Source organism: Micrococcus luteus, from assembly GCF_022664405.1.
Classification (GTDB): domain Bacteria; phylum Actinomycetota; class Actinomycetes; order Actinomycetales; family Micrococcaceae; genus Micrococcus; species Micrococcus luteus.
The window spans coordinates 1-56023 of sequence record NZ_JAKRLB010000016.1 but is presented as its reverse complement, the minus strand read 5'-3'; the positions used below and the strand labels follow the sequence as shown (position 1 = coordinate 56023).

The window sequence follows — 56023 nt, the reverse complement described above, 5'->3', positions numbered from 1 at the left end:
GGGCAGCTTCGCGCTGACGGGCAGCCGGAAGGCGGGGATCCGGTCCGCCAGCGCGGTGGCGCCGAACAGCGCGGAGAAGACCAGCACGGACAAGCGGGCGCGGCGCTTCGCCGCCGCCGACAGCGAGGCGTGGTCGAGCGCGTCGAAGAGCACGCCCGTGAACACCCGGTGACCGGGCGCGGCGGGGGCGACGGCCAGGCGCGTGTTCGCCTCGACCTCGCCGGCGAGCGACGCTCCGACGCCGAGGGTCGTCAGGGCATCCGGGGCGGCCGAGACCGCGGCGAGCCGCGTGAGCAGGTCCGCGCGGGCGCCCGTCACCGCGGCGTCGTCGGCCAGGGCGAGGGAGTCGAGGTCGAGCGGGGCCCCGGAGCGGGGTGCGGTCTTGCCCTCGGAGGGCGGCAGCAGGATCAGCACCGGGCCAGCCTAGCCAGGCGCCCCCGGACCGACGCGCGGACGGGCCGGGCCGACGTCGTCGTCCGGACCTGGCACAGTGGTGGGGTCCGCACAGCCGCCCCGCATCCCAGGAGTCGCCCGATGACCGCCATGAACGTGTTCGGCGTGGTGTACCCGTTCGTCCTGCTCGTGATCGCGGCCGCCGTGTGGCTCGGGGTCCGCTCCAGCGGGCGGGAGCGCACGCACGCCTCCGCTCTGGAGCACCGCCTGCGGGAGCGCACCTTCACGGGGCAGGACCGCGTGACGCTCGAATGGCCGCGGGACCGGCGACGCCCGAGCCTGGCGAAGGTCGTCTCGATCGGCGAGTCGTACGGGTACCGCCTGCTGGACAAGCGGGAGCGCGAGCACGTGGTGGAGCTCGAGTTCGAGCGGATCCTCGACGACGAGGGGTTCTGACCCTCGCCGGGGGCCGTGAGGCGGGACGGACCGGCTGTAAGCCGGGTTCTGTGCCTCGCGCGCGTTGCCCCGCGCGAGGTGACGGCCATCCATCTGGGCCCGCCATCGCTGACGGGCTCGAGCGGCCAACCCGGACGCTGGGGCGAGCAGCCCTCGTGACGCGTCCTGTTCGGCCTTGCACCGGATGGGGTTTACCGAGCCGGCCCCGTCACCGGGGCCGCTGGTGGTCTCTTACACCACCCTTTCACCCTTACCGCCGCGCACACGGCGCGGAGGCGGTCTTCTCTCTGTGGCACTGGCCCGCGGGTCGCCCCGGGTGGATGTTGTCCACCATCCTGCTCTGCGGTGCCCGGACTTTCCTCGCACCCCCGCAGGGGCACGCGGCCGTCCGCCGATCCGTCCCGACCGACCAGTGTACGCCCCGTCGCGACCGCAGGGCCGCTCCGGACGTGTCCTCGCCTAGAATGGCGGAGTCCGCCGACAACGAGGTCGGGGGATGGGGCCTGCCCAGGACGGCCCCGCCAGGTTTCAAGGAAGGACTCCCGTGGCAGACACCGCCTCGACCCAGACCCCCGAGTGGAACACGCAGCAGAAGCTCGCGGAGAAGATGGTCCCCCTGCTGGGCACCCTGTACCGCGAGCACAACGTGGTCACCTCGATCTACGGGCGCTCCCTCGTGAACCGCGGCGTGATCGACATCATCAAGGCCCACCGTTACGCCCGCCGCGTGCAGGAGGCCCCGCTGAGCGTCGAGTCCACCTACCCCCTGGTCGAGGCCATGGCTGCGATGGACCTGGGCGCCGCCACCATCGACCTGGCCGAGCTGGCCGCCAAGCACAAGGCCTCGGGCCAGGACGTCCAGGCCTTCCTGGACGCCGAGCTCGCCGAGGTCAAGGGCAAGGCCGGTGAGGGCCTGGGCGAGACCCAGGACGTCGTGCTCTACGGCTTCGGTCGCATCGGCCGCCTGCTGGCCCGCATCCTCCTCGACCACGCCGGCGGTGGCTCCAAGCTGCGCCTGCGTGCCGTCGTCGTGCGCAAGAACTCGGAGGACGACCTGATCAAGCGCGCCTCCCTGCTGCGCCGCGACTCGATCCACGGCCCGTTCGACGGGACGATCGTGGTGGACGAGGACCGCGACGTGATCACCGCCAACGGCACCGAGATCCAGGTCATCTACTCGAACGACCCGACCACGGTGGACTACACCTCCTACGGCATCAAGGACGCGCTGGTCGTCGACAACACCGGACGCTGGCGCGACGACGAGGGTCTGTCCCAGCACCTGCAGGCCAAGGGCGCCGCGAAGGTCCTGCTGACCGCCCCGGGCAAGGGCGAGATGAAGAACATCGTGTACGGCGTGAACTCGGACGACATCACGCCCCAGGACACCATCATCTCGGCGGCCTCCTGCACCACCAACGGGATCACCCCGGTGCTCAAGGTCATCCAGGACGACTACGGCATCGACCACGGCCACGTGGAGACCGTGCACGCCTACACTAACGACCAGAACCTCGTGGACAACTTCCACAAGGGCGCCCGTCGTGGCCGTGCCGCCGGCATGAACATGGTGCTCACCGAGACCGGCGCCGCCAAGGCCGTGGCCAAGGCCCTGCCCGAGCTCAAGGGCAAGCTCTCCGGCAACGCCATCCGCGTCCCCACCCCGGACGTGTCCATGGCCATCCTGAATCTCGAGCTGACCAAGCCCACCTCGGTGGAGGAGCTGAACGCCCGCCTGAAGCAGGAGTCCCTCACCGGCCCCCTGCGCGGCCAGGTCGGCTACGTGGACTCCCCGGAGGTCGTGTCCACCGACTTCGTCGGCTCGGACCGCGCCGGCGTCGTGGACGGCCTGGCGACCCTCGTGAACAACGACGGCAAGAACGCGATCCTCTACGTCTGGTACGACAACGAGTACGGCTACTCGCACCAGGTGATCCGCGTGGTGGAGAAGATGGCGGGCCAGCAGGTCCCCGCCTTCCCGCAGGCCTGACCCGCCGATGACCGACGGCCCGTCCCCGCAAAGGGGACGGGCCGTCGTCGTGTGCCGACCGGGCCGGACGACGAGCGAGGCTCAGGCCTCGTCGTCCCCGTGCTCGCCGTCAGGGCCGTGTTCGTGGTCGTCGGCGTCGTGGCCGAAGGGGTCCTCGTCCGTGCCGGGCAGCCACGTCACACCGGGCACGTTCAGACGCTCGGCCCGCTGCGCGCGCTTCCAGCGCCGCTGCCACTTGCCCTCGAGCCGGTTGACGTAGAGGGTGCCGTTGAGGTGGTCGTACTCGTGCTGCATGATGCGCGCGAACCAGCCCTCGGCCTCGAACTCGAACATCTCGCCGTCCACGCGCTGGCCGGACAGGCGCACGCGGGTCGGGCGCTGCAGGGGGAAGCCGAGCCCGGGCACCGAGAGGCAGCCCTCGGTGTGCTCGTCCGGGTGCGGCTCCTCCCGCGGCGCCTTGTCCAGGTGGGTCAGCACGGGGTTGATCACGTGGCCCACGTTCGGCGCGTCGCCGGAGTCCGGGAACGTCCACGTGAAGATCCGCAGCCCGACCCCGACCTGCGGGGCGGCCAGGCCCACGCCGTGCGCGGCGTCCTGCGTGACGTACATGTCCTCGATCAGCTCGCGGATCTCGTCGTCGATCACCTCCACCTCGGCCGCGCGCCTGTGCAGCACGGGCTCGCCGTAGACGGTGATGGGACGGATGGAGGCCATGGCACTGCGCTTCCCGGCCCGGGCTGCGGGCCTGCGTGGGTAGGAGGACGGGGGAGCCCCCAGCCTACCGCCGGGGACACCACGACGACGGCCGTCATTCCGCGGCGAGGGCCTCCAGCGCATCCGGGTCCAGCAGCGCCACCCGCGGGCCCGCCATGGCGATCAGGCCGTCGTCGGCGAGGCGGCGCAGCCCGCGGCTGAACGCCTCGGGGGTGGTGCCCAGCAGCGAGGCGACGTCCTTCTTCGGCGCGGCCAGCACCACGACGAGGTCGGCCTCGTCCCGGAGGGCCGGCAGGCCGAGCAGATGTCCGGCGATCCGTGCGGTGACAGGCTGATGCTCCCGGGCCAGCCGTTGTTCCGCCTCGGCCAGGCGGACGGCCAGCGTCCGCATCACGCGTCCCCCGATGCCCGGATGCTGGGCCAGGAGTCGGGCGACCTCGGCGTGGGAGAAGGTGCACAGGCGGGTCGCGGCCACGGCGCGCGCCCCGTGCCGGGCCGGCTCGCCCGTGAGGAACTCGTGCTCGCCCACGGAGTCCCCGGGCTCGACCATCCGCACCACGCGTTCCCGGCCGGTCGCTGAGCCGAGCGTCAGCGCCAGGCGGCCGCTGTGCACGACGCACAGGCGGTCCGTGCGGTCACCGGCCAGGTGCAGGGCATCGCCGGCCTCGAGCACGAGCGGCCGCGCCAGGGCGGAGACCCGGCGCAGCTGCTCCAGATCCAGCCCGGTGAACAGCGGGACCCGGGCCGCGCACGGCTCTGGTTCGTCCATGGGGGCGAGGGGCAGGTCCATACGCACGCCATCAGCCTCCCACACGGCGGCTTGACCGCGGTCAAGGCGGGCCCGCCGTCCCCTTCGTAGCGTCAGTGACATCCCCGGAGGCCGGGGATCGGACCGGGCACCCGCCCGTCCGCTCAGCCTCATCGGCGGCCGCGCCGGTGACGACCCACAGGAGTGACCATGACCGCCACCACGCACACCCTGCTCCGCGCCGAGGGCTTCAGCTGCCCCTCGTGCGTCCGGAAGATCGAGAAGGCCCTCGACGCCCTGCCCGGCGTGACCGGCGCGCAGGTCCACTTCGAGACCCAGCGCATCGAGGTCGACCACGACCCGCAGACCACCACTGCCCAGGACCTCGTCGAGGCCGTCGCCAAGGTCGGCTACACCGCCCGGCCGTCGGCCTTCTGACACCGCCCCGCCCCCGACGAACGGAGTCCGCCATGTCCACCCCCGCCGTCACACGTCCGGGCCGCCCTCGTGCCCGGTTCGCGTTGTCCCGCCGCTGGCGGCGCCCCGTGGTGGCCGGCCTGCTGATCGCCGTCTCGCTCGTGCTGGCGCCCGAGCAGCTGGCCCACGGGACCGGACACCTCGTGGCGGCGGGCCTGATGCTCGCCGCCGCCGTCGTGGCCGGCCTGCCGATCGCGCGCGACGCGATCGCCGCCCTGCGGGTGAAGACCGTCGGCATCGACCTGCTCGTCGCCACCGCCGCGATCGGCGCGTCCCTGCTCGGCAATTTCTGGGAGGCCGCCGCCGTGACCTTCCTCTTCGCCCTCGGCCACGCCCTCGAGGACGCGACCCTGTCTCAGACTCGCTCGGCGCTCGCGGACCTCGTGTCCACGGCGCCCGAGACCGCCGTCGTCGTGGACGCAGACGGGACCCAGCGCACCGTGCCTGCCCACGAGGTGGCCCCCGGCGCGACCGTCCTCGTCAAGGCCGGCGCTCGGGTGCCGGTGGACGGCGTGGTGCTCACCGGGGTCGGCGCCGTGGACGAGGCATCCATCACGGGCGAGTCCATCCCGGCGGAGAAGACCGACGGTGACGCCGTGTACGCGGGCACCGTGGCCACGGCCGGCCTGCTGCAGGTGCAGGCCCGGGGCGTGGGCGCCGACACCACGCTGGCGCGCATCATCCACCGCGTCGAGGCGGCGCAGGAGGCCCGTGCGCGGACCCAGCGGTTCATGGACCGCTTCTCCCGCTGGTACACCCCGGCGATCATGGTGCTGGCCTTCGCGACCGGTCTGATCACGCGGGACGTCCCCCTGGCCCTGACCCTGCTGGTCATCGGCTGCCCGGGCGCCCTCGTGATCTCCATCCCGGTCGCGATCGTGGCGGGGATCGGCCGCGGCGCCAAGGACGGCGTGCTCATCAAGGGAGGGGAGTTCCTCGAGCGCTCCGCGAAGGTCGACGCCGTCGCCGTCGACAAGACCGGCACACTCACCTCGGGCACCCCCGAGCTGACAGACGTCGTCGCGTTTGAGCCCGGGGCCGAGGACGAGGTGCTGCGCTGGGCCGCACGGCTCGAGGCGGCCTCGGACCACCCGTTGGCCGCGCCGGTCGTCGCGGCGGGCCGGGACCGCGGCCTGCTGGACGGCCCGCTGGCCACCGATGTGGACGTCGTCCTCGGCCGTGGGCTCACCGGAGAGGTGGACGGCCGTGTCGTCGCCGTGGGCAACGTGGCGATGCTGCGCGAGCGCGGCGTGGATCCGGCCGCGACCGACCGGGTCGAGACCGTCGCGGCCGAGCTCGCGGAGGCGGGCCGGACCCCGGCGGCGGTCGTCGTCGACGGCATCCCGCTCGGCGTCCTCGCCATCGCAGACACCCTCCGGCCCGAGGCCGCGGGCATGATCCGGGCGCTGCACGGGATCGGCGTCCGCGAGGTCGTGATGCTGACCGGCGACCAGCCCGGCGTCGCGCAGGCCGTGGCCCGGCAGGTGGGCGTCGACGACGTGCGGGCGGGCCTGCTGCCCCAGGACAAGCTCGAGGCGATCGAGGCCCTGCAGGCCGAGGGCCGCGTCGTCGCGATGGTCGGTGACGGCATCAACGACGCCCCGGCCTTGGCGACGGCGGACATCGGCGTGGCCATGGGCGCGGCCGGCTCCGGCGTGGCCATCGAGACCGCGGACATCGCCCTGATGGGCGACCGGCTCGAGCGGCTGCCGCAGGCGCTCGATCTGGCCCGGCGCACGGTGCGGGTGATGCGGCAGAACATCGCGATCTCCCTCGTCACCGTCGCGGCCCTGCTGGCCGGCGTCTTCGCCGGCGGCGTCACGATGGCCGTCGGCATGCTCGTGCACGAGGCGTCTGTGCTGCTGGTCATCGTGAACGCGATGCGCCTGCTGCGGCGCCCGGGTCAGCCCAGGTCCACGACCTCGAACTCGAGCAGGTCGGCGCCCGTGGCGACCGGCGCCGGGCGGCCGCCCTGCTCGGCGGCGTGAGCGGCGGGCATGCGCCCGTCCCGCCAGCGCTGGAAGTCCTCCTCCGACGCCCACGTCGTGACCACGAAGTAGCGGTCCTCGCCCGCGGTGGGCCGGAGCAGCTGGAAGCCCTCGAAGCCCGGCTCCTGGTCCACCGCGTGCTTGCGGGCGGCGAACCGCTTCTCGAGCTCCGGGCCGGCGCCCTCGGGGACGCTGATGGCGTTGATCTTCACGACGGACATGGGCAGGCCTCCTCGCCGGTGCGGGTGCGGCGTCGGGTCGACGCCCTCACCGGCCGACTCTACGCCCGGCAGCGGATGAGGAGTCCGTCGAACGGTTGATGCCCGGCGGCGTCGCCCCTGCGACGCTGAGCCGTGGAACCGGCCGCCGTGGGACCTCGGGCGGTCCCGCTCGCCATCATCGGCGACCTGCACTTGGACCTCACTGACGCGCAGTGAGTGAACAGCCTCTATGCCGTGCTGCTGGCCGCCCTGTTGCTCTCCACCGGCAACCTCGCGGACCGATGGGGTCGCAAGCGGCTCTTCCTCACCGGGTCCGCGCTGATCGCCCCGTATCCGCGCCGCCCTGCGGCACAACACCCCCTTTGTTGCTACCGTTTCGGTGTCCACTTCCACGCAACAGCGGGTGTCCGAGGTCGGTTGCTCCCCTTGGCATCGCACCGCAGATTGGTCGCCATGAACGACATGCACTCGCTGGGCCGACTGATCGCCCCAGCCCAGGAGCGGAACGGCTGGTCCCTCAGCGACCTCGCCGCCCGCGCCGACCGCGCGGGGTACGACATGAGCCACGCCAGCTTCGCGCGGCTCAAGTCCACCCCGGTCACCTCGATCAAGGGCGAGAACATCACGATGCTCGCGCTCGTGCTGAGGGTGCCCGTGGCCCACGTGGTCACCGCAGCGCTGGAGTCCATAGGAGTGGAGCTCGACTCGGCTCTTCACCCGTCGGTCCTCGACGTCGTTCAGGAATCCCCTGACCTATCGACGTATGACCAGGAGCTGCTCGCTGCAGTCCTGCGGGTCATGCTCGACCGACGTAGGACGGACCACCATGACGAGCGCGACCACGCAGACCAGGATCAGGACCGCGAGCGCGGCACGGCCGAGCGCGGGGGAGCGCGCGGCGGTGACGCTGGCGCTGAACAAAAGACCGCGGCGGCCGACGCGCCGGCCGACTTCGATCTGGCAGCACACCCCGACTTCGAGCTGACCCGCGACCGGCAGGCCCGGGAGTGGGGCGACGTCGGCGAGGAGAACCAGGACCCCGGCGACGAGGCCGGCGCATGAGCGCCAACACGAACTTCTTCACGTCGCAGCAGCCCGCCGCGGTCTTCAAGCTCAAGGTGCTGGAGGACTACCTCACACCGTGGGCCATGAAGGTTGCTAGCAAGGCCCCTCGGGAGGTGGCCTATGTCGATGGCTACGCCGGCGCGGGGCAGTACGACGACGCGCACAAGGGGTCGCCGCTCTACGCGGTGGACATCGCACGCAAGCTTGCAGCGCAGAACCGCATCATGCACATCCACCTCGTGGAGCGAGATAGGGCTCATGCGGAGACCCTCCGGCACGCGGTCGCCGCGCAGGGGCAGGGGGCCGGTCCCGTCTATCTGCACCACGGCGCCGTGGAGGAGCAGATCGACGCGATCCTCAACGACATCGGCACCCGCCCAGCTCTGTTCTTTCTCGACCCGTTCGGCACGGCCCTGCCGTACGACGTCGTCGCCTCGAAGCTGCTCCTGCGGCCAGCGCGGTCGACCGAGGTCCTCTTGAACTTCAGTCTCTCCACCGTGTGGCGCATCGGAGGGATCGTCCGGAAGGGAGCCTCCGCCTCAAGTGGCGAGACCGTCACCCTCCTCCGCGGTGACCGTTTTCTTGGTGGGCCGTGGTGGCGGGAGGTCTTCGCTGAGGCTCGGCGGCAGGCTGACGTGAGTGGCGACAGCTCCTCCGCCGCTACAGCCGCCTCCTACGTGGCGCGCGAGTACATGCAGCGCATGACCGGAGAGACCGCCCACAACGTCATCTCCGTCCCAATCCGCCGGACCCCGTCTGAGGGGCCGATCTTCACGCTGATGCTCTTCTACCAGCACTTCGCTGCGCCCATGCTCTTCGCTGACGCCGCGGCTCGGGCTCACAGGAAGTGGCGGCAGGTCAACTCCGAGAACTACTACCAGGGACTGCTCGACGACACCCAGGGGTCGCTCTTCGACCTGCAGGAGACGTTCGACCAGCAGGTGGTCGCAGAGCAGACCGACGTCAGAAACCGGGCCATCGCCGCTATCCAGACGAGGCTCTCGTCTCACCTCGGTCAAGGCCAGGCGGTGCGGATCTGCGACGACGTGCCCCACTGGCTAGGCGAACACCTCGGCACGGCAGGCGCCTCAGAGGTACGGCAGGCCATCAAGAATCTCCAGAAGGCCGGGATCACCCAGGGCTACACCAAAGACATGGTGGATGGGCGCGCGGTCATCCTGCCAGCGCGGCGCGGGAGGTAGGCATCTCGTCCCAGGTGCGCCCCTCCAAGAGCCGCCCGTTGGCCTTAGGCGTCCGCCCACCCCACTGCTTGAAGAAGAACGCCACGTCGGCAGACACGCATTGGTCGCGGATGTCCTCCACCCAGGCCTGGTCCATGGGGCGATGGTTCGCACCAGACTCGCCGCCCGCGATGACCCAGTCGATGCCGGCCAAATCCAGATCCCGCAGGGGTCCGATGAGGGGCTCGCAGGAGAGGAACCGGACCGCTGCCGGCACCTCGCGGAGATGGTCGATGCGGCCCGTCACAGTCTCGTCCTCCACGGAGACGCCCATCCACAAGTTGGCCGGCCAGTCGAGGCGATCGGCTAGACGGGCCATCCGCAGTGAGCGCTTCGTCAGCGCCTGATATGTGTGCTGCGGCGTCTCGCGCATGACGTCGAAGATGTCCCGGATGAACCCCAACGGAACTTTGGCGTGGAAGAGATCGCTCATGGAGTTCACGAACACCACGCGCGGGGCCTTCCACGAGCGGGGCTGGCCCAGGGCCTTCGGATGGAGGGTGACGCCAAACCCGGGGCCGGACGTCACCGGGTTCCCATCGTTCTGGTACTTCTCAGCACCCATCGCCTTGAGCCGCTTGGCTAAGGTCAGCGCGTAGCAGTTGTCGCAGCCGGCCGCCACGCGGTCGCAACCGGTCACGGGGTTCCACGTCACCTCGGTCCACTCAATCGCTGAGGTGTTCGCCATCGCGATCGCTCCTTCCCTGGAAGACCTGCTCCAGTCGAACAGATGTTCGACCCTTTGTCACGCAGGCGCGCTCAGTCCACCACAGTCCAGCTCGTGCTCACCCATACCGTGTCCGTCCCCACAACGACGATGGTCGCATGTTCCACCCCTGGCGGGCGCTGCGCACGCTGACGTACGTCGTCGTGGTCTGGGCCCGCCCACACCCGACGGCGCCAGCCGCGACCGATGGCGCGACGGTGATCTGGCTCGACCCCCGCATGACGCAGGCCGAGCGGCGGTGCGCGCTCACCCACGAGCTCGTGCACCTCGAGCACGGCCACCGCGGCTGCCAGCCGCCGGCCGTCGAGCACGCCGTACGCGCGGCCGCGGCCCGGCAGCTGATTACGCTCGAGCAGCTCGCCGACGCCCTGCCTTGGTCCATGAGCCTGGACGAGCTCGCCGACGAACTGTGGGTGACCCCGCTCGTGCTTACCGACCGACTGGCCGGCCTCACCCGGACCGAGCGGGAGCATCTCGCCGCGTTGGCCACCGAGCACTCTGCCTGAGCGCCTGCTAGGCGGGGGCCATCGGCTAGGTCAGAATCAAGGCAACGCGCCGCGCAGGGCGCACCACCAAGGAGGGCGACATGGCGAAGACGACCAAGTACACGGCGGAAGTGTCAGAGGGGCGAGACGAGCTGCTCGACGGCAAGACGATCGCACGCCTACGCACCATCGCAGTGAAGAACCAGCGCGGCGAGACCGTACGGGAGCTCAAGGCCGCGGACAACGACGAGGACGTGCGCGCGAAGCTGCGCGCCGCGGGCTACACCCTCAAGGACTGGGCCGGCGGCACTACGCCCGCCACCCTGGAGCGTGGGCGCAACCCGCTCGTCGCGGGCTGCCTCTGGCCCCTCGTGGCCGTGATGGCACTGCTCGCGTGGGCAATCTTCTCTGCCTTCAGCAACGCCAGCCCTGACGAGCCGGAGGAGTGGGACGCGAAGATTGCCTGCCAGACCCTCGTCAAGGAGAAGCTGCGCGCCCCCAGCACCGCCAAGTTCTCCCGCGAGACGGCATCCGGGGGGCCGAAGGCATGGACAGTGACCGGAGCGGTCGAAGCGGAGAACGCGTTGGGCGGCACGGTTGGGCACCGGTACTCCTGCTCGGTGACCTTTACCGGCGACGACGAGTACCGCGGAACGGCCACCATCACGGACCGCTGATCCCACGTACTACGTCCACCCCCGGGCGTACCGTCCCGACATGACCACCACCACCCAGGCGCCCGCGTGCGCCGGCCACCTGTCCGTTCGTGACCACATGGCGCTGCAGCTGTGGGGGCGGCGGTGGCGGCACGGGGCCGCGCGTGACCGGGCCGCTGAGCATCTGGTCGGGTTGCAGGGCACGGCGCTGGCGATGCGCGTGGCCACGCTCGCCGAGGACCCGGTGGCGATCGCCGCCTACCCGGTGATCACGCGGCGGGCCCGGGAGGCTCGGCAGACCCGCGAGCGCGCGGTACGGGTGCCAGCTGCTTAACGTGTCCGCCCCCTCGGGGAGCGTGGAGGCCGCGAAGGGAAGCGCAAGAGAGGCCCCGTCCAGCAGCCAGCTGGACGGGGCCTCTCGCTGCGCCAGGGGTCAGGCGCCGGGGGGAGGCTCCCAGCCGATCGCGTCGACCGCGGCACGCTGGGCGTCCAGCAGCAGGTGCGCGTACACGCGGGAGGTGGTCTGCAGCGACTCGTGACCGAGGCGGTGCTGGACGACCTGTGCGGGGACCCCATCCATGAGGGCCCACGAGGCGAACGTGTGCCGCAGGCTGTGCGGGGTCAGGTGCTTGGCGATCCCGGCGGCCGCGAGCGCCGGCTTCCAGTGGCGCTCGACGAAGTTCGTGCGGTGGATGACGCCGCCGCCGGGGGCGGTCAGGAGGAACTCGTCGGCGGCACGGCCGGCGGCCAATGGCTCGAGTGTTTCGACGGCCCAGTCGGGGAGCATGATCGTGCGGCGGCCGCGGGCGGTCTTGGGGACGCCGAGGACGGCGCCCTCCTTGCCCTTCTTCCAGGCGCGGCGCACGTGGATGACGCTGGCTGCGACGTCGAGGTCGCGGACCTGCAGGGCGGTGGCCTCGCCCCAGCGGGCGCCGGTGACGAGCAGGACGATCAGCAGCGGCTGGTACGACTCGGATATGGCTGCGTAGAAGCGCGCCCACTCGGCTCGGCTGAAGATGCCGCGCTCCTCCTCGACGTCGTCGTCGGGCAGGTCGGCGCCGCGCGCGGGGTTGGCTGGCAGGATGCCCTCCTGGACGGCGAGGCCGAGGACCGCGGAGAGCAGGGCGTGCGCGTTGCGGACCGTCTTCGGAGACACCGTGGCCAGCGGCGGCTCGGGCCGCGGGGGAGTGGCGGCCGCGGCGCGGGCGGCGGCCGCGCGCCAGCGGGCCGTGGGCTGCTGCAGCTGCCACCGGATCCACTCGGCCACCGTGCGGCGGTCGATCATGTCCACGGGCAGCTCGCCGAGGCGGGGCAGGAACGTGCGCGCGGCCTCTGCCTCGTACCCGGCCAGGGTGCCCGGGGTGCAGCGGAGCCCGCGGTGCTCGATGTACCGCGGGAAGAACTCGGCGAGCGTGGGCATGCCCGGGGCACTGTCCACCTGGGCCTCGAGGATCCGGCGGGCCACCGTGGGCCCCTGCCGCGGGTCCTCCACGATCGCCTTGACGCGCTGGGCGCCGGCCTCGCGGGCGAGGGCCGGCAGCCACTGGAACCGGCCGGCCTCGTAGAAGCCGACCCGGTACGTGGTCCGGCCGGCCTTGTTCGTGCGCGTCTGGATGGTAGCCAACGCATCTCTCCTGGTGCTCTCCGATGATGTGCGTACCCCGTGGGGACCGAGCACTACCCAACAGCACTACCAAGACGAGATAAGGCCCGGAATCATCCGCATGATTCCGGGCCTTACGGTGGGGTGAGCGACGGGGATTGAACCCGCGACCTTCTGGACCACAACCAGACGCTCTGCCGACTGAGCTACGCCCACCATGCCTGCTCCACACGGACGGATCCGCGCGGCGCAGCGGGGTCCACAGTACACGAGATCCCGCGCAGCGCCGAATCGGGGCGGCGAGGCCGGGGTGCCGGCTCAGGCCTGCGCCCCGGACACCACCTCCGCAATGGCGCGGGCCTCCTCCGTGGTGGGGCCGGGGGCGGGGGCCATGACGGCGGCCCGGTAGTAGCGCAGCTCGGTGATGGAGTCCTTGATGTCCCCGAGAGCGCGGTGGCCCCCGGTCTTGGCGGGGGCCTGGTAGTAGGCGCGCGGGTACCAGCGCCGGGCCAGCTCCTTCACGGTGGACACGTCCACGATCCGGTAGTGCAGATGGTCGACGACGGCGGGCATGTAGCGGGCGAGGAACAGCTTGTCCTGGCCCACCGTGTTGCCGGCCAGCAGGCCCTTGCCGGCCGGCACGCGGGCCGCGATGTACTCGAGGACGCGCGCTGCGGCGTCGTCGAGCTCGAGGCCCTCCGCCAGCTCCGGCAGCAGGCCGGAGGTGGTGTGCATGTCCCGGACGAACGGGTCCATCTGCTCGAGGGCCGCCGCGGAGGGACGGATCACCAGGTCGATGCCCTCGTCCAGGATGTTCAGCTCGGCGTCCGTGATGAGCACCGCCACCTCGACGAGCTCGTCGACCTGGGGGTGCAGGCCGGTCATCTCGCAGTCGATCCAGACCAGGGGGGCGCTCTCCGGCGCGGGGGTGCTCGTCTCGCTCATGCCCCCAGGCTACTCGCGTGTCACGATGGTAGATTCGAGCGAGCCGCGCCCTCGCGCGCCCTCGCAGGACCGCACGGAAGGACCCGTCGCATGAGCGTGTCGACCCCGCGTCCGTCCGGGTCCACGGCCCACCGGCCGGAGTACGTCGGCGTCGGCGGCCTCCGCGCGGACCCCCAGGTCGCCGGCGCGGACTGGTGGCCCATCCTGGTGGGGACCCTCGGCTCCCTCCTCCTGGTGGTGGGCTCGTACTCCGTCGGCTGGCTGGCCTCGGCCTCCCCGATCAACCGCTGGCAGTGGCTGATCCCGTGGCGCACCCAGGAGACCGGCGTGCTCGCCGGCACAGCGCTCCTCACCCTCGGCTGCTGGGTGATGTTCTGGGCCTGGCTGCGCCTGGGCCAGACGATCCGCCCCTTCGGTCGCGGCGCCCTGCGCACGGTCAACCTCGCCACCGTCCTGTGGTGCCTGCCCCAGGTCGTGGCCCTGCCGATCTTCAGCCGGGACATCTTCGCCTACGTGGGACAGGGCCGTCTCATGGAGGCGGGGCAGGACCCCTACGTGGACACGATCTCCTCGCTGTCCAACTGGTTCCAGCTCGGAGCGGACGCCACCTGGGCGGACTCCGAGACCCCGTACGGTCCGATCTTCCTCTGGATCGAGCAGGCCGTCGTCGCGATCTCGGGGGACATGAACCCGGACCTGGCGATCTTCCTGTTCCGCCTGGTGGCGGTGGCCGGCGTCGCGCTGATCATGGTCTTCGTGCCGTTGCTGGCCCGCCGGCTGGGCGTCAACGGTGCGTGGGCGCAGTGGATCAGCGTCGCCAACCCGCTCTTCACCATCAGCTTCGTCGCGTCCGGGCACAACGACGCCCTCATGGTCGGCCTCGCCCTGGCCGGCACGTGGTGCGCGCTGCGCGCCGGGCATCCGCTCCGCCCCCAGCGGCCCGGGCAGTCCGTCGCGTGGGGGGTGGCCGGCGTCGTGCTGGTCACCCTGTCCCTGGGCATCAAGCCCATCACGCTCGTGCTGCTCCCGTTCATCGGCCTGCTGTGGGCCGGCCCGACGGCCCGATGGCCGCGCCGGTTCGCCTTCTGGGCCCTCACCGCCGGGATCTCCTTCGGCCTCATGGCCCTGGTGGGGGTGCTCAACGGCTTCGGCTTCGGCTGGGTGGCCGTCATGGTCGGCACGGGCACGGGCACCGTGCCGTGGGGGCCGATCGGCATGCTGTCCCTCATCACGGTGGGGGCGAGCGAGCTCTTCGGACAGGGGGCGGACGTGCAGGCCGTCGAGGGCGTGTACAAGACCGCCGGACGCGCGCTCTCGGTGCTCATCGTGCTGGCCCTGATGTTCCTCGGCCGCCAGGACCGCGTGATGACGCGCATGACCTGGGCGTTCACCGCGCTGGTGATCCTCTCGCCCATCATCCAGCCCTGGTACCTGCTGTGGCTGCTGCCGTTCTTCGCCGTGCTCGGCATCCGGGACAACTGGCAGATCAAGTGGGTCGTGTTCACGGTCGGCTACTTCCTGGCGTTCGGCGCCGCGGACCAGCTCTTCACCTGGCAGTTCCTGGACATCGCGGACCAGGTCAAGGCCGTGTCCCTGATCGTCTCCGCCGTGTGTCTGCTGTGGATCCTCGTCGTGGACCGCCGCACCAGCCGGTTCGTGAAGGACCACTGGCACGTGCGCCCCGCCGTACGCGCCGGCCTGGCCCGGCTCCGTGGCGCCCCTCGACCCGCGGAGCCGGCGGAGTGAGGCCCGCCGCCTCCGCGACGACCGGCGCCCGAGGGCCCCGTCCGAGCCGCGTGACGGCGCAGCCCGAGCCGGAGGCGGCCGTCCGCCGGGGCACGTGGGCGTCCGTGCTCATCACGGTGGGCTCCTGGGGCGTGGGGTGGCTGCCGATGACGCCCGACTCGGTGTTCTCCGGCACCACCCTGCTCAACCCGCTGCGGGTCTACCTTCCCGGCGTGCTGCTCAGCACCGTGCTGCTGGCCGCCGGCTCGCTGCTCCTCGTCCGATCCTGGCTCGAGCTGGGGCGCGCGCTGCGGGGCCGCTGGGAGGAGCACGGCCGCCTGGTGGCCCGGGCCGCCTGGTGGTGGTCCGCCCCGCTGATGCTCGCGCTGCCGATCTTCTCCCGCGATGTGTTCTCCTACCTCCAGCAGGGCCGGCTCCTCGCGTCGGGTCTCGACCCGTATTCCCAGGGCGTGTCCGCCCTGCCCGGCTGGTTCATGCAGGGAGCGGACTCCATCTGGGCCGAGTCCCCGTCCCCCTACGGGCCGCTGTTCCTGCTGTTCGCCGAGACGACGTGGCGGGCCACGGGCGGCAACATCGAGCTCTCCGTCACGGCGTTCCGGCTCCTGGCGCTCGCGGGCCTGGCGCTGTGCCTGTGGGCGGTGCCGCGGCTGGCCGCCGTCGCGGGCCGATGCGGGGTGTGGGCCACGTGGGTGGCCGTGGCGAACCCACTGTTCCTGCTCTACATGATCGCCGGCGCCCACAACGACGCGCTGATGTCGGGGCTGATGCTCGCGGGCATCCTGCTCATGGTCCGCCCGCCCCGCCGCCGCGTGCATGCGCTGTGGGGGATCGTGCTGATCGCCCTGTCCGTTGCGATCAAGCCCCTGACAGCTTTGGTGCTGCCCTTCGTGGCCCTGCTCCTGCCCACCGGCTGGGCCCGGTTCCGCGCGGCCGATCCGCGCCTGCGCCGGCGGGACCGGCTCGGCCCGTGGTTCACGACGGCGGTGATCTCCCTGGCCGTCCTCACGATCCTCGGCGCCGGCTCCGGCCTCTGGTTCGGCTGGGTCCCGGCCATGCTCACGAGCGGGGACGCGGCGTTCCCGTATGCCCCCGTGGGCCTGCTCGGCCTGCTGCTCGGCGCGGTCGTCGAAGCCGTGACGCCCCTGGGGGCGCGCGACGTGGCCGCGGCCTTCTACACCGCGATGACGGTGTCGGCCCTCGGCTTCACGGCCTGGCTGGCCCTGCGCCGCCGGCCCCTGGACCCGGTGTTCAGCGCGGCGGCCGTGCTCGTGGTGGCCGTCGCCACCGCCCCGATCGTCCAGCCGTGGTACCTGCTCTGGGTCCTGCCGCTGCTGGCGTGCGCCCTCCGCCCGCTGCCGTGGGGCGCCGACCATCCCCGCTGGCTCGGGTGGGTCACCGCGCTCGCGGTCCTGTTGCTCACCGGCGTCGGCGTGGTGGACCAGCTCTCCGTGGCGCAGTGGCTGCCGGTCCTGGCCGTCCGCGTGTTCACCCTGGTCCTGATGCTCGCGGGGATCGGATGGATCATCCACCGCGATCCCGTCACCGCGCCCCTGTTCCCCGGGCGGCGGCGTCCTCCCCTGGAGGTGGTCGAGCCGCGGGCCGCGGCGGCGTCGCCGACGCCTCCGGAGGCGGGCGTGCCGCCGGACGCGCCGCCCGACGGGCCGCCGTCGACCGCCGCGCACCCCGCCTCCTCGTCCACCCGCATCCCCCAGGAGAGACCGTGACCTCCCACCCCCGCAGTCCCGCCCCGTCCCGTCCGAGCGGCCGCTGGGTCGGCCTGCTCGTCGGCCTGACCGTGGTGGCCGCCGCCGTCGGCGTGCTGACCAAGCAGTGGTGCCGCGTGAACGGCTGGGCGGCCCCCGGCGTGCACGCGCACATGTGCTATTCGGACTTCGCCCAGCTGTTCCCCACGCGGGGCCTCTCGGACGGCCACTTCCCCTTCTACACGCCGCTGCCGCCCGAGCAGTGGATGGAGTACCCGGCGTTGCTGGCCGTGGTCGCGGGTGTGACCATGTGGCTCGTGCCCGCCTCCGGCGACCTGCACGAGCGCACCGTGACCTACTTCGACGTGAACGCGATCGGCGTGGTGCTGTGCTGGATCGTGCTGGTCGTCGCGACCGCGTACACCGCGCGCGGTCGCTCCCGGGACGCCCTGCTCGTGGCCCTGGCCCCGGGGATCATCCTGACCTCGATGCTCAACTGGGACCTGTGGGCCGTGATGCTGGCCGCCCTGGCCCTGTGGGCGTGGACGGCGGGCCGTCCGACCCTCGCCGGCCTGCTCATCGGGCTCGGCACCGCCACGAAGCTCTACCCGCTGTTCTTCTTCGGCGCGATCTTCGTGCTGGCGCTGCGCACGGGCCGCTGGGCCGGGTTCGTGAAGGCGGCCCTGGCCGGGGCCGCGGCCTGGCTCGCGGTGAACCTCCCGTTCATGCTGACGGCGTTCGACCAGTGGTCGCGCTTCTACACGTTCTCGGGGGACCGCGCGGTCTCCTTCTCCTCGACCTGGCTGGCGCTGGCCTGGACAGGATGGTCCGGGGAGACGTTCACGACGCTTCAGAACGGCCTGTTCCTGGTGTGCTGCGTGGGGATCGCCTACCTCGCCCTCGCGGCGCGGCACCGTCCGCGCATGGCCCAGCTGTGCTTCCTGATCGTGGCGTCCTTCATCCTGTGGGGGAAGGTGTACTCGCCGCAGTTCGTGATGTGGCTGATCCCGCTCGTGGTCCTCGCGACGCCGCGGTGGCGCGCGTTCTGGATCTGGCAGGCCGTGGAGGTCTACCACTGGGGCGGGGTGTGGATGGAGTCGGCGCGCATCACCTCCGACGGGGCGTTCGCCGGCGGCGCCTGGTGGATCACCGCCTGGTATGCCTCGGGGATCGTGGCGCACATCGTCGCCCTCGTGTGGCTCATGACCACGGTGGTCAAGGACATCCTGGACCCCGTCCGCGACCCGGTGCGCCGCACCGCACTCGACCAGGGGGCCCCCGAGATCGCCCCGGGGGTGGCCGAGGACCCGCACGCCGGCGTCTTCACCGGTGCCCGTGACCGACTGCTCCTGCCCCCGGCCGGACTCGGCCTGCAGCCACTCGGCGAGTCCGCGGGCCGCTGACGGCGGAGCGGGTCCGCCGGCGCCGTGGGGTTCCGCTCAGCGGTGCTCGAGGTACGTCGTGCAGGTGGGCGAGACCGCGCGGTCCGGGTGGTGCAGGACGACGACGTCGCCCGCGGACCAGACCCGCTCGAAGCCGAGCCGCTCGGCGCGGGCCAGCGCCTGCCCCGGGGTGAGGGGGTCCCAGCCGCCGAGCTCGGGCACCGAGGTGTCCACGATCATCCACGTGGCCAGCTCGTCGCCGATGTCCCCGTGCAGCCCGACGTGGGTGCGGGCCGTCAGGTGCGGCACGGCGTTGTCGGCGGCCTCGACGCACACCCCGTCCGGGATCAGCCCGACCGCGTGGTCGAGGTCGCGGGCGTGCTGCGTCATCGTCATGTCGCCGGCGATCGTGCGGTGCAGCGGGTACACCTGCGGGAAGAACGCGGTGCCGATCAGACCGGCGGCCAGTGCCGCGGAGACGAGGACGGCGGGCAGCCGGCGCAGCGTGTCCCGGCGTCCGGCCAGCCGGTGGGCCGCCTCGAGCGCGGCCATGAGCAGCAGCGGGGCGAGGATCGCGTCGTACTGGTACACGGGGGCCCACACGTTGAGGCGGTCGTTGAACAGCCGCGAGAGCAGGATCGGCAGGGCCATCAGCGTGAGCGGGCTCAGGACCGGCAGGAACAGCAGCGGGACGAAGTGCAGGAGCCAGAGGGCCACCTTCAGCGGGTGGTCGAACAGCACCGCGACGGCGTTCCACGGCTGGGTCAGCAGGAACAGGACCGAACTGCGCATGTCCGGGCCCAGGGCGGTGAACTGCCAGTAGCCGAACGCGCCGGTGGGGGAGTAGTGGGGGATCACCACGGACGTGGCGAACCAGTAGCCGAGCACGCCCAGCACGGCGGTGACCGCGGCCTGCGGCCAGAAGCGACGGATCGCCATCACCAGGGCCACGGCCAGCAGGGTCACGCCCATGTCCTCTCGGACCGTGAGCAGCAGCGCCGCCAGGCCGGTGGCGAGCCACGCCCGCTGCCCGTCCAGGGCCCACACGAGCCAGGCGAGGATCGGCACGCCGAGGGTGACCTCGTGGAAGTCCCAGTTCACCATCGCCTGGAAGGGCCAGGAGAGCAGCAGGGCGGCGACGGCGGCCAGGGCCACCCCGTGTCCCGCGCGACGACGGGCGAACAGGTACACCGGCACGGCGGACGCGGCGAGGGCCAGCGCCATGACCACGCCGAGCATGCGGGGGTCCGGCCATACCCAGTAGAAGGGCGCCAGCAGCGCGAGGATCGGGTGGAAGTGGTCGCCGAGGATGTGGAAGTCCACGCCCTTGACGGAGCTGAGGGGGGCGTTGAACAGCGCGTACTGCCGCACCACCTGGTCGAAGATGCCCAGGTCGTAGCCCTTGGCCTCGTAGGTGGCGTACCGGAGGAAGGAGTGCGTCACGTACAGGGCCGCGGCCGCGACGAGCAGGGCGGCCAGCTGGACGCCCTCGCGACGGGTCACACGGACCTCGGGGACGGCGGGTCGCGGGGCGCGGAGCCAGGAGCGCAGACGGTCCAGGACGGTCTCCTTCGGGCGGTCGTCGGGCGTGCTCGGACGGCTCCGCCCCTGGTCTGGGTGCCCCAGGAGGGATTCGAACCCCCGACCGGCGGATTAGAAGGCCGCTGCTCTGTCCAGCTGAGCTACTGGGGCTGGGCCGTGTCAGTCTAACGGCCGCCGGCCGCGGCGCCGTCGGCTCCTGCACAGTCGCCCGGGGACCTCCGCGCGTCCCCAGACCGGCCCCGATCCTGCCGGGGTGCCCCGCGGTGGGGTTGTCTGGCCATGGCGGATCAGCCGATGCGCCGACGACCCGCCCCGGCGCCCACCGGGGCCCAGCCCAGGAGGCACACCATGCAGGACCTCATCACCGTGCGCGGCTTCGTGGCCACGGACCCCGCCACCCGCCACACCGCATCGGGGGCCGCCGTGACCGGCTTCCGCCTGGCCACCACCGAGCGGCGCTTCGACCGCGAGACCGCTGAGTGGGTGGACGCCCACACCAACTGGTACAGCATCTCGGCGTTCGGCCAGCTCGGCTCGAACACCGCCCAGTCCGTGAAGAAGGGCAACCCCGTGATCGTCACCGGTCGACTCCGGGTCCGCGACTGGTCCTCGGGCGAGCGCTCCGGCACGTCCGTGGACGTGGTGGCGGACGCCGTCGGGCTGGACCTGGGCTTCGGCTCGGCGGCGTTCCAGCGCAGCCAGCGCGCGGCCGTGCCGCGCCCCGAGTCGGCCCCGCGCGACGACGACGCGTCGGGCGGGCGGGCCGGCGCGGTCGGCGACGGGTTCAGCGCGGGCCTGCCGGACGGGTTCCAGGGTGGCGACGCCCCGGCCTCGCCCGGCCCGGACGAGTCGGACGCGGGCGCCCCCGGGCGCGAGCCGGCGGCGGCCGGCGTCGCCTGACCACGGGGCGGCACGGAGCACGGAGGGGGAGCGGGCTCGGTGGTCGCGGGATCGGCACGATGAGTGGAATCCCGCGGCCACCGACTAGCCTGGGCCGCATGGCGGAATTCATCTACACGATGGTCAAGGCCCGCAAGAAGGTGGGCGACAAACTGATCCTGGACGACGTCACCATGTCGTTCTACCCCGGGGCGAAGATCGGCATGGTCGGCCCCAACGGCGCCGGCAAGTCGACGATCCTGAAGATCATGGCCGGGCTGGACGAGCCCTCGAACGGCGAGGCGCGGCTCTCTCCCGGCTACTCGGTGGGCATCCTGATGCAGGAGCCCAAGCTGGACGAGTCCAAGACGGTGCTCGAGAACGTCCAGGAGGGCGTCGGCGAGATCTACGGCAAGATCCAGCGCTACAACCAGATCTCCGAGGAGATGGCGAACCCGGACGCGGACTTCGACGCCCTCATGGAGGAGATGGGCGAGCTGCAGTCCGCCATCGACGCCGCGGACGCGTGGGACATCGACTCCCAGCTCGAGCAGGCGATGGACGCCCTGCGCACGCCCCCGGGGGACGAGCCGGTCACGAACCTCTCCGGCGGCGAGAAGCGGCGCGTCGCACTGTGCAAGCTGCTGCTGGAGAAGCCCGACCTGCTCCTGCTCGACGAGCCCACCAACCACCTGGACGCCGAGTCCGTGCTGTGGCTCGAGCAGCACCTGGCCTCCTACCCGGGCGCCGTCATCGCCGTCACCCACGACCGGTACTTCCTCGACCACGTCGCGGAGTGGATCGCGGAGGTCGACCGCGGCCGCCTCTACCCGTACGAGGGCAACTACTCCACCTACCTGGAGACCAAGCGTGCCCGCCTCGAGGTGCAGGGCAAGAAGGACGCCAAGCTCGCCAAGCGCCTGGCCGAGGAGCTCGACTGGGTCCGCTCCAACACGAAGGGCCGTCAGGCGAAGTCCAAGGCCCGCCTGGCCCGCTACGAGGAGATGGCGGCCGAGGCCGAGAAGACCCGCAAGCTGGACTTCGAGGAGATCCAGATCCCGCCGGGCCCGCGGCTGGGCACCGTCGTGATCGAGGCCAAGGACCTGAAGAAGGGCTTCGGGGACCGCGTCCTCATCGACGGCCTGTCCTTCTCCCTGCCCCGCAACGGCATCGTCGGCGTGATCGGCCCGAACGGCGTCGGCAAGACCACCCTGTTCAAGACCATCGTCGGCCTCGAGCCCCTGGACGGCGGTGAGCTGAAGATCGGCGAGACCGTGAAGATCTCGTACGTGGACCAGTCCCGCTCCAACATCGACCCCGAGAAGTCGCTGTGGGAGGTCGTCTCGGACGGCCTGGACTACATCAAGGTCGGCAACGTCGAGATGCCCTCGCGCGCCTACGTGTCCGCGTTCGGCTTCAAGGGCCCGGACCAGCAGAAGAAGGCCGGCGTGCTCTCCGGCGGTGAGCGCAACCGCCTGAACCTGGCCCTGACCCTCAAGGAGGGCGGCAACCTGCTGCTCCTCGACGAGCCCACCAACGACCTCGACGTGGAGACCCTGACCTCCCTCGAGAACGCGCTGCTCGAGTTCCCGGGCTGCGCCGTCGTCGTCTCGCACGACCGCTGGTTCCTGGACCGCGTGGCCACCCACATGCTGGCCTACGAGGGCACCGCGGAGGACCCGGCCAACTGGTACTGGTACGAGGGCAACTTCGAGTCCTACGAGGCCAACAAGGTCGATCGGCTCGGCCCCGAGGCCGCCCGCCCGCACCGGATGACGCACCGCAAGCTCACGCGCGACTGAGCCGACGCGCCCCCGGGCGCCGCGCCGACGACGGCCCGCCGCGATCACGTGATCGCGACGGGCCGTCGTCGTGTCGGGGCGGGGTCCACGTCGACCACGACGAACGGTGCGCGCGGCGCGGACGGCGAGCCGCCTCACCCATGGCAGGGCCCGATCGGCAGTCTCACCCCCTGCGAACCCGCCGGGTCAGCGCCGCCAGCTGCGGCGCAGCACCGTCCGCAGGGCCATGCGCTGGGCCGCGCCCCGGGCCCGTGCCCGCCGGGCGGCGGCCCCCTCGGGCAGGCGGATCATGCCCTCCTGGGCGACCGTGGCCACGAGCGTCCCGTCCTCGGTGAACACGGCGCCCGTGCCGAGGCCGCGCGCGCCCTGGGCGCTGGGGGAGTCCTGGACGTAGAGCAGCCACTGGTCGACGCGGGCGGGCCGGTGGAACCACATCGCGTGGTCGAGGGAGGCCACGGACATGCCGGGCTGGATCCAGGCGACGCCGTGCTGCCGCAGGATCGGCTCGAGGAGCGTGTAGTCCGAGGCGTAGGTGAGCGCCGCCAGGTGCAGCGCGGGGTCGTCCGCCAGGGGCGTGAAGGTCTTCATCCACACCATGTTGCAGTTCTCGGTCTCCGCGGCCGGCTCCACATAGATGGCCGGGGTGACATGGCGGATGTCGAACGGCCGGGACCAGGCCCACTCCTGGGCCACGGGGTGGTTGATGGCGCCCAGCACGTCCGCCGTCGTGGGCAGGTCCTCGGGCCGGGGCACTCCCTCCGGCATGGCCACCTGGTGGTCCAGCGCGCTGCCGGCGGGCTCCTGGAAGGAGCAGGTCAGGGCGAGGATGGCCTTCTCGTTCTGGGAGGCCAGCACCCGGCGGACGGAGAAGGAGCGGCCGTCCCGCAGCGTCTCGACGGTGAACGTGATGGGCTGCAGCGCGTCCCCGGGGCGGATGAAGTAGCCGTGGAGCGAGTGGGCGGAACGGGCGGCCGGCACCGTGCGGGAGGCGGCCGCCAGCGCCTGGGCGAGCACCTGGCCGCCGAACACCCGGCCGTGCGTCTGCCGGGGGGTCGTGCCCGTGAAGCGGACCTGACCCGTCACCGGGTCCGGCGCGGCCGGCGTCAGCTCCAGGATCCCCCGCAGCGTTTCGGTGGGGTCCTTCGGGGCCGAGGCCGGGCGGACCGGTGCGTGACCGGGGCGGGGACGGGGATGGCGCTGCGGCACGAACGGCTCTCCTTCGACATGGATGGACCCGCGACGGCGGGGCGGCCCGGGACGCGACGGACCTGGGACAATGCTTGCATGACCGAGCACCCCGCCGCCGCCCCCGTCCTCCGCTTCGTCGACGACCGCGCTGTGCGGGACCTCGAGCAGCTGGCCAGCCGCGCCCGGCGCGTCGCCGACACGGGCATGCGTTTGCACGTCGTGCCTGAGGCGGGGCGCTCCCGCACCCCGATGCTCGCCCAGTGGGTCTCCGTGCTGCAGCCGGCCGGGCTCGGAGACGGGGTGCCCGTCGTCCTGGGGCTGCGCACCGTGCCCCTGGCGACCGCCCACGGCGTGGCGGACCTGGACGCCGTCGTCGCCCTGGGCTCCGTCACCGAGCGCACCGCGCGGATGCGCGGCCAGGACCCCGTCGACCTGGCATTCGCCGTGCCGCCGGGCCGCGAGCACGTCACCTGGACCGCGCTGACCCCGCCCCGCGGCGGCTGGACGCCCGTGGCCGAGGTCGCCGATGAGGAGCTGGCCGAGGTGGCCACGCGCGGCGCCGACGCCGTGCGGGACGCCCTGCCCGAGAACCCGGGGGAGGCGCTGGTCCGCAGGGTCCGGGCGCAGATGTGGGGACCCCTGCTCGGGGGCGAGGCGCTGCAGTTCCCGGCCGGCATGGCCTTCGGCGCGCACGCGCTGGGCTTCCTGCGGCCCGGCGGCCGCGCCCGGCTCAGCACGGCGGGGCCGTGGACGCGCCTGGACACCCCCGGCGGCTTCGTGCTGGGCCGCCCCGCCATGGCGGTGTGAGCCCGCGCCCGGCGCGTCGAAATCGCAGCCGGGCGGCCGGTCAGGCCGAGTTCTGCAGGGAGTGGGCGGCCCGCTCCAGATAGTCCCAGAGTTCGGCCTCGTGCAGCGGGGACAGGCCCAGCGTGTCGACGGCGGCGCGCATGTGCCGCAGCCATGCGTCGCGCGCGGCCGGGTCGATCCGGTACGGGGCGTGGCGCATGCGCAGGCGGGGGTGGCCGCGCTCCTCGGAGTACGTCCGCGGTCCGCCCCAGTACTGCTCCAGGAACATGAGCAGCCGACGCTGGGCGCCCTCGAAGTCGTCCTGCGGATACATCGGGGCGAGGATCTCGTCCTCACGCACGCGGGCGTAGAACTCGGCGGTCAACCGGTCGAACGTCGGGCGGCCGCCGACGGCGTCGTAGAAGCTGGTGGCCTGACCGGGCGCGGCCGGGGCTGCCGGGGTCGCGCCGGCGGGGCCCGCCGTGGCGTCGCGGGCGCGCACCTGGTCCACCGGGGCGGGGGTGCCCTCGTGCATCACCGGCTCGACCTCGGTGGGCCGCTCCGCCAGGCCCGTCACACGGGACGGGCCCTTGGCGACGCGCGGCCGCAGCACCGCCAGGGGGGCGCCCAGGCGCGCGGAGTGGTCCGGCAGCGTCGGCGTGCCGGTGGGCGGGGCCTCGGGGCGGGCCGGCTCGACGGCGACCGGGGCCGAGAGCGAGTTCGCGATGAAGCACAGCCGGTGCGCCTCGGCGTGGAGGGCCTCGGCCCGCTCCCGGTCGGCCTCGTCCTGCAGCGTGACCTCGGGCCGCAGCGTGATCGCGGTGAACCGACCGGCGCCGTCGCCGTCCACCTCGAGCTCGCCCTCGACCCCGCACGTCATCCCCGTGACCACGACCCCGGAGGTCGCCGCGACATGGAGGTACGAGAGCACGTGACACTCGGCGAGCGCGCCGAGCAGGAGGGTCTCCGGGTTCCACTTCGAGTCATCGCCGCGGAAGGGGCGGGCGGCCGAGGCCTGGATCTCGCCGACAGCGGCGTCCTGGATCACCACGGAGCGGTCGTAGTCGCGGACGCCGGAGGTGCCCGAGCCGCGGTCGCCCGTCCACTCGGTGCGCAGGGAGAAGGTGTGCTTCATGGGTTCCAGCCTAGCTGTAAGAGGTCATGACGTTGTTGACTCGGGCCGGGGCCAACGAGGCCGGTGGAGCATCTCCGCAGGAGGTATGCGGCCGATGGTAGTTGTAGTGGTTCACCCACACTGCCAACGCCTCACGCCGGGCCGTCTCTGAGGTATACGGGCGGGCGTAGAGGACCTCATCGACCATCAGCCGGTTGTAGCGTTCGACCTTCCCGTTATGGCGGGGCGTGTAGGGCCGGATCCGGTGGTGCCGGCCCCCGAGCGAGACCACCTTCGCGGTGAAGTCCACGGCCCGGTAGTTGTTGCCGTTGTCCGTGATCACCCTGTCGATCCGGATGCCGTGGGCGGCGAAGAACGCCCGCGCCCGGCAGAAGAAGCTCACGGTCGTAGCTGCCCGCTCATCGGGCAAGGCTTCGGTGTAGGCCAGGCGGGTGAACCCGTCGATCGCCGAGTGCAGGTAGGTGTAGCCGACCCGTCGGCCAGGCCCGCGCTTGGCTGCTCGCGCGTTCTCGGAGTCCCGTCCGTGCGCACGCCAGCCGCCCCCGTCAGGGATGCGCCCGATCTTCTTCACGTCCAGGTGCACCATGTGCCCTGGCCCTCTCGCGGTGATCCTCCGGGCCGGCTGCCGGCGGAGGTCTTCTCCGGCTGGGGTCAGGTCCCGTAGGCGGGAGATCCCGGCCCGGTGCAGCCACCGTCCCACGGTGCGCAGGCACAGCTGGTGGCCCTCGGAGACGAGGTGGTGATGGATGCGCCGTGCGGACCACTTGCGCTCCCGCCGCAGGGCGTGGATCTGGGCGACCAGGACCGGATCGAGCTGGGCAGGTGAACGGTGCGGCCGGCTGGGCAGGTCCTGAAGGCCGGCTTCTCCCTGGGCGCGGTAGCGGGCGACCCAGGTGGCCACCGTGGGCCGGCTGACGCGGAACTCGGCGGCCACGTGTGCCTGCGGGATCCCGTCGTGCAGGTGGCGGTGGACCATCCTGAGTCGGCCAGTCGGGGTCAGGGGTGCGTTAGCGTGAGTCATGAGTGGGTCTTTTCGGGCAGGTGGGTTGTTGAGGAACTTCCATCCTGCGGGGCGGGGCCCACTCGTCTCATCTCAGCCGGCGCCTCGTGGCAAGAACCTCATGACCCACAACACCTAGCCAGCCCGCGCCCCGACAGCGGCCGGGGAGGTGCTGGAGGGCATCTTCCGTGGAATACCCACCAGCAGCACCGCCCCGCAAGCGCCGGCAGAGGCGTCAGCCGCCGTCCGGCTCAGGCCCCGGCGTGGACCTGATGCACGTGCGCCGTCGCGTGCTCGCGCGCGGCCAGGGCGCGGACGGTCTCGTCCCGGCCCTCGGCGAGGACGCGGGACAGCCCCGCGCGGGTGCCGGCCAGCCGCTCGGACAGGGCGGTGGCGCGGTCGGCGATCTCCCGGGTGACCTGGGCGGTCGGGTAGCCCAGCGTCGCGGCGGTCTCGGCCATCTCGTGAGAACGGGAGTCCCACATCGCCTCGACGCCTTCGAAATAGGAGTCCGCGAAGGGCGCGATCAGCGCGGCGTCGTGGACCCGCGCGAACCCGATCAGGGCCTGGCGCTGCTCCGTGTTGGACGGCTCGCCGGCCATCACTCGGTCCCAGGCCGCGCGCTTGGCCTCGGCCGTCGGCACGGCGGCCCGGGCCTGGATCGCGGCGAGCGCGCCCGTGGCGGTCGCGTCGGCGCGCTCGGCCTCGGCGATCTCGGCCTCCCCGGCACGGCCGGCCGCCACCAGCGCAGTGAGCAGCTCCCAGCGCAGGTCCGTGGTGAGGTCCAGCCCGGGCACGGTGCGGGTGCCGTCCACGAGGGCCGCCAGGCGGTCCAGCTGCGCCGTGGTGCGCGCGTGCAGGGCGAACGCCTTGACGAACTGCAGCTGGTTGTCCGAGCCGTCCTCGGCCTCCGCGACGAGGCCCCACAGACGGTCGGCCGCCGCGACCCGCACGGCCTCGGCCTGGTCCTCGGGCAGGTACAGGCCGATCGCCGTCGCGAGCTGGCGCAGCAGCGTCTGCACCACGGACGAGTCCCGCTCGTGGCCGACGTTGGCCAGGACGAGGTCGACGAACCAGGCGGCGGAGGCCTCGCCGTCGCGCACGGTGTCCCAGGCCGCCCCCCACAGCAGCGTGCGCGCCAGCGAGCCGTCCACGTCCTTCAGGCGGGTGGACGCGGCCTCCCACGAGGCGTCGTCGAGGCGCAGCTTGGCGTAGGCCAGGTCGTCGTCGTTGGGCAGGATCACGGCGGGACGACGGCGGCCGACGGCCTCGGCGACCTCGGTCACCTCACCGGCCACGTCGAGTTCGAAGCGCTCGGTGCGGGTCAGGCGGCCGGTGGCCTCGTCCACGTCGTAGAAGCCCACAGCCAGGCGGTGGGGGCGGAGCACGTCGTCGCCAGGCGCCGACGGCGAGCCGTCCGGGGCGCTCTGGCGCAGGCGCAGCGCGGTGATGGTGCCGGCCTCATCCGTCTCCACCTCCGTGCGCAGCGTGTTCACGCCCGAGGTCTCGAGCCACACGCGGGTCCACTCGGACAGATCGCGGCCGGAAGCCGCCTCGAGCTCGGACATGAGGTCCGGCAGCTCGGTGTTGCCCCACGCGTGCTGGGCGATGTACGCGCGGACGCCGGCCATGAAGTTCTCCTGGCCCACCCAGGCCACGAGCTGGCGCAGCACGGAGGCGCCCTTGGCGTAGGTGATGCCGTCGAAGTTGACGAGCACATCGTCGAGGTCGCGGATCCGGGCCTTGATGGGGTGCGTGGACGAGAGCTGATCCTGGCGGTAGGCCCAGTTCTTCTCCATGGAGGAGAAGGTGGTCCAGGCGCTGGTGTACTGCGTGTTCTCGGCGGCGGCGAGCGTGGACATGAACTCGGCGAAGGACTCGTTGAGCCACAGGTCGTTCCACCAGCGCATGGTCACGAGGTCGCCGAACCACATGTGGGCCAGCTCGTGGAGGATGGTGATGGCGCGGCGCTCGATCAGCGCCTCCGGCACGGTCCCGCGGAAGACGTACGACTCGAGGAAGGTCACACAGCCGGCGTTCTCCATCGCGCCGGCGTTGAACTCGGGCACGAACAGCTGGTCGTACTTCTCGAACGGGTAGGCGTGGCCGTACTGGGCCTCGAAGAACTCGAAGCCCTGGCGGGTGAGCTCGAAGACGTTCTCCGCGTCCAGGTGCTCCACCAGTGACGCGCGGCAGTAGACGCCGAGGGGGATCGTGCGGCCGTCCGCGCTGGTCAGCTCCGAATGCACGGAGGCGTACGGGCCGGCGACGAGCGCGGTGATGTAGGAGGAGATGCGCGGGGTGGGGGTGAACTCCCAGACCGCGGCGTCCACGCCCTGCAGGTTCTCCTCGTTCGCCACGACGCCGAGGGTGCGGCGGGAGTCCTCCGGCTGGTTGGACACCACAGCCCAGTGTGCCGGCGCGGTCACGGTGAAGCGGAACGCGGCCTTGAGGTCGGGCTGCTCGAACACCGCGAACATGCGGCGGGAATCGGGCACCTCGAACTGGGTGTAGAGATAGACCTCCTGGTCCACGGGGTCCACGAACCGGTGCAGGCCCTCGCCGGTGTTGCTGTAGTCCCCGAGCCCGTCGACCACGAGGGTGTTCTGCGCCGCCAGCGGGCCGATCCGCAGTCGGGCGCCGTCGAAGTCCGCCACGTCCAGCGCCTCGCCGTTGAGGGTCACCGTGGGAGCCTGCCCGGCCACGAAGTCGATCCACGTGTGGGTGCCCACCGCGTCCTGCGTGGCCGCGAACGTCACGGTGGTGGCCGTGTGGAAGTGCTCTGCGCCGCGGGTGAGGTCCAGGCTCACCTCGTACGCGTCCACGGTGAGGGCGGCCGCGCGCGCGGCGGCCTCTTCGCGGGTGATGTTCATGGCGGCGGCGGTGGTCACGGTCGGACTCCTCCTGGGGTCGGGCGGATGCGGCACGGCCGGGCGCCTGTGATGGGGGCCATGGCACGGTGCTCCCCAGTGTGCCACCTGGCCCGAGCGTCGTGAGCGGCGCGTCTCGGGGCGGGCCGGTCGACCTGCTCAGCCCCCGATCTCGGCCAGTCGGGTCGCCGCCGCACGCAGCACCTCAGCCACCTCGGGCACGCGTCCGGGTGGCATCCGCTGCTCGGCCGCCGAGGCCGTGAGGGACACCTGGGGGATGCCTCCCGTCCGCGCCGGAACGCCACAGGCGACTCCGGCCACCCCGGGCACGACCGGCACACCGCCGCACCACCCCTGCTCGTCCATCTGACGCAGCAGGGTGTCCAGCAGGTCGTGCAGGGCCCCGTCATCCGTCAGGTTCCAGCGGCGGGGAGGCCGGGCGACGACCGCGTCCACTTCCGCTCGCCGGCGCTCGGGCGGCAGGGAGGCCAGGAGCGCGATGCCGGCGTACCCGGCGGCAAGCCGTTTGACCTCGCCGACCTCCACGGTGAAGACGCGCACAGGGGAGTCGCCGTCGCATCGCAGGAGGTAGGCCACTCCGCCCGCAACCCGTGCCGCCAGGTAGACCGTGTCCCCCAGCTCGTCCGCGGCGGCCTGGACCACGGCCCGGCTGCCCTCGCGTTCGATCAGGCACCGCGGCGTCACCGGTTCGAATCCGACCGGGCCCCACCGATCACCGAGTGCATAGGCGGCTCCGCGCCGGGTCACGGCACCCTCCTCCGCCAGGTCGGCCAGCAGTCGATGGGCGGTGGGCTGGGGCAGGCCCGTCCGCTGGACGAGCTGGCTCAGCCGCAGGCCGGCGGGTCCGGCCTCGTGCAGCAGGCGCATCACGAGGGCGGCGCGGGGCAGGACGCCGGTGGGTGGGGTCAGAGGGGTCACCGGTCCATCGTGCCGCAGCTCCGGCGTCGGAGCCAGTTCCATCTGATGGACTCAATGATTGCCGCCCCTGCTTGCATTATGAGAAATGAACACGCCATGCTGGGACATGTAGGGTGCGTCGCATCGCGGGTGTCGGGTCCAATAGTCCACATATTGGTTTCCAGGAGGAGCCCCATGCCACTGACCGCATCGACCGTCACGCGCACCGTCAGCGTGGACGGTGCTTCCGTCACCTGCCACGACTCGGTGACGCCCGGGGAGCTCGACCGGCCTCTCGTGCTGGTCCACGGCACGGGCGGGACGACCGCCTCGCACTTCGGCCACCTGTTCCCGATGATGGCCACGCGGACGCGCGTCATCGCCGTCGACTGGGCGCCGACGGCCGACCCCGCCGCAGACCTGACCGTCGACCTGCTGGTCGGCCAGGTGCGGGCCGCCGTCGACGAGCTCCTCGGCTCCGACGCCGCCTTCGACCTGCTGGGCTACTCGCTCGGCGCCGTCGTCGCCGGGCAGCTGGCCGCCGATCTCGGTCGCCGCGTGGAGAACCTCGTGCTCGTGGCCGGCTGGGCGACGACGGATGTCCACCAGCGCCTGCGCAACGAGGTCTGGCGGCACCTGTATGACACGAGCCCTGATGCCCTGGCGCGTTACACGGCCTTCTGCGGCCTGTCCCCGCTGGCCCTGCGCTCCCTGACCCCGGCCATGCTCGACGGAGCACTCGCCTCCCTGACCGCGGACGAGTTCACCGCTCGGCAGATGGACCTGAATGCCCGCGTGGACGTCGCCGACCGTCTCTCCGCCGTCACCGCGCGGACACTGATCGTCTCCTGTGCCGAGGACGTCATGGTCCCGCCCCATCACCAGTACGAGCTGCTCGGCATCATCGACGACGCGCGGCTGACGACCATGACGAGCGGCCACGCCTTCTTCCTCGAGCGCCCGGCCGAACTCATGCAGATCGTCGACCTGCACCTGCGCGAGCCCGACCGCCACCCGGCCGGCGCGATCATCCCCGAGACCCACGCCTGAGAGAGGGGCCAGCCATGACCACCACCACGACCACCACCACCGACGTGCGCCCCGCACCGCGCGACGAGTCCGCCGAGATCCTCATCATCGGCTCCGGATTCGCCGGCCTCGGCATGGGCGCCCAGCTACGGCGTCGCGGCCGCGAGGACTTCCTCATCCTGGACCGCGCCCAGCAGGTCGGCGGGACCTGGAGGGACAACACCTACCCGGGCGCCGCATGCGATGTCCCGAGCCACCTCTACAGCTTCTCCTTCGCCCCGAACCCGCAGTGGTCGGGCTTCTACACGCCGGGCCCGGAGATCCAGGACTACCTCGTGCGCTTCTCCGAGGACGAGGGCCTCACCCCGCACCTGCGTCTCGGGGCGGACATGCTCGAAGCGCACTGGGACCCCGAGACGGAGCGGTGGACGGTGCGGACCCCGCGCGGGACCTACACAGCACGCTGGCTCATCATGGGCACCGGGCACCTCGCCGACCCCCGCCTGCCGGACGTCCCGGGTCTCGACGCCTTCGAGGGCGAGGTCATCCATTCCGCCCGCTGGGACCACACGGTGGACCTGAAGGGCAAGCGTGTCGCCGTCGTCGGCACCGGCGCCTCCGCGATCCAAATCATCCCCGAGCTGGCGGCGACGGCGGCCGAGCTCGTCGTCTTCCAGCGCACCCCCGCGTGGGTCACCCCGCGCGTGGTCAAGCCGTATTCCGCGGCCGTGCGGCGCATGTTCGAGCGCGCCCCGCACACCATGCAGCGCGAGCGCGACGACATCTTCTGGTTCGCCGAGTCGAGCTATGCCCAGCGCCGCGGTGTGCCGGCCGCACTGGACCAGGTCCGGGCCCAGGCCCTCGGGCACCTGGCCGCCGCGGTCTCCGACCCCGAGCTCCGCGAGCGCCTCACGCCGCGGTACCTGCCGGGCTGCAAGCGGGTGCTCGTCTCCAACGACTACTACCCGGCCATGGCCCGGGACAACGTCACCCTGGAGGACAGCGCGCTGGACCGCGTCGAGGGGAGCCGGCTGTTCGGCGTGAGCGGTCACGGGTACGAGGTCGACGTCGTCGTCCTCTGCACCGGCTTCGAGGCGGCCCAGCCGCCGTTCGCCGAGCGCGTCCACGACGGTGAGGGCCGTTCCCTGGCCGATCACTGGAGCAGCGGCATGGCGGCGTTCGACTCCACGGCCGTGGCGGGATTCCCGAATCTGTTCGCCATCAACGGGCCGAACACCTCGCTGGGGCACAACTCGATCGTCTACATCATCGAGTCGCAGATCGCGTACATCTCGGAGGCCCTGGACCGGGTGGAGCACGAGGGAATCAGGACGATGGTCCCCGAGACACTCGCCCAGGAGGAGTACGTGGACCGTCTCCAGGAGCGGGCCGCCACCTCGGTGTGGCTCGTGGACGGCGGCTGCCACTCCTGGTACGTCGACCCCCGTTCGGGCAAGTTGACGCTGATCTGGCCCGACTACGCCTACGACTTCCGCGCCCGCAACGGCCACTTCACCGGGGAGGGCTTCCTCTCCTCGGCGAGCGGGGAGCCCGAGCCCATGCCGGTGCGCGAGCCCGAGCGATCGGTCGCGCTGATCTGAGCCGGCCCGCCCCGGGGCAGGGGGTCGGGTGGGGCCGTCAGTAGACTGACCCCACCCGACCGTCGTCCTTCTGGAGGAGTCTGCGCATGCGCGTCCACATCGCCACCGACCACGCCGGCATGGAGCTGTCCGCCCACCTGGTGGAGCACCTCACCGCCGCCGGCTACGAGATGGTGGACCACGGACCCACCGAGTACGACGCGCAGGACGACTACCCGGGCTTCTGCATCAACGCCGCCCGCGCCGTCGTCGCCGACCGCGAGCAGGGACTGGACTCGCTCGGCATCGTGCTGGGCGGCTCCGGCAACGGCGAGCAGATCGCCGCCAACAAGGTGGTCGGCGTCCGCGCCGCCCTGGCCTGGAACCTGGACACGGCGCGGCTGGCTCGCCAGCACAACGACGCGAACGTCGTGGCCGTCGGCGGTCGGCAGCACTCGCTCGAGGAGGCCACCGAGCTCATCGAGGCCTTCCTGACCGAACCGTTCTCCCAGGACGAGCGCCACGTGCGCCGCATCGCGAAGATCGCGCACTACGAGACCACCGGAGAGGTGCTGATGTGAGTGCCTGAGGGCCACTCCGTCCACCGTCTCGCGCGCCAGTTCACCGACGTCTTCGGCGGACGCCGGATCCGCGCCACGAGTCCGCAGGGCCGCTTCGCCGAGGGGGCCGCCCTGCTCGACGGCCAGGTCCTGAAGCGCGCCCGGGCCCACGGCAAGCACTTCTTCGCCGATGTCTCCGGCGGCCACGTGCTCCACGTCCACCTGGGCATGTACGGGGCGTGGACCTTCGGCGGGGATCAGGACTTCGCGGCCGCGTCCTCGATCGGCGCACCCCGCCGGATCGGCGAGCGGGAGGTCCACGACGACGGCGCCCCGGCCGCCGAGCCCGCTCGCGACCCCGACGGCTGGGTCCAGCCCCCGCCGCCGGCCTCCACGGTCCGGCTGCGACTGCGCGCCGAGCACGGCTGGGCCGACCTGATCGGCGCGAGCCGTTGCCGTGCGCTCACTCCGGCCGAGGCTGCCGACGTCGTCGCCGGTCTCGGCCCGGATCCGCTCAACGACGACGATCCCGCGCCGTTCTACGACCTCGCCCGGCGGACACGGCGGCCGATCGGCGTCGTGCTGATGGACCAGGCGGCCGTCAGCGGGATCGGCAACATCTTCCGGGCCGAGGCCCTGTTCCGCGCCGGCATCGACCCGTGGCGGCCGGCCCGGGAGGTCTCTGCACCGGACCTGGCATTCCTCTGGGCGGACAACGCCGCGCTCATGCGGGAGGGCGTGCGGCTCGGGCGGATCGTCACCACGCGGCCGGAGCACCGGCCGGGGATCCCCGCCGAAGCGGCCTGGCCCGAGCACGCGAACTACGTGTACCAGCGGCAGGGCCTGGCCTGCCTCGTGTGCGGGCGCGAGACGATCGTGGTGGAGGAGATGGCGGCCCGGAAGCTCTACCGCTGCCTCACCTGTCAGAGCTGAGAGGCCTGTGGCAGGCCCCGATCAGGCGACGGTGAGCAGCAGCGAGGCCAGGGCTGCGATGATCATCGAGTTGAACAGGAATCCGACCAGCGCGTGCTCACGGACCGCCGTGCGGGCGGCGCGGCCGGAGAACACGACGTCCTGGGCGCCCATCATGGTGGACAGCGTCAGGGACAGCGCCACGTAGTCCGAGAAGACCGGAGCGTCGGAGCCTCGGAAGAGGATCGGGGGAGCGGGGGACTCGCCCTCCGGCCGAGACCTCTTCGGATCGTGCTGTGCCGCCAGCCGGGCGTAGCGCAACGCCTGGGCCAGGACGATGCTCGCCCAGGACGCGAGGACCGTGGCCACGGCCAGCAAGCGCATGGTGGGCACGGACCGGGCCTCGGGCATCCACATCGAGATGACCACCACGAGCATCGCCATCACCGAGAAGGTGACGGTGTTGCCCAGCGTGCTCGACGCGCCCAGCGTCAGGGCCCTCCAGCCGACCGGATGGACGGACTCCTTCGGGCCGCGGGAGCGCGTGCGCAGCAGCGCGTGCAGGTCTGTTGAGTCGCGGCGGCCGAGCCACCGGTACAGCACCACCGTGTCCAGGGCGGAGTAGATCGACCACATCAGGCACAGCGTCATCAGTCCGGTCATCCAGGAGGCGCGCCGGGCCGCGCCGACGCCCAGCGCGTCGCCGAGGGGAGTGGCGATCAACAGGGTGCTCAAACCGATCGCGACGGCGGCTGCCAGCATGGACAGGACGGTCATGCGCAGTGTGTCGTTCTCGACGATGCGGTGCCGCCAGGGCCTCCCACCGGCCTCGGTGGACGCGTCCCGAGGCGTCTGCTCGGTGTTCTGCATGGGTCCATCCTGCAGAGGGCCGGCACAGCGGTAAAGGAACCGGCGCGGACGACGACCCACCCGAAAAAGTCATGAGCCGGGCCATCGTGTGCACACGATGACCCGGCTCATCAGGTCCGGAGGGGATGACGGGAATCGAACCCGCGTAGCCAGTTTGGAAGACTGGGGCTCTACCATTGAGCTACATCCCCGCGGGGCCGCGCTCGGCGCGGACCAGCGGCTGACACCGTATCACGGCGGGCCCGCGTCGGCCGTGGGGGAAGAGGCACGATGCACGGCTCCCGTCCCGCCCTCCGCAGGGCCGCGTCCGCCCTCGCCGGCCGTCATCCCCTGTCTCTGCGCGGCGCGACCGTCCTCGTGACGGGCGGCGCGTCCGGCATCGGCCGACTGATCGCCCTGGGGGCAGCCCACCGCGGCGCGGGCCGCGTGGTCGTCTGGGACCTCGACCTGCAGGGGGTTGAGGCCGTCGCCGCCGAGATCCGGTCTCAGGGCGCGGACGCCCGGGCCGAGCGCGTGGACGTGACGGATGCGGCCACCGTCGAGGCCGCCGCCGCCGGCGCCGGAGAGGTGGACGTCGCCGTGAACAACGCGGGCGTCGTGACAGGCGCGCCCCTCGAGGACGCCACGGAGGAGGGCATCCGCCGCACCTTCGAGGTGAACGCACTCGCGCCGTACTGGCTGACCCGGGCGGTCCTGCCCGGAATGCGGGCCCGGGACCGCGGGGCCGTGGTCACGGTGGCCTCGGCCGCGGGGTTGGTCGGCGTCGCACGTCAGACGGACTATTCCGCCACCAAGCACGCCGCGGTCGGCTTCGCCGAGTCCCTCGCCGCGGAGCTGCGCAAGGACGGCAGCCGCGTCACCTCCCTGGCCGTCTGCCCCTTCTACGTCGACACGGGGATGTTCGCGGGCGTGCGCAGCCGGGTGCCCTGGCTGCTGCCCGTGTTGGATCCGCACCACGTGGCGCAGGAGGTGCTGGAAGCCGTCGAGGCCGGCCGCACCCGTCTGCTGCTGCCCCGCGCCGTCGGCCTGATCGCCCCCCTGCGCGCCCTGCCGGCGCCCGTCTTCGACCGCGCGATGGACGTCCTCGGGGTCAACGCCACGATGGACGGCTTCACGGGCCGGCGGTCGCGGCTTTTCGCGGGGCGCGAGACGGCGCGCTAGGATTCCACAGTCTGCCCTCGGGCAGTCCCTCGGGTGTCCGGCGAGCCTCCACCGCGTGAGCCCGCCGGCGTCGGGGACGACGGCGGGGTGTAGCTCAGCTTGGTAGAGCGCGCGCTTTGGGAGCGTGAGGCCGCAGGTTCAAATCCTGTCACCCCGACTCGACGTCAAGACCATCCACCACCACCAACAGGAGTCATCCGTGGTCAAGTCCACCGCAGAGAACCTCAGCCCGACCCGCGTCAAGCTGACCGTCGAGGTGCCGTTCGAGGAGGTGAAGCCCGCCCTGGACAAGGCGTTCAAGGACATCGCCAACCAGGTGCAGATCCCGGGCTTCCGCCAGGGCAAGATCCCGGCGCGTCTGATCGAGCAGCGCTTCGGCCGCGAGGTCGTCGTGGACCAGGCCGTCAACGAGGGTCTGAACACCTGGTTCTCCGCCGCCATCGCCGAGGCTGAGCTCACCCCGATCTCCCGCCCCGAGGTCGACGTGACCGCCACCCCGGACGCGGAGAACGCCGAGGGCCCGGTGGTCTTCACCGCCGAGTTCGACGTGCGCCCGACCATCGAGCTGCCCGACTACAAGGGCCTCAAGGTGACGGTGGAGCCCGCCCAGGCCACCGAGGAGGACGAGCAGAAGGCCCTCGACGCCCTGCGCTCGCGCTTCGGCTCCCTCAAGGACGTGGACCGCCCGGCCGCCCAGGACGACTTCGTCACGATGAACCTGACCGCCACGGTCGACGGCGAGCAGGTCGACCAGGCCGAGGGCCTGTCCTACCAGGTGGGCGCCGGCACCATGCTCGAGGGCATCGACGAGGCCCTCGACGGCCTGTCCGCCGGCGAGGACGCCACCTTCGAGACCACGCTCAACGGCGGCGAGCATGACGGCGAGACCGCCGTGGTCAAGCTGGAGCTGACGGCCGTCAAGGAGCGCGAGCTGCCCGAGGCCGACGACGAGTTCGCTCAGCTGGCCTCCGAGTTCGACACCATCGCCGAGCTCAAGGAGGACCTGAAGAAGCAGGCCGCCGAGGAGGCCGTGAGCCGCCAGGGCGTCGAGGCCCGCGACAAGGTCCTCGAGGAGCTGGCCAAGCTCGTCGAGGTCCCGGTGCCGGACGGCGTCATCGCCGAGCAGGTCGAGCAGCACTTCTCCGCCGGCGGCCACACCGCGGGCGACGACCACGACACCGCCGAGCACCGTGCCGAGCTCGAGCAGAACACCCGCGAGGCGTTCGCCAACGAGATCATCCTGGACGAGGTCGCCGAGGCCGAGGAGGTCACGGTCGACCAGGGTGAGCTGATCGAGTACATCATCGCCACCTCCTCCGAGTACGGCATGGACCCGAACCAGTTCGCCATGATGCTCGACCAGGGCGGGCAGATCCCGATGATCATGGGCGAGGTCCGCCGCCGCAAGGCCCTGGCCAAGGTCCTCGAGTACGCCGAGGTCACCGACACCGACGGCAAGGCCGTGGACCTCACGGCGTTCGTGACCCCGGGCGGCCAGGAGGCCCTCGACGCTGAGGCCGAGGCGACCGAGGCAGAGGGCGCCGAGGCGGCCGAGCAGGCCTGATCCCGGCCGGTGGGGGCGCACCCCCGCCGAGCCACGACGACGGCGCCCCCGCCCACGCCGGCGGGGGCGCCGTCGTCGTCCCGAGGTCACGGTGGGCGGCCCCGGGCAGGGCCCGCGACAACCTGCGCCAACAGCGAAACGCCGACGGCGTCCCGCGCGCTGGCCCGGACGCCCGGCTAGTGTCGGACTCGATCAGGGACCCGTCCGTCCGCGCGAGCGGCCGCCGTTCGGGGGGCCCGTGGACATCTCGACAGGAAGGCGGAAGTGATGACCGACATCACCCCCAGCATGCGTTCGGTGGACCCGGCGCAGCGCGAGGATTTCCTCTACACCCAGCTGCTGAAGTCGCGCATCGTCTGGCTGGGCGAGGACGTCCGTGACGACAACGCCAACGCGATCTGCTCCCAGCTGCTCCTGCTCTCGGCCGAGGACACGGAGAAGGACATCTACCTGTACATCAACTCCCCGGGCGGCTCCGTCACCGCGGGCATGGCGATCTACGACACGATGCAGTACATCCCCAACGACGTCGTGACGGTGGCCACCGGCCTCGCCGCGTCCATGGGCCAGTTCCTGCTCGCCTCGGGCACCAAGGGCAAGCGCTACGCCACCCCCCACGCCCGCGTGCTGATGCACCAGCCCTCCGGCGGCATCGGCGGCACCGAGTCGGACATCCGCATCCAGGCCCAGCTGATCCTGCACATGAAGCAGGTGATGGCGGAGCTGACCGCCGAGCAGACCGGCCAGTCCGTGGAGACCATCCTCGAGGACAACGCGCGTGACAAGTGGTTCACCGCGCAGGAGGCCCTCAAGTACGGCTTCATCGACCACATCGCCGACCGTGCCGCGTCCGTGACCGGCGGCGGCGGCGTCCGGGGCTGAGCCCGGCCCGGACCGTCCCGACCCTCTCCAGGAGACCAAGAATGACCCAGTTCCCCGCCGGGCTCCCCACCGGGATGCCCTCCCTGCCCACGCCGGACGCGCGCTACATCCTCCCGCAGTTCGAGGAGCGCACCCCCTACGGTTTCAAGCGTCAGGACCCCTACGCCAAGCTCTTCGAGGACCGCATCGTCTTCCTCGGCGCGCAGGTGGACGACGCGTCGGCCGACGACGTGATGGCCCAGCTGCTCGTGCTCGAGGCGATGGACTCCGAGCGTGACATCACCCTGTACATCAACTCGCCGGGCGGCTCGTTCACGGCCATGACGGCGATCTACGACACCATGCAGTTCATCCGGCCCGAGGTGCAGACCGTGTGCCTGGGCCAGGCCGCCTCCGCCGCGGCCGTGCTGCTGGCCGCGGGCGCCCCCGGCAAGCGTCTGGCGCTGCCCAACGCGCGCGTGCTGATCCACCAGCCGGCGATGCAGGGCGACCGCGGCACCGCCACGGACCTGGAGATCCACGCCCAGGAGATCAACCGGATGCGCGTGTGGATGGAGGAGACGCTGGCCTCCCTCACCAACCGCACGCCCGAGGAGGTCTCGCAGGACATCGACCGGGACAAGTTCCTCTCGGCCGAGCAGGCCCTCGAGTACGGCCTTGTGGACGAGGTCCTCGCCTCCCGCAAGATCACCCGCCCGTCCGCCTGACCGACGACGCCCGCCGAGGGGTCCGGCCGCGCGGTCGGACCCCTCGACGCCGACCGGGGACCCGGTCCCTTAACGTGTCCGTCCACGGCCGTATGCTGGACGGAATCTGACAGCGACGCCGCCCGCGCGGGGCGGACGTCTCCGCCCGGCCCCCGAGGAGTACCACCATGGCGCGTATCGGAGAGAGCGCTGACCTGCTGAAATGCTCGTTCTGCGGGAAGAGCCAGAAGCAGGTGCGCAAGCTCATCGCCGGCCCGGGTGTCTACATCTGCGACGAGTGCATCGAGCTGTGCAACGAGATCATCGAGGAGGAGCTCGGCGAGGCGGCGGAGGCGGACGAGACCGTCCTGCCCACCCCGCAGGAGATCTTCGACCACCTCGAGAGCTTCGTGATCGGCCAGGAGGCGGCCAAGCGTTCCCTCGCCGTCGCCGTGTACAACCACTACAAGCGCGTGCGTGGGCCGCAGGCGCGGAGCGGTGACCTGGCCGACCGCCTCACCGAGCGGGACGACCTGGCGGACGTCGAGGTCGGCAAGTCGAACATCCTCATGGTCGGCCCCACCGGCTCCGGCAAGACGTATCTCGCGCAGACCCTCGCCCGGCGGCTCAACGTCCCGTTCGCGGTCGCGGACGCCACCAGCCTCACCGAGGCCGGCTATGTGGGCGAGGACGTGGAGAACATCCTCCTCAAGCTCATCCAGGCCGCGGACTACGACGTGAAGAAGGCCGAGCAGGGCATCATCTACATCGACGAGATCGACAAGATCTCGCGGAAGTCCGAGAACCCCTCCATCACCCGGGACGTCTCCGGCGAGGGCGTGCAGCAGGCCCTGCTGAAGATCCTCGAGGGAACGGTGGCGTCGGTGCCGCCGCAGGGCGGACGCAAGCACCCCCACCAGGAGTTCCTGCAGATCGACACGTCCAACGTGCTGTTCATCGTGGCGGGCGCGTTCGCGGGCCTGGACGAGATCATCGGTTCCCGTGCCGGACGCAAGGGCATCGGGTTCGGCGCGCCCCTGAACCACCTGGGCGCGGGGGACGTCACCTACGCGGACGTGCGGCCGGAGGACCTGCTGAAGTTCGGCCTCATCCCCGAGTTCATCGGCCGCCTGCCCGTGATCACCACTGTCGAGGACCTCACGCACGAACAGCTCGTGCGGGTGCTGACCGAACCGAGGAACGCCCTGCTCAAGCAGTACCAGAAGATGTTCCTCATGGACGGCGTGGAGCTCGAGTTCGAGCAGGACGCCCTGGACGCCGTCGTCGCCCAGGCCGAGGCCCGCGGCACCGGCGCCCGCGGCCTGCGCTCCATCATGGAGAACGTCCTCAAGCCCGTGATGTTCGAGCTGCCCTCCCGTTCGGATGTGGGCACGGTCGTCATCTCCGGGGACGTGGTGCGCGGCGAGGCCGAGCCCACGCTCATCCCGGCCGAGGTGGAACGACGTCGACGCGGCCGGAGCGCCTGACCGCCGTCGCCCAGCAGGACCGACCGGAGCCGAGACGGCTCCCTGACCGCAAGGAGCACAGCATGACCGACACCACGCAGCAGCCCACCGTCGACTTCTACTTCGACGCCACGTGCCCGTTCGCCTGGATCACCTCCCGGTGGATCCTGGAGGTCCAGAAGGTGCGCGACGTGCGGGTGGTCTTCAAGATCATGTCGCTCGCCGTCCTGAACGAGGGCCGCGACCTGGACCCCGACTACCTGGCCCGCCTCGAGAAGGCCTGGCTGCCGGCCCGCGCCGCCGTGCAGGTGCGCGAGCGGCACGGTGCCGAGGCGCTCGGCCCGTGGTACACCGCGGTCGGCACCCGCATCCACGAGCAGGGCCGCACGGACTACGAGGCCGTGGTGGCCGAGGCCCTCGAGGAGCTGGGCCACGACGCGGACATCCTGGACGCCGCCCGCACCGACGTGGCCGACGAGCAGCTGCGCGCCAGCCAGAAGGAGGCGGAGGACCTCGTGGGCAACGACGTCGGCACGCCCGTCGTGGCGTTCAACGGCACGGCCTTCTTCGGTCCCGTGATGACCCGCATCCCGCGCGGCGAGGAGGCGGGCCGCATCTTCGACGGCGCCGTCGCCCTGGCCGACTTCCCGTACTTCTACGAGATCAAGCGGGCCCGCACCACGGATCCGCAGTTCGACTGAGCCCCCGGCTCGCACGAGACCGGCCCCACACCTTCAGCGCGAAGGTGTGGGGCCGGCGTCGTCGGGGTGCGGGGCGGCGGGGGTCAGCTGCGCGCCACTCTGCCGGCCGCGCGGATCAGGGGGACCTGCAGGGGCAGCCGCCCGAGGGAGACCAGTTGCGCCGGCCAGGGCCGGCGTCGCCACCGCCAGGCCATCCACGCATTGCCGGGCCACACGCCGAGGAAGAGCGCCTGCGCGGCGCGTCCGCCCGCGCGCCGGGTGCGCGGGACGGCCAGCAGACCCGCCACGGCCAGCTCGGCCACGCCGGAGCCGTGGGTCCACGCGCGGGCCGAGCCGGGCAGGAACGGCGGGATCAGCCCGTCGAAGGGCTCAGGTCGGACGAAGTGGAGCACGCCCATGGCGGCGAGGGCGGCGGACATCCGCCGGGCGGAGGAGTCGCAGGCGCGGCGGCCGGCCGGGGCGGGATCGGGTGTCGGTCTCATCCTCTCAGTGTCCACCCCTGCCGCGGTGACCGCACTGCGACATGCGGCAGGAGCACGACCGGGAGGTGCACCACGACACCCCCGGGAGGGCCGCCTCCCGACGAACTCCGATCCGGCGGCGGACTGCCGACGTGCGCTGTGCCCTACCGGATCCCGGCCACGAACATCCCACGCTGACGGGCAGACTCGGGTTCGCAGCACGGGCGCGACGACGGCCCCGCCGCCCGTGATGGGCGACGGGGCCGTCGTCGTGCCGCGTGCGCTCCCGAGACACCGTCCGGGAACGCGCGGCGCGGATCAGTCGTCCTCGACCGGTGCGAGCTGCACGTCGGAGACGGTCAGCGGCGCGGACTCGCCGGCCTCGCCCTGCGTGAGGGACAGGTCCGCGATGTTGCCGGCCGCCTTGAGGTCCGCCAGGCCGCCGCGCAGCTTCTCGAGCCACTCGGCCGGCCCGGTCACCACGGCGGAGCGCACCTGGGTCCGCTGCTTCACCTTGGCCTCGGACTTCGCCTTGCGGACGCCGCCGAGGACCTGCGCCACGGTGGGCAGGACCTCGGCGTCACCGGCGGAGGCGGCGAAGGACAAGGCCGCCACCTCGTCCGCGGCGCCCGGCCACGCGGCGGTGTGCACGGAGCCGGCGCGCCACCAGCTCCACACCTCCTCGGTGGCGAACGGCTGGAACGGGGCCAGCAGACGCAGCAGGGCGTCCAGGGTGGTGGCCAGCGTGGTCACCACAGAGGCCTGCTCGGCCTCGCCGTGGCCGCCGTAGGCACGGTCCTTCACGAGCTCCACGTAGTCGTCCGTGAAGGCCCAGAAGAACTGCTCGGTCACGTTGAGGGCCCGTGCGTAGTCATAGGCCTCGAACGCGCGGGTCGCCTGCTCCACGGTGGCCGCCAGGCGCGCCAGCAGGGAGGCGTCCAGCGGGTTGGTGACGGCCGCGGCGTCATCGGCCGTGCGGATGACGGCGTCCTGCGTGGCGCCCAGGTTCAGCACGAACTTGGCGGCGTTGAGCAGCTTGATGGCCAGGCGGCGGCCGATCTTCATCTGCGCCACCTCGTAGGCGGTGTCTGCGCCGAGGCGGGCCGAGGCGGCCCAGTAGCGGACGGCGTCCGAGCCGAACTGGTCCAGGATGTCGGTCGGGACCACCACGTTGCCCTTGGACTTGGACATCTTCTTGCGGTCCGGGTCGAGGATCCAGCCGGAGAGCGCGGTGTCCGTCCACGGCACGGAGCCGTTGAGGGCGTGGGCGCGCACCACGGTGGAGAACAGCCAGGTGCGGATGATGTCGTGGCCCTGCGGGCGCAGATCGAACGGGAAGACGTTGTTGAAGAACGCCTCGTCACGGGACCAGCGGCCCACGATCTGCGGGGTCAGGGAGGAGGTGGCCCAGGTGTCCAGGACGTCCGGGTCGCCGGTGAAGCCGCCGGGGACGTCGCGCTGGTCCTCGGCGTAGCCCGGGGCGGCCTCGGCGGCCGGGTCCACGGGCAGCTGCTCGTCGGCCGGGAGGATCGGGTTCTCATAGTCGGGCTCACCCTCCGCATCCAGCGGGTACCAGACCGGGATCGGCACCCCGAAGAAGCGCTGGCGGGAGACGAGCCAGTCGCCGTTGAGGCCCTCGACCCAGTTCTCGTAGCGGTGGCGCATGTGCTCCGGGTGCCAGGAGATCTCGCGGCCACGCTCGATCAGCTCCGCGCGGCGGTCGGCGTCGCGGCCGCCGTTGCGGATGTACCACTGGCGGGAGGTGACGACCTCGAGCGGCTTGTCGCCCTTCTCGTAGAAGTTCACGGCGTGCATGATCTTCTTCGGCTCCCCGTCCAGCAGGCCGGCCGCGGTGAGGGCGTCCACCACACCCTGCTTGGCGGAGAAGACGGTCCGGCCGGCCACGGTGTCCGCATAGGCCTGTCGGCCGGCGTCCGTGGTGATCCACTCGGGGGTGTCGGCGGCGAAGCGGCCGTCACGGCCGATCAGGGTGCGGGTCGGCAGCTGCAGTTCGCGCCACCAGGTGACGTCGTTGAGATCGCCGAAGGTGCAGACCATGGCGATGCCGGAGCCCTTGTCCGGCTTGGCCAGCGGGTGCGGGAAGACCTCGACCTCCACGCCGTACAGCGGGGAGGTGACGGTCGTGCCGAACAGGTGCTGGTAGCGCTCGTCGTCCGGGTGGGCGACCAGGCCGGAGCAGGAGGCCAGCAGCTCGGGGCGGGTGGTCTCGATGAAGACCTGCTCGCCGTCCGCAGCGGTGAAGGCGTAGCGGTGGTAGGCGCCGGGGACCTCGCGGTCCTCGAGCTCGGCCTGGGCCACGGCGGTGCGGAAGGTCACGTCCCACATGGTGGGGGCCTCGGCCAGGTAGGCGTCGCCCGAGGCGATGCCGGCCAGGAAGGCGCGCTGGGAGACGGCGCGGGAGACGTCGTCGATGGTCCGGTAGGTCATGTCCCAGTCGACGGACAGGCCGAGGCGGGTGAAGAGGTCCTCGAAGACCTTCTCGTCCTCGACGGCGAGCTCCTCGCAGAGCTCGATGAAGTTCTTGCGGGAGATCACGTCCCAGTCGCGCTGGTTCTTCGCCGGCTTCTCCGGCGGGCGGTAGCCCTCCACGTACGGCTTGGCGGGGTCGCAGCGGACGCCGTAGTAGTTCTGCACGCGGCGCTCGGTGGGCAGGCCGTTGTCGTCCCAGCCCATCGGGTAGAACACGTTCTTGCCGTTCATGCGCTGGTAGCGGGCGAGCACGTCGGTCTGCGTGTAGGAGAAGACGTGGCCCACGTGCAGCGAGCCGGAGGCGGTCGGCGGGGGAGTGTCGATCGAGTAGACCTGCTCGCGGGTGGTCTGCGTGTCGAACGCGTAGGTGCGCTCGTCGGCCCAGCGGGCGGTCAGCTTCTCCTCGAGGCCCTCGAGGGCCGGCTTGTCCGGCACGGCCACGGCGCCGGCGGCGGGGGTGGACGGGGTCGATGCGTCGATGGGCGTGTCTGTGCCCTGCGTGTTCTCAGCCATGCCCGCCATCCTCCCATGACCGGGGCGGCGGGCCGGGCCTGCGACGACGCCCGGGACGTCCCGCCCTTTCAGTCGCTCGACCTGGCGGAGGTGATCCGGGCGGTGCTCCGAACGGCGCGGCTCGGCTACGGTCGGAGGCGTGAGCCACACCCATGAACCTGCGAAGAACCCCGCCCGCGCCGCCGTCGTGACGGGGGCCACGAGCGGCATCGGCCGCGCCACGGCCCTCGAGCTCGCCCGCCGCGGCTGGCGCGTGTACGCGGTCGGCCGCCGGGCCGAGCGCCTCGAGACCCTCGCTGCCGACGCCCGGGCCGAGGGCGTGAGCGGCGACGTCGTCCCCGCCGCCCTGGACGTCACGGACGAGGCCGCCGTCGCCGCGCTGGCCTCGCGCGTCGAGGCCGACGGCGGCGCCGACACCCTCGTCAACATCGCCGGCGGCGCGCTCGGCACGGACGCGGTGGGCGACGGCGACCGCGCCGACTGGGAGTGGATGTACCGCGTCAACGTGCTCGGCACCCTCACGATGTGCCAGGCGTTCCTGCCCATGCTCCGCGCCCACGGCGAGGGCACCGTGCTCAACCTGACCTCGACCGCCGCCGTCACCGCCTACGAGGGCGGCGCCGGCTACAACGCCGCGAAGATGGGCCAGCACGGGCTCACCGGCGCGCTGCGCCTGGAGGAGGCCGAGCACAACGTGCGGGTGATCGAGGTGCTGCCGGGCATGGTCCACACCGAGGAGTTCTCCCGCAACCGCCTGGGCGGCGACCAGTCCGCCGCGGACGCCGTGTATGCGGGCGTGGAGAAGCCGCTCACCGCCGAGGACGTCGCCGAGGTGTGCGTCCACGCCGTCGAGCTGCCCCACCACGTGAACCTGGATCAGATCGTGATGCGGCCGGTCGCCCAGGCCGCCCAGCACAAGGTGATCCGCCGGTGAGCGGCGGGCCGCAGAACGTGTGGGCCGACGCGGTGGGCTCGGCATGAGCGCGCCCGTGCTGCACGTGATCGCCTGCGCCCACGGCACGCACGACGCGGCCGGCCGCGACGTGATCGACGGCCTCCGTGCCGACCTGGCGGCCCTCCTGGCCGCCGAGGGGCCGGGCGCCCAGGTCCACGAGGCCTACGTGGACGTGCAGAGCCCCTCCCTCGACGAGGTCGTGGCGGCCCTGCCCCCGGGGGAGCCGGCCGTGATCGTGCCGCTGCTGCTGTCCCTGGGCCATCACGTCCACCACGACATCCACCACGCCGCAGCCGCCCGACCCGGCACGATCGCCGCCGCACCGCTGGCCGGGGCCGGGGACGACGTCGAGCCGCGCCTGGTGACCGTTCTGGCCGAGCGGGTGGCCCGGGCGGTGCCGGCCGGTGAGGCCGCGACATCGGACGTCATCCTGGCGGCGGCCGGCACCCGCGCCGCGGACGGCCAGGCCCAGGTGCACGCCCTGGCCGGGGCCCTGGCCCGGGCCACGGGACTGCCCGTGACCGCGGCGTTCGGGGCGGCGGCGACCCCCCGTGTGCCCGACGCCGTCGCCCGGGTGCACGCCGCCGGCCGTCGCGCCGTGGTGGCCGCCCACCTGCTGGCCCCCGGGTACTTCCACGACCGGCTCGGCGAGGCCGGCGCGGACGCGGTCACCGACCCCCTGCTGCCGCATCCGCTGGTGGCGCGGATCGCCCTGGACCGGCTGCGGTCCGCCCTCGTAGAGGCCCCGAGGGGAGCCGCCGGAGGCCGCTGAGCCGTCCGTCACACGACCGGGGCCGGACCGGGTCCCCGCCGCGGCCCGGCCCCGGGAACGTGACGAACCGCGTCGACGATCTTGGGGCCGGCATGCCGGGTTCCTAGCGTGGCGGCCATGACCCAGGTGAACGAGACGTCGAGGCCGGCGCGCACTCCGCGCCGTCCCTCCGCCAAGCCGCACGGCCAGTGGAAGGTGGACGGGACCGCCCCCCTGAACCACAACGAGGAGTTCAAGCAGCAGGACGACGGCCTGAACGTCCGCGAGCGCATCGAGCAGGTCTACGCCCACGAGGGCTTCGACTCGATCCCCTCGGACGACCTGCACGGCCGCTTCCGCTGGTGGGGCCTGTACACCCAGCGTCGGCAGGGGATCGACGGCGGCAAGACCGCCACCCTGGAGCCCCACGAACTCGAGGACCGCTACTTCATGCTGCGCGTGCGCATCGACGGCGGCGACCTCACCACCGAGCAGCTGCGCGTGATCGGCGGGATCTCCACCGACTTCGGCCGTGACACCGCGGACATCACCGACCGGCAGAACGTCCAGCTGCACTGGATCCGCGTCGAGGACGTCCCCGAGATCTGGCGGCGCCTGGAGTCCGTGGGCCTGTCCACCACCGAGGCCTGCGGCGACGTGCCGCGCGTGATCCTCGGCTCACCGGTGGCCGGGATCGCCGCGGACGAGATCATCGACCCCACGCCCGTGATCCGGGAGATCGCGGACCGCTGGATCGGCGACCTCGAGATCTCCAACCTGCCCCGCAAGTTCAAGACCGCCATCACCGGACACCCCTCCCAGGACGTGGTCCACGAGATCAACGACGTCTCCCTGATCGGCGTGGTGCACCCCGAGCTGGGCCCCGGTTACGACCTGTGGGTCGGCGGCGGCCTGTCCACGAAGGCCCGCCTGGCCGACCGGATCGGTGCCTTCGTCTCGGCCGAGCGCGCCCCCGAGGTGTGGCACGCCGTCGTGAGCATCTTCCGTGACTACGGCTACCGGCGCCTGCGCAACAAGGCCCGCATGAAGTACCTGCTCGAGGACTGGGGGCCGGAGAGGTTCCGCACCGTGCTGGAGGAGGAGTACCTCGGCTACGCCCTGCCCGACGGACCCGCCCCGGCCCCGCCCACCCGTCCCGGCGACCACGTGGGGGTCCACGAGCAGAAGGACGGCCGCTTCTACATCGGCGCCGCTCCCGTCGTCGGCCGCTCCAGCGGCACCACCCTCACCGCCCTCGCGGACCTGCTCGAGGCCCACGGCTCCACGCGGCTGCGCACCACCCCCCACCAGAAGATCGTGGTGCTGGACGTGGAGCGGGACCGGGTGGACGCCGTCGTGGCCGGCTTGAAGGAGCTGGGACTGGACCCGGAGCCGTCCGTGTTCCGCCGCTCCACCATCGCCTGCACGGGCCTGGAGTTCTGCAAGCTCGCCATCGTGGACACGAAGGACACCGCCACCGCCGCGATCGCCCAGCTCGAGGAGCGCCTGGCCGACCTCGCCGACCGCCTCCCCGAGCGGCTGAGCCTGCATGTGAACGGCTGCCCCAACTCCTGCGCCCGCATCCAGACCGCGGACATCGGCCTGAAGGGCCAGCTGCTCCCGGACGACGACGGCGGCCAGACGCCCGGCTTCCAGGTTCACCTGGGCGGCGGGCTGGCCTCCGTGGACCGCGCCGAGGCCGGCCTCGGACGCAGCGTCCGCGGCTTGAAGGTCCGCGCGGACGGGCTGGTCGACTACGTCGAGCGCGTCGTCCGCCGGTACGACGAGCAGCGTGAGCCGGGCGAGACCTTCGCCCGGTGGGCGCACCGAGTCGACGAGGAGGCCCTCCGATGAGCACCGTTCCCCCCACCCGTCCGACCGAGGACCTCGAGCGCCTGCAGGCGCTCGCGGAGTCCGGCGCCGCCGAGCTCGGCTGGGACGCCCCCGCCGAGGCGGTGGTCGACTGGGCCGCCCGCCATGTGGACCTCCGCCGGGCGGCCGTGGCCTGCTCCATGGCCGACGCCGTCCTGCCGCACCTGGTGGCGCAGCGGATGCCCGGCGTGGACGTCCTCTTCCTGGACACCGGCTACCACTTCACCGAGACGCTCGCGACGCGCGACGAGGTGGCCCGCCGCCTCGCCGTCACCGTGGTGGACGTGCTCCCGGAGCTGACCGTGGCCGAGCAGGACGAGCGCCACGGCAAGGACCTGTTCGCCCGCGACCCGGGGCTGTGCTGCGCGATGCGCAAGGTCGAGCCCCTCAACCGGGCGCTGGCCGGATACGACCTGTGGTTCACCGGCGTCCGCCGGGACGAGGCGCCGACGCGCACGAACACCCCGCTGGTGGGCTGGGACGAGGCCCACGGCATGGTCAAGGTCAACCCCGTCGCCCCGTGGAGCTTCGACGACCTGGTCGGCTACGCCACGGACCACGACGTGCCCGTGAACCTGCTCCTGCAGAACGGCTACCCCTCGATCGGCTGCCGCCCCTGCACCCGCCCCGTCGCCCCCGGGGAGGACCCCCGTGCCGGGCGCTGGGCCGGGACCGCGAAGACCGAGTGCGGCATCCACGTCTGAGCGCCGCACCCGAGACAGACCAAGGAGACACGATGACCCTCACCCATGCCCCCGACCCGGGGACCGTGAGCCCCGCCGGGCCCGACGTCCAGGACGCCCTGGAGGCCGAGGCGATCCACATCATCCGCGAGGTGGTGGCCGAGTTCGAGCGCCCCGCCATGCTCTTCTCGGGCGGCAAGGACTCCGTGGTGATGCTCCACCTGGCCGCGAAGGCCTTCTGGCCGGGGAGGATCCCCTTCCCGGTGGTCCACGTGGACACCGGCCACAACTTCCCCGAGGTCCTCGAGTTCCGCGACCGCACGGTGGAGCGGCTCGGCCTGCGGCTCGTGGTGGGCTCCGTGCAGGAGTACATCGACCGCGGCGAGCTGCGTGAGCGCGCCGACGGCACCCGCAACACCCTGCAGACCACCCCCCTGCTGGACACGATCCGGACCAACCGGTTCGACGCCGTCTTCGGGGGAGGCCGCCGTGACGAGGACAAGGCGCGGGCCAAGGAGCGGATCATCAGCCTGCGGGACGCGTTCGGCCAGTGGGACCCGCGCAACCAGCGCCCCGAGCTGTGGAACCTCTACAACGGCCGTCACACCCCCGGCCAGCACGTCCGCGCGTTCCCCATCAGCAACTGGACCGAGCTGGACGTGTGGCGGTACATCGCCCGCGAGGGCATCGAGCTGCCCTCCATCTACTACGCGCACGAGCGGGAGGTCTTCCGCCGCGACGGCATGTGGCGCGCCGTGGGGGAGCACTCCCGCCCGGCCGAGGGCGAGGAGGTCACCACGCGGACGGTGCGCTACCGCACGGTGGGCGACATGTCCTGCACCGGCGCCGTCCTCTCGGAGGCCGCCACCGTCGAGGACGTCGTGCTCGAGGTCGCCGCCTCCACCCTGACCGAACGCGGGGCCACCCGCGCCGACGACCGCATCTCCGAGGCGGCCATGGAAGATCGCAAGAAGGACGGGTACTTCTGATGAGCACCGCACTGCTGGACCGGCACGCCCCCGCCGGGACCCTGTTCCGCCTGGCCACGGCCGGCTCGGTCGACGACGGCAAGTCCACCCTCGTGGGCCGCCTCCTGCACGACTCCAAGGCCGTCCTGGCCGACCAGCTCGAGGCCGTGGCCCGCACCTCCGCCGAGCGCGGCTTCGGCGGTGCCGAGGGCGGGCTGGACCTGGCGCTGCTGACCGACGGCCTGCGCGCCGAGCGGGAGCAGGGGATCACGATCGACGTCGCGTACCGGTACTTCGCCACGGACCGGCGCACCTTCGTGCTGGCCGACTGCCCCGGGCACGTGCAGTACACCCGGAACACCGTCACGGGCGCCTCGACGGCCGATGCGGTCGTGCTGCTCGTGGACGCCCGCAAGGGCGTGGTGGAGCAGACCCGGCGCCACCTCAGCGTGGTGGCCCTGCTGCGGGTGCCGCACGTGATCGTCGCCGTCAACAAGATCGATCTCGTGGACTACGCCGAGGAGGTCTTCACCGCGATCGCCGAGGACGTCCGGCGCGTGGCCCGGGAGCTCGGCCTCTCCGACGCGGTGAGCGTCCCGGTGTCCGCCCTGCAGGGCGACAACGTGGTCACCCGCTCCGAGCGGACGGACTGGTACACCGGCCCCACGCTCATGGAGCTGCTCGAGTCCCTGCCCGGGGCGGACGCCGAGGACGACGCCGCCGCCTCCTTCCGCTTCCCGGTGCAGCTCGTGGTGCGCCCCCAGGGCGCCCTGGCCCCCGGCCTCGACCCCGAGGTGTTCCGCGACTACCGCGGCTACGCCGGGCAGGTGGTCGCGGGCACCGTCCGGCCCGGGGACGCCGTCGCCGTCCTCACCCCGGGGCAGCCGGCGCGCACCACCACCGTGGTGGGCGTGGACGCCGCCGGGGAATCCCTCGAGGAGGCCTCCTCCCCGCAGTCGGTGGTCCTGCGCCTGGCCGACGAGGTGGACGTGGCCCGCGGGGACACGATCGCCGCCGCGGACACCGCCCCGCGCCCCACCGCGGAGGTGGCCGCCGCGCTGTGCTGGCTCTCCGCCGCACCGCTGCGCGTCGGGCAGCAGGTCCTCGTCAAGCACGGCACCGCCGTCGTCCGGGCGCTCGTCCAGGAGGTGGCCGGTCGGCTCGACCTCGACACCCTGCGGCTCGACCCGGCCGAGACCCTCGGGCTCAACGACATCGGACAGGTGCGCCTGCACCTGGCCGCGCCGCTGCCCGTGGAGCCCTACGCCGTGCATCGGCGCACCGGGGCGTTCCTCGTGATCGACCCCCACGACGGGGCCACGCTCGCCGCCGGCATGGTGCGCGGCGGCGACGAGGCCTGATCCGGATGACGACGGCGCGACGGGAGCGGTCATGACGGTGGTGATGGAGGACGTGGGCAAGAGCTTCGGCGGGCCCACGCCCGTGCTGGAGGACGTCTCCGTGCGGATCGAGCCGGGCGAGTTCGTCTGCCTGCTCGGTGCGTCCGGGTGCGGCAAGTCCACCCTGCTGAACCTCGTCGCCCGGCTCGAGGCGCCCACCGCGGGCGTCGTCAAGACCCCCCGGGAGGGGGCCGCGTTCATGTTCCAGGACGCCGCCCTCTTCCCGTGGCTCACCGCCCGCGGCAACATCGAGCTCGCCCTCCGCTTCGCCGGTGTGGCCGCGGGGGAGCGTCGGGAGCGTGCCGGGGAGCTGCTGCGCCTCGTCCACCTCGACGACGCCGCCGACCTGCGACCCCACCAGCTCTCCGGCGGCATGCGCCAGCGCGTCGCCCTGGCCCGGGCCCTCGCCCAGGACCGCCCCCTGCTGCTCATGGACGAGCCGTTCGCGGCCTTGGACGCGATCACCCGCGACCTGCTGCATGGGGAGCTCGAGCGCGTGTGGCGGCAGACCGGTCGGACGGTCGTGTTCGTCACCCACAACGTGGCCGAGGCCGTCCGCCTCGGCCAGCGGGTGCTGCTGCTGTCCTCACGTCCGGGTCGCGTCGTCGCCGAATGGGACGTGCCCGCGGCCGCCCGCCACGACGCGCCCGCCGCGGCCGCCCTCACGGCCGCCATCACCGCCCGACTCGGTCAGGAGATCCGTCGCCATGCGCACTGACACCCCCACCCTCGACGCCCCCGGCCGCGCGCCGGGGGCCGCCACCGACGACGAGCTGCGCGAGCTCGACAGCGGCCTCGACGCGCTCCAGGCCGTCGACTCGACCCGTCGGACGGGTCTGGCCGGGTGGGACTGGAGCCGGGTCCTGCTCCCGGTGGCCGCCGTCGTCCTGCTCGTGGCGATCTGGCAGGCCTTCGCGTGGCTGGCCGGTGCGCGCGGTGAGCCGATCACCGGTCCCGGCGACGTCGTCGGGGCCTTCGGGACGCTGTGGGCCCAGGGCCTCGTCCAGCAGGCAGTGGCGACGTCGGTGGGCCGCGCCGTCGTCGGCTTCGCACTCGCCGTGGTCGTCGGCGTCGGGCTGGGCCTGGTGCTCGGACAGGTCAGCGTCCTGCGGCGGGCGTTCGGCCCGCTGCTCACGGCCCTGATGGTGCTGCCGAACGTGGCCTGGGTGCCGCTCGCGGTGCTGTGGTTCGGCCTCAGCGACGCCACCGCGTACTTCGTGATGCTCACCGGCGCCGTCCCCGCCGTGGTCGCCGGCCTCACCACCGGCACGGACCAGGTGCCGCCGCAGCTGCGTCGCGCGGCCCGGGTGCTGGGCGCCTCGCGTCTCGAGACCGCCCTGCTGGTGGTCCTCCCGGCCGCCCTGCCCGCCTTCGTCTCCGGCCTGCGCCAGGGCTGGGCCTTCGCGTGGCGAGGCCTCATGGCCGCCGAGATCATCGCCGTCGGCGGGCCCATGGGCGTGGGACTCGGGACCCTGCTCCACGAGGGACGTGCCGCGTCCGACCTCGCCGTCGTCCTCTGCGCCGTCCTGACCATCCTGGCCGTCGGCGTCCTCGTCGAACTGGCCGTATTCGGCCCCGTCGAGCGGCGCATGCTGCGCCGCCGGGGGCTGCTGGAAGGGAGCACGCGATGACCGCGTCCGATCTGTACCCCACCTCCCTGCGTCTGCTCGGCCGGCCCGTCCTGATGGTGGGCGGCGGGCGCGTGGCCGGCCGCCGCATGGGCGCCCTCCTCGACGCCGGCGCGCTCGTCACCGTGGTGGCCCCGGAGCCGGGGGAGGAGGTGGAGCGGCTCGCGGCGGCCGGCCTGATCACCCTGCACCGCCGCCCCTACCGCCCGTCCGACCTCGACGGGGTCTGGTTCGCCCAGACCGCCACCGGCGACCGGGCCGTGGACGGGGCCGTGGCCTCCGACGCCGAGGCCCGCCGCGTCTGGTGCGTCGACGCCTCCGATGCCGAGTCCTCCGCCGCCTGGACGCCCGCCGTCGTCCGGGCCGGGGACGTGACCGTGGCCGTCAACGCCGGGGGAGACCCTCGCCGCGCCCGCGCCCTGAAGGATGCGATCACCCTCGCCCTGTCGACGGGGCGGCTGCCGCTGCGCCGGCGGCGCGCGTCCGCCGAGCCCGGCCGCGTGGCCCTCGTCGGCGGCGGCCCCGGCGACTCCGGGCTCATCACCGTGCGCGGCCGACAGCTGCTCGCGGAGGCCGACGTGGTGGTCGCCGACCGGCTGGGCCCGCGCGCCCTCCTGGCCGAGCTGGACCCGGCGGTGCCCGTGATCGAGGTCGGCAAGGCCCCCGGGAACCACCTGGCCACGCAGGACGAGATCAACGCCGTCCTGGTCCGGGAGGCCCGGGCCGGCCGCCTCGTCGTCCGGCTCAAGGGCGGCGACCCGTACGTGCTCGGCCGCGGCGGCGAGGAGGCAGCGCACTGCCGCGCCCATGGCGTCGACGTCGAGGTGGTCCCCGGTGTCACGAGCGCCGTCTCGGTGCCCGCCGCCGCGGGGATCCCGGTCACCCATCGCGGCGTCGCCACCGGCTTCACGCTGGTGACCGGCCACGAAGAGCTGGCCGAAGTGCCCACCCGGGCCGACCACACGCTCGTCCTGCTGATGGGCGTGCGCCGGCTCGCGGACACCGCGCGCCGACTGACGGAGCGCGGCCTCGACGGCGCGACGCCCGTGGCGATCATCGAGCGCGGCTGGATGCCGGACCAGCGGGTCACCGTGGGCACGGTGGAGACCATCGCCGCGCAGGCGGCCGCCGTCGGTGTGGAGAACCCCGCCGTGATCGTCGTGGGCGACGTCGTGCGCCTGAGCCCCTACGCCACCGGCGCGCCTGCAGCCGGTGTCCCTGCCCCGATCTTGACCCTGAACCCGACCTCCGAAGGAGCACGAGCATGACCCTGACCCCCTCGAGGCCTGACCGCCCGTTGCGCATCGCCATCATCGGTGCCGGACCCGCCGGGGTGTACACGGCGGACATCCTGACCAAGGAGGAACGGGACTTCCGTGTCAGCATCGACCTGTTCGACCGGTACCCGGCCCCGTTCGGCCTGATCCGCTACGGGGTGGCCCCGGACCATCCGCGCATCAAGGGCATCGTCACCGCGCTGCACAAGGTCATGGACCGCGGGGACATCCGTTTCCTGGGGAATGTGGACTACGGCACGGACCTGAGCCTGGCGGATCTGCGTCGGCATTACGACGCGATCGTGTTCTCCACCGGTGCGGTGCGGGACGCTGCCCTGGACGTGCCGGGGGTGGAGTTGGCCGGCTCGTTCGGTGGCGCGGACTTCGCGTCCTGGTATGACGGGCACCCGGATGTGCCGCGGCATTGGCCGTTGGAGGCCACGCAGGTGGCGGTGATCGGCAACGGGAACGTGGCCCTGGATGTGGCCCGGATCCTGTCCAAGCATGCCGAGGACCTGTTGCCCACCGAGATCCCGGACAACGTGTACCGGGATCTGGCCGCTTCCCCGGTCACGGATGTGCACGTGTTCGGCCGGCGTGGGCCGGCGCAGGTGAAGTTCACCCCGTTGGAGCTGCGGGAGCTGGCGCATTCGAGGGATGTGGACATCGTGCTGTACGAGGAGGACTTCGACTTCGATGAGGCCTCGGAGAAGGCGATCGAGGAGAACAATCAGGTCCGCACCATGGTGGGCACGTTGACGAACTGGCTCATGGAGCAGGAGGACCGTCAGCAGAGCGCCTCGCGTCGGCTGCACCTGCATTTCCTGCAGGCCCCGGAGGAGTTCCTGGACGAGGACGGCGACGGCCGGGTGGACGGCCTGCGGATGCGCCGGATGGAGTTGGACGGTTCCGGTGGGGTCCGTCCGACGGGGGAGACCGTGGACTACCCGGTGC

51 protein-coding genes, 4 tRNA genes, 1 other RNA gene and 1 pseudogene (1 of these 57 cut by a window edge) are annotated in these 56023 nt (G+C 72.3%); 36 read left to right on the top strand and 21 right to left on the bottom strand.

What is annotated here, in order from left to right; genetic code table 11:
- A protein-coding gene (locus MF605_RS08475; RefSeq protein WP_061873166.1) for a YaaA family protein crosses the window boundary here: on the bottom strand, window positions 1-414 show its 5' portion. The gene continues 384 nt to the left of window position 1, outside the view; the window shows 414 of its 798 coding nt (coding positions 1-414); the start codon lies at window positions 412-414; the stop codon falls past the left edge of the window.
- Between the two features lie 120 nt (window positions 415-534).
- Here MF605_RS08475 and MF605_RS08470 point away from each other — a divergent pair, with 120 nt between their 5' ends.
- A complete protein-coding gene (locus MF605_RS08470; RefSeq protein WP_036381307.1) occupies window positions 535-849 on the top strand; it encodes a hypothetical protein in 315 nt (104 codons plus the stop codon).
- 21 nt (window positions 850-870) lie between these two features.
- Here the strand turns inward: MF605_RS08470 and rnpB are convergent.
- Window positions 871-1249, bottom strand: an RNA gene (rnpB, locus tag MF605_RS08465) — RNase P RNA component class A.
- Between the two features lie 144 nt (window positions 1250-1393).
- Here rnpB and MF605_RS08460 point away from each other — a divergent pair.
- Window positions 1394-2839: a glyceraldehyde-3-phosphate dehydrogenase gene (locus tag MF605_RS08460; protein ID WP_134417059.1), complete on the top strand. Its 1446-nt coding sequence runs from the start codon at window positions 1394-1396 to the stop codon at window positions 2837-2839.
- Window positions 2840-2920: 81 nt separating this feature from the next.
- On the opposite strand, the gene def is transcribed toward MF605_RS08460, so the two are convergent.
- Both def and MF605_RS08450 read right to left on the bottom strand, forming a co-directional pair.
- The gene (def, locus tag MF605_RS08455) at window positions 2921-3553 is read right to left on the bottom strand and encodes a peptide deformylase (RefSeq protein WP_036340198.1); all 633 of its coding nucleotides are present in this window, start codon (window positions 3551-3553) and stop codon (window positions 2921-2923) included.
- A 94-nt stretch (window positions 3554-3647) separates the two neighbouring features.
- Window positions 3648-4322 (bottom strand): Crp/Fnr family transcriptional regulator, encoded by a 675-nt coding sequence (locus tag MF605_RS08450; protein WP_235188187.1) that lies wholly within the window; start codon window positions 4320-4322, stop codon window positions 3648-3650.
- Window positions 4323-4511: 189 nt separating this feature from the next.
- Here MF605_RS08450 and MF605_RS08445 point away from each other — a divergent pair, with 189 nt between their 5' ends.
- Window positions 4512-4739 (top strand): heavy-metal-associated domain-containing protein, encoded by a 228-nt coding sequence (locus MF605_RS08445; protein WP_010078881.1) that lies wholly within the window; start codon window positions 4512-4514, stop codon window positions 4737-4739.
- A 32-nt stretch (window positions 4740-4771) separates the two neighbouring features.
- Entirely contained in the window at window positions 4772-6766 is a 1995-nt protein-coding gene (locus MF605_RS08440) for a heavy metal translocating P-type ATPase (protein ID WP_243733614.1), read from the top strand.
- On the opposite strand, the gene MF605_RS08435 is transcribed toward MF605_RS08440, so the two are convergent.
- Window positions 6682-6987 carry an antibiotic biosynthesis monooxygenase family protein gene (locus MF605_RS08435; RefSeq protein ID WP_010078879.1) on the bottom strand — a complete coding sequence of 102 codons (306 nt, stop codon included), beginning with the start codon at window positions 6985-6987 and terminating at the stop codon, window positions 6682-6684. The two genes, MF605_RS08440 and MF605_RS08435, sit on opposite strands and share 85 nt — an antisense overlap.
- A 453-nt stretch (window positions 6988-7440) precedes the next feature.
- Between MF605_RS08435 and MF605_RS08425 the strand changes: the two genes are divergently transcribed.
- Entirely contained in the window at window positions 7441-8049 is a 609-nt protein-coding gene (locus MF605_RS08425) for a hypothetical protein (RefSeq protein ID WP_095346892.1), read from the top strand.
- A complete protein-coding gene (gene tcmP / locus MF605_RS08420; RefSeq protein WP_095346851.1) occupies window positions 8046-9254 on the top strand; it encodes a three-Cys-motif partner protein TcmP in 1209 nt (402 codons plus the stop codon). The genes MF605_RS08425 and tcmP overlap by 4 nt, the downstream gene beginning before the upstream one ends.
- On the opposite strand, the gene MF605_RS08415 is transcribed toward tcmP, so the two are convergent.
- The gene (locus MF605_RS08415; protein ID WP_010078876.1) at window positions 9226-9981 is read right to left on the bottom strand and encodes a DUF5131 family protein; all 756 of its coding nucleotides are present in this window, start codon (window positions 9979-9981) and stop codon (window positions 9226-9228) included. The genes tcmP and MF605_RS08415 overlap by 29 nt on opposite strands.
- A 137-nt stretch (window positions 9982-10118) precedes the next feature.
- Here MF605_RS08415 and MF605_RS08410 point away from each other — a divergent pair, with 137 nt between their 5' ends.
- The 3 genes from MF605_RS08410 (at window position 10119) to MF605_RS08400 (ending at window position 11495) form a co-directional block, all read left to right on the top strand.
- A complete protein-coding gene (locus MF605_RS08410) occupies window positions 10119-10526 on the top strand; it encodes an ImmA/IrrE family metallo-endopeptidase (RefSeq protein WP_134417058.1) in 408 nt (135 codons plus the stop codon).
- A gap of 80 nt (window positions 10527-10606) precedes the next feature.
- Window positions 10607-11182, top strand: a complete 576-nt coding sequence (locus tag MF605_RS08405) for a hypothetical protein (RefSeq protein WP_095346850.1) — start codon at window positions 10607-10609, stop codon at window positions 11180-11182.
- A 40-nt stretch (window positions 11183-11222) separates the two neighbouring features.
- Window positions 11223-11495: a DUF3263 domain-containing protein gene (locus MF605_RS08400; RefSeq protein WP_010078873.1), complete on the top strand. Its 273-nt coding sequence runs from the start codon at window positions 11223-11225 to the stop codon at window positions 11493-11495.
- Window positions 11496-11594: 99 nt separating this feature from the next.
- Here MF605_RS08400 and MF605_RS08395 read toward each other — a convergent pair whose 3' ends face one another.
- The 3 genes from MF605_RS08395 to orn form a co-directional block, all read right to left on the bottom strand.
- On the bottom strand, window positions 11595-12785 hold the full coding sequence (locus MF605_RS08395) for a tyrosine-type recombinase/integrase (RefSeq protein ID WP_010078872.1): 1191 nt from the start codon (window positions 12783-12785) through the stop codon (window positions 11595-11597).
- Between the two features lie 119 nt (window positions 12786-12904).
- Window positions 12905-12980, bottom strand: a tRNA-His gene (locus MF605_RS08390).
- Window positions 12981-13082: 102 nt separating this feature from the next.
- Window positions 13083-13709: an oligoribonuclease gene (gene orn / locus MF605_RS08385; protein ID WP_002857127.1), complete on the bottom strand. Its 627-nt coding sequence runs from the start codon at window positions 13707-13709 to the stop codon at window positions 13083-13085.
- Window positions 13710-13799: 90 nt separating this feature from the next.
- Here orn and mptB (MF605_RS08380) point away from each other — a divergent pair, with 90 nt between their 5' ends.
- The 3 genes from mptB (MF605_RS08380) to MF605_RS08370 are packed head-to-tail and all read left to right on the top strand — an operon-like array spanning window position 13800 to window position 18561.
- A complete protein-coding gene (gene mptB, locus MF605_RS08380; RefSeq protein WP_061867779.1) occupies window positions 13800-15455 on the top strand; it encodes a polyprenol phosphomannose-dependent alpha 1,6 mannosyltransferase MptB in 1656 nt (551 codons plus the stop codon).
- A gap of 50 nt (window positions 15456-15505) precedes the next feature.
- Window positions 15506-17179 (top strand): polyprenol phosphomannose-dependent alpha 1,6 mannosyltransferase MptB, encoded by a 1674-nt coding sequence (gene mptB / locus MF605_RS08375; RefSeq protein ID WP_230297487.1) that lies wholly within the window; start codon window positions 15506-15508, stop codon window positions 17177-17179.
- Window positions 17176-18561 carry a glycosyltransferase family 87 protein gene (locus MF605_RS08370; RefSeq protein ID WP_036316843.1) on the top strand — a complete coding sequence of 462 codons (1386 nt, stop codon included), beginning with the start codon at window positions 17176-17178 and terminating at the stop codon, window positions 18559-18561. The genes mptB (MF605_RS08375) and MF605_RS08370 overlap by 4 nt, the downstream gene beginning before the upstream one ends.
- A gap of 36 nt (window positions 18562-18597) precedes the next feature.
- On the opposite strand, the gene MF605_RS08365 is transcribed toward MF605_RS08370, so the two are convergent.
- Window positions 18598-20043: a DUF2079 domain-containing protein gene (locus tag MF605_RS08365; RefSeq protein ID WP_134417057.1), complete on the bottom strand. Its 1446-nt coding sequence runs from the start codon at window positions 20041-20043 to the stop codon at window positions 18598-18600.
- A gap of 115 nt (window positions 20044-20158) precedes the next feature.
- Window positions 20159-20232 (bottom strand) — tRNA-Arg (locus MF605_RS08360).
- Between the two features lie 198 nt (window positions 20233-20430).
- On the opposite strand from MF605_RS08360, the gene MF605_RS08355 reads away from it, so the two are divergent.
- Window positions 20431-20982, top strand: coding sequence for a single-stranded DNA-binding protein (locus tag MF605_RS08355; RefSeq protein ID WP_036381125.1), 552 nt, complete (start codon window positions 20431-20433; stop codon window positions 20980-20982).
- 98 nt (window positions 20983-21080) lie between these two features.
- On the top strand, window positions 21081-22763 hold the full coding sequence (ettA, locus tag MF605_RS08350; protein WP_036341629.1) for an energy-dependent translational throttle protein EttA: 1683 nt from the start codon (window positions 21081-21083) through the stop codon (window positions 22761-22763).
- A 186-nt stretch (window positions 22764-22949) separates the two neighbouring features.
- Here the strand turns inward: ettA and MF605_RS08345 are convergent, their stop codons facing one another.
- A complete protein-coding gene (locus MF605_RS08345; RefSeq protein ID WP_036341631.1) occupies window positions 22950-23969 on the bottom strand; it encodes an acyl-CoA thioesterase in 1020 nt (339 codons plus the stop codon).
- A gap of 78 nt (window positions 23970-24047) precedes the next feature.
- Between MF605_RS08345 and MF605_RS08340 the strand changes: the two genes are divergently transcribed.
- Window positions 24048-24758, top strand: a complete 711-nt coding sequence (locus MF605_RS08340) for a DUF8185 domain-containing protein (RefSeq protein WP_036341633.1) — start codon at window positions 24048-24050, stop codon at window positions 24756-24758.
- A gap of 40 nt (window positions 24759-24798) precedes the next feature.
- Here MF605_RS08340 and MF605_RS08335 read toward each other — a convergent pair whose 3' ends face one another.
- The 5 genes and pseudogenes from MF605_RS08335 to MF605_RS08315 form a co-directional block, all read right to left on the bottom strand.
- The gene (locus MF605_RS08335; protein ID WP_167754995.1) at window positions 24799-25272 is read right to left on the bottom strand and encodes a globin; all 474 of its coding nucleotides are present in this window, start codon (window positions 25270-25272) and stop codon (window positions 24799-24801) included.
- Window positions 25273-25440: 168 nt separating this feature from the next.
- Window positions 25441-25872, bottom strand: a pseudogene (locus tag MF605_RS08330) (OsmC family protein); the annotation flags it as partial.
- Window positions 25873-25882: 10 nt separating this feature from the next.
- Window positions 25883-26893, bottom strand: coding sequence for an IS481 family transposase (locus MF605_RS08325; protein ID WP_134417056.1), 1011 nt, complete (start codon window positions 26891-26893; stop codon window positions 25883-25885).
- Window positions 26894-27123: 230 nt separating this feature from the next.
- Complete coding sequence (gene pepN / locus MF605_RS08320; protein ID WP_205810576.1) at window positions 27124-29745, bottom strand: aminopeptidase N; 2622 nt, start codon at window positions 29743-29745, stop codon at window positions 27124-27126.
- A gap of 156 nt (window positions 29746-29901) precedes the next feature.
- Entirely contained in the window at window positions 29902-30681 is a 780-nt protein-coding gene (locus MF605_RS08315; protein WP_159228114.1) for an IclR family transcriptional regulator, read from the bottom strand.
- A 174-nt stretch (window positions 30682-30855) separates the two neighbouring features.
- Between MF605_RS08315 and MF605_RS08310 the strand changes: the two genes are divergently transcribed.
- The 4 genes from MF605_RS08310 (at window position 30856) to MF605_RS08295 (ending at window position 34762) form a co-directional block, all read left to right on the top strand.
- Entirely contained in the window at window positions 30856-31710 is an 855-nt protein-coding gene (locus MF605_RS08310; RefSeq protein ID WP_159228113.1) for an alpha/beta fold hydrolase, read from the top strand.
- Between the two features lie 14 nt (window positions 31711-31724).
- Window positions 31725-33290 carry a flavin-containing monooxygenase gene (locus MF605_RS08305; RefSeq protein ID WP_134417053.1) on the top strand — a complete coding sequence of 522 codons (1566 nt, stop codon included), beginning with the start codon at window positions 31725-31727 and terminating at the stop codon, window positions 33288-33290.
- A gap of 86 nt (window positions 33291-33376) precedes the next feature.
- On the top strand, window positions 33377-33850 hold the full coding sequence (locus MF605_RS08300; RefSeq protein ID WP_036316866.1) for a ribose-5-phosphate isomerase: 474 nt from the start codon (window positions 33377-33379) through the stop codon (window positions 33848-33850).
- Window positions 33851-34762 (top strand): Fpg/Nei family DNA glycosylase, encoded by a 912-nt coding sequence (locus MF605_RS08295; RefSeq protein WP_095346842.1) that lies wholly within the window; start codon window positions 33851-33853, stop codon window positions 34760-34762.
- 21 nt (window positions 34763-34783) lie between these two features.
- Here the strand turns inward: MF605_RS08295 and MF605_RS08290 are convergent, their stop codons facing one another.
- On the bottom strand, window positions 34784-35611 hold the full coding sequence (locus MF605_RS08290; protein ID WP_134417052.1) for a DUF1345 domain-containing protein: 828 nt from the start codon (window positions 35609-35611) through the stop codon (window positions 34784-34786).
- 120 nt (window positions 35612-35731) lie between these two features.
- Window positions 35732-35802, bottom strand: a tRNA-Gly gene (locus tag MF605_RS08285).
- Between the two features lie 79 nt (window positions 35803-35881).
- On the opposite strand from MF605_RS08285, the gene MF605_RS08280 reads away from it, so the two are divergent.
- The 7 genes from MF605_RS08280 (at window position 35882) to MF605_RS08250 (ending at window position 42071) form a co-directional block, all read left to right on the top strand.
- A complete protein-coding gene (locus MF605_RS08280) occupies window positions 35882-36772 on the top strand; it encodes an SDR family NAD(P)-dependent oxidoreductase (RefSeq protein WP_134417051.1) in 891 nt (296 codons plus the stop codon).
- An 83-nt stretch (window positions 36773-36855) separates the two neighbouring features.
- Window positions 36856-36929, top strand: a tRNA-Pro gene (locus MF605_RS08275).
- Between the two features lie 42 nt (window positions 36930-36971).
- A complete protein-coding gene (gene tig, locus MF605_RS08270; RefSeq protein ID WP_134417050.1) occupies window positions 36972-38336 on the top strand; it encodes a trigger factor in 1365 nt (454 codons plus the stop codon).
- Between the two features lie 267 nt (window positions 38337-38603).
- The gene (locus MF605_RS08265) at window positions 38604-39218 is read left to right on the top strand and encodes a ClpP family protease (protein ID WP_170720911.1); all 615 of its coding nucleotides are present in this window, start codon (window positions 38604-38606) and stop codon (window positions 39216-39218) included.
- Between the two features lie 41 nt (window positions 39219-39259).
- Window positions 39260-39925 (top strand): ATP-dependent Clp protease proteolytic subunit, encoded by a 666-nt coding sequence (locus MF605_RS08260; RefSeq protein WP_002855988.1) that lies wholly within the window; start codon window positions 39260-39262, stop codon window positions 39923-39925.
- A gap of 167 nt (window positions 39926-40092) precedes the next feature.
- Window positions 40093-41391: an ATP-dependent Clp protease ATP-binding subunit ClpX gene (gene clpX, locus MF605_RS08255; protein WP_134417048.1), complete on the top strand. Its 1299-nt coding sequence runs from the start codon at window positions 40093-40095 to the stop codon at window positions 41389-41391.
- A 62-nt stretch (window positions 41392-41453) separates the two neighbouring features.
- Complete coding sequence (locus tag MF605_RS08250; protein ID WP_036316880.1) at window positions 41454-42071, top strand: mycothiol-dependent nitroreductase Rv2466c family protein; 618 nt, start codon at window positions 41454-41456, stop codon at window positions 42069-42071.
- An 83-nt stretch (window positions 42072-42154) separates the two neighbouring features.
- On the opposite strand, the gene MF605_RS08245 is transcribed toward MF605_RS08250, so the two are convergent.
- Complete coding sequence (locus tag MF605_RS08245) at window positions 42155-42490, bottom strand: DoxX family protein (protein WP_036316984.1); 336 nt, start codon at window positions 42488-42490, stop codon at window positions 42155-42157.
- A 360-nt stretch (window positions 42491-42850) separates the two neighbouring features.
- Entirely contained in the window at window positions 42851-45535 is a 2685-nt protein-coding gene (valS, locus tag MF605_RS08240; RefSeq protein WP_134417047.1) for a valine--tRNA ligase, read from the bottom strand.
- A gap of 139 nt (window positions 45536-45674) precedes the next feature.
- On the opposite strand from valS, the gene MF605_RS08235 reads away from it, so the two are divergent.
- The 10 genes from MF605_RS08235 to MF605_RS08190 all read left to right on the top strand — a co-directional run.
- Window positions 45675-46469, top strand: coding sequence for an SDR family oxidoreductase (locus tag MF605_RS08235; protein ID WP_036316887.1), 795 nt, complete (start codon window positions 45675-45677; stop codon window positions 46467-46469).
- Window positions 46470-46512: 43 nt separating this feature from the next.
- Window positions 46513-47262: a sirohydrochlorin chelatase gene (locus MF605_RS08230; RefSeq protein WP_036316890.1), complete on the top strand. Its 750-nt coding sequence runs from the start codon at window positions 46513-46515 to the stop codon at window positions 47260-47262.
- 117 nt (window positions 47263-47379) lie between these two features.
- Window positions 47380-49095 (top strand): nitrite/sulfite reductase, encoded by a 1716-nt coding sequence (locus MF605_RS08225; RefSeq protein WP_036316987.1) that lies wholly within the window; start codon window positions 47380-47382, stop codon window positions 49093-49095.
- Window positions 49092-49817 carry a phosphoadenylyl-sulfate reductase gene (locus MF605_RS08220; RefSeq protein WP_036316893.1) on the top strand — a complete coding sequence of 242 codons (726 nt, stop codon included), beginning with the start codon at window positions 49092-49094 and terminating at the stop codon, window positions 49815-49817. Before MF605_RS08225 ends, MF605_RS08220 begins: the two co-directional genes overlap by 4 nt.
- Window positions 49818-49849: 32 nt before the next feature.
- On the top strand, window positions 49850-50785 hold the full coding sequence (gene cysD / locus MF605_RS08215; protein WP_002855962.1) for a sulfate adenylyltransferase subunit CysD: 936 nt from the start codon (window positions 49850-49852) through the stop codon (window positions 50783-50785).
- Complete coding sequence (locus MF605_RS08210) at window positions 50785-52125, top strand: sulfate adenylyltransferase subunit CysN (RefSeq protein WP_036316896.1); 1341 nt, start codon at window positions 50785-50787, stop codon at window positions 52123-52125. Before cysD ends, MF605_RS08210 begins: the two co-directional genes overlap by 1 nt.
- Before the next feature lie 31 nt (window positions 52126-52156).
- Window positions 52157-52882, top strand: a complete 726-nt coding sequence (locus MF605_RS08205) for an ABC transporter ATP-binding protein (RefSeq protein ID WP_036316899.1) — start codon at window positions 52157-52159, stop codon at window positions 52880-52882.
- Window positions 52872-53795 (top strand): ABC transporter permease, encoded by a 924-nt coding sequence (locus MF605_RS08200; protein WP_041104780.1) that lies wholly within the window; start codon window positions 52872-52874, stop codon window positions 53793-53795. The genes MF605_RS08205 and MF605_RS08200 overlap by 11 nt, the downstream gene beginning before the upstream one ends.
- A complete protein-coding gene (gene cobA, locus MF605_RS08195; protein ID WP_113914188.1) occupies window positions 53792-55060 on the top strand; it encodes a uroporphyrinogen-III C-methyltransferase in 1269 nt (422 codons plus the stop codon). Before MF605_RS08200 ends, cobA begins: the two co-directional genes overlap by 4 nt.
- Window positions 55057-56023, top strand: a 967-nt coding sequence (locus MF605_RS08190) for an FAD-dependent oxidoreductase (RefSeq protein WP_242821263.1), incomplete at its 3' end; no start/stop codon positions are given. The genes cobA and MF605_RS08190, both read left to right, overlap by 4 nt.

Coding starts and splice junctions, on each gene's coding strand:
- MF605_RS08470 (WP_036381307.1), top strand. CDS start 535: ATGACCGCCATGAACGTGTTCGGCGTGGTGTACCCGTTCGTCCTGCTC.
- def (WP_036340198.1), bottom strand. CDS start 3,553: ATGGCCTCCATCCGTCCCATCACCGTCTACGGCGAGCCCGTGCTGCAC.
- MF605_RS08450 (WP_235188187.1), bottom strand. CDS start 4,322: ATGGACGAACCAGAGCCGTGCGCGGCCCGGGTCCCGCTGTTCACCGGG.
- MF605_RS08445 (WP_010078881.1), top strand. CDS start 4,512: ATGACCGCCACCACGCACACCCTGCTCCGCGCCGAGGGCTTCAGCTGC.
- MF605_RS08440 (WP_243733614.1), top strand. CDS start 4,772: ATGTCCACCCCCGCCGTCACACGTCCGGGCCGCCCTCGTGCCCGGTTC.
- MF605_RS08435 (WP_010078879.1), bottom strand. CDS start 6,987: ATGTCCGTCGTGAAGATCAACGCCATCAGCGTCCCCGAGGGCGCCGGC.
- MF605_RS08425 (WP_095346892.1), top strand. CDS start 7,441: ATGAACGACATGCACTCGCTGGGCCGACTGATCGCCCCAGCCCAGGAG.
- tcmP (WP_095346851.1), top strand. CDS start 8,046: ATGAGCGCCAACACGAACTTCTTCACGTCGCAGCAGCCCGCCGCGGTC.
- MF605_RS08415 (WP_010078876.1), bottom strand. CDS start 9,981: ATGGCGAACACCTCAGCGATTGAGTGGACCGAGGTGACGTGGAACCCC.
- MF605_RS08410 (WP_134417058.1), top strand. CDS start 10,119: ATGTTCCACCCCTGGCGGGCGCTGCGCACGCTGACGTACGTCGTCGTG.
- MF605_RS08405 (WP_095346850.1), top strand. CDS start 10,607: ATGGCGAAGACGACCAAGTACACGGCGGAAGTGTCAGAGGGGCGAGAC.
- MF605_RS08400 (WP_010078873.1), top strand. CDS start 11,223: ATGACCACCACCACCCAGGCGCCCGCGTGCGCCGGCCACCTGTCCGTT.
- orn (WP_002857127.1), bottom strand. CDS start 13,709: ATGAGCGAGACGAGCACCCCCGCGCCGGAGAGCGCCCCCCTGGTCTGG.
- mptB (WP_061867779.1), top strand. CDS start 13,800: ATGAGCGTGTCGACCCCGCGTCCGTCCGGGTCCACGGCCCACCGGCCG.
- MF605_RS08355 (WP_036381125.1), top strand. CDS start 20,431: ATGCAGGACCTCATCACCGTGCGCGGCTTCGTGGCCACGGACCCCGCC.
- ettA (WP_036341629.1), top strand. CDS start 21,081: ATGGCGGAATTCATCTACACGATGGTCAAGGCCCGCAAGAAGGTGGGC.
- MF605_RS08340 (WP_036341633.1), top strand. CDS start 24,048: ATGACCGAGCACCCCGCCGCCGCCCCCGTCCTCCGCTTCGTCGACGAC.
- MF605_RS08335 (WP_167754995.1), bottom strand. CDS start 25,272: ATGCACGAGGGCACCCCCGCCCCGGTGGACCAGGTGCGCGCCCGCGAC.
- MF605_RS08325 (WP_134417056.1), bottom strand. CDS start 26,893: ATGACTCACGCTAACGCACCCCTGACCCCGACTGGCCGACTCAGGATG.
- pepN (WP_205810576.1), bottom strand. CDS start 29,745: ATGAACATCACCCGCGAAGAGGCCGCCGCGCGCGCGGCCGCCCTCACC.
- MF605_RS08310 (WP_159228113.1), top strand. CDS start 30,856: ATGCCACTGACCGCATCGACCGTCACGCGCACCGTCAGCGTGGACGGT.
- MF605_RS08305 (WP_134417053.1), top strand. CDS start 31,725: ATGACCACCACCACGACCACCACCACCGACGTGCGCCCCGCACCGCGC.
- MF605_RS08300 (WP_036316866.1), top strand. CDS start 33,377: ATGCGCGTCCACATCGCCACCGACCACGCCGGCATGGAGCTGTCCGCC.
- MF605_RS08290 (WP_134417052.1), bottom strand. CDS start 35,611: ATGCAGAACACCGAGCAGACGCCTCGGGACGCGTCCACCGAGGCCGGT.
- MF605_RS08280 (WP_134417051.1), top strand. CDS start 35,882: ATGCACGGCTCCCGTCCCGCCCTCCGCAGGGCCGCGTCCGCCCTCGCC.
- MF605_RS08265 (WP_170720911.1), top strand. CDS start 38,604: ATGACCGACATCACCCCCAGCATGCGTTCGGTGGACCCGGCGCAGCGC.
- MF605_RS08260 (WP_002855988.1), top strand. CDS start 39,260: ATGACCCAGTTCCCCGCCGGGCTCCCCACCGGGATGCCCTCCCTGCCC.
- clpX (WP_134417048.1), top strand. CDS start 40,093: ATGGCGCGTATCGGAGAGAGCGCTGACCTGCTGAAATGCTCGTTCTGC.
- MF605_RS08250 (WP_036316880.1), top strand. CDS start 41,454: ATGACCGACACCACGCAGCAGCCCACCGTCGACTTCTACTTCGACGCC.
- MF605_RS08245 (WP_036316984.1), bottom strand. CDS start 42,490: ATGTCCGCCGCCCTCGCCGCCATGGGCGTGCTCCACTTCGTCCGACCT.
- valS (WP_134417047.1), bottom strand. CDS start 45,535: ATGGCTGAGAACACGCAGGGCACAGACACGCCCATCGACGCATCGACC.
- MF605_RS08230 (WP_036316890.1), top strand. CDS start 46,513: ATGAGCGCGCCCGTGCTGCACGTGATCGCCTGCGCCCACGGCACGCAC.
- MF605_RS08225 (WP_036316987.1), top strand. CDS start 47,380: ATGACCCAGGTGAACGAGACGTCGAGGCCGGCGCGCACTCCGCGCCGT.
- MF605_RS08220 (WP_036316893.1), top strand. CDS start 49,092: ATGAGCACCGTTCCCCCCACCCGTCCGACCGAGGACCTCGAGCGCCTG.
- cysD (WP_002855962.1), top strand. CDS start 49,850: ATGACCCTCACCCATGCCCCCGACCCGGGGACCGTGAGCCCCGCCGGG.
- MF605_RS08210 (WP_036316896.1), top strand. CDS start 50,785: ATGAGCACCGCACTGCTGGACCGGCACGCCCCCGCCGGGACCCTGTTC.
- MF605_RS08205 (WP_036316899.1), top strand. CDS start 52,157: ATGACGGTGGTGATGGAGGACGTGGGCAAGAGCTTCGGCGGGCCCACG.
- MF605_RS08200 (WP_041104780.1), top strand. CDS start 52,872: ATGCGCACTGACACCCCCACCCTCGACGCCCCCGGCCGCGCGCCGGGG.
- cobA (WP_113914188.1), top strand. CDS start 53,792: ATGACCGCGTCCGATCTGTACCCCACCTCCCTGCGTCTGCTCGGCCGG.